Source organism: Nocardia noduli, assembly GCF_019038455.1.
Lineage (GTDB): Bacteria > Actinomycetota > Actinomycetes > Mycobacteriales > Mycobacteriaceae > Nocardia > Nocardia noduli.
The window spans coordinates 1-54,806 of sequence record NZ_JAFMPL010000040.1 but is presented as its reverse complement, the minus strand read 5'-3'; the positions used below and the strand labels follow the sequence as shown (position 1 = coordinate 54,806).

Below are 54,806 nucleotides of genomic sequence, written 5' to 3'. Positions count from 1 at the left end.
ATCGCCGTTCTTTGAAGGCCCGGAACCCTTCGGAGACTTCGGGTGCACGCAGGCTGGAGCGCATTCCGATGCGGTCGTTGAGGCCGAGGTAGTTGTCCAGGCTGGCCTTGACGACGCCGCGGGCGATCGGTGCGGTGCGGGCGCATTGAGCGAGTACGTCGCGGGCGGTGTCCATCAGTTCCTCGTGGGGCACCACGCGGGCGATCATGCCCCAGTCGAGGGCTTGCTGGGCGGACAGGACGCGGCCGGTGAGCATGAGGTCGCGGGTGCGGATCGGCCCGATGATGCGGGCGAGCATGTGGCTGTAGTAGGTGTCGGCGATGCCTCGGAAGAGTTCGGGCACGCGGAAGGTGGCGCGGTCGCTGACCACGGCGATATCGCTGCACATCGCGATCATCAGTCCGCCGCCTTGGCAGAGGCCGTTGACCGCGGCAACTACCGGTTTGGTAGAGGTGCGCAATGTGTCGAAGGGCAGGACGGCGTCCATCGACAGGGTCGCTCCGAAATCGACCCATTGGTCGGCTCCGCCGCCGCCCAGGTCGCCGCCGGGGGAGAAGACGTCGCCGGTGCCGGTGATGATCAGGCCGGCGAGATCGTCGTCGGCCGCGACGTGGTTGACCGCGTAGCCGATGCCGAAGTACATGGCGGGCGACATGGCGTTGCGCGCCTCGGGGCGGTCCAACGCGCAGACGGCGAAAGGTTTCTCGCGGGTGAAGGCGAGAAACGGGGTACCGAGCCAGTCTCCGGAGGGAGGTCTCGGGGCGCCTGCATCGGGTCGGGGTGCGTCGGACATGTATCTCCTTCGAGGGGTGGTCATCATCGCGGCCGGAGGGCCCGCTCGCACGGGGCTGCCCGACACGGAGGCGGCCGAAATTCGTACCGAGAGAGCGGACTACGAGCTGAACGCCGCGCGGACGAGGTCCAGGAATTCGGCGAGGGTGTAGTCCGGCTGGTCGGCGCGTCCCGTGTTGTCGAGGCGGTGGAAGGTTTCCAGCATTCCCAGGAAGACCAGGGCCAGGGCGCGCGGGTCACCGTCGCGGATACGGCCTTCGTGTTGTCCTCGGGCGATCACCTCGGCGAGGTCGTCGCAGACCACTCGGTGGCCGGCCGCGTAGAGGTGTGACGGCTCGGCATTCGAGGCGGTGGCGCGCGATCCGGAGCCGAGGGCCGAGGCGAGTCCGGCCCAGTCGGGGTGCTCGCGAAAGAACCGCACATGCAATTCGGCCACCGCGACCAATGTGAGGTCGGCGGGCCCGGGTTCGGAGGCTCTGGCCCGGGTAACGCCGTGCAGGATCGCGCCGCGTCGGCGCAGGACCGCTTCGTAGACGCTGTCCTTGTCGTCGAACAGTGTGTAGATGGTCCCGACCGCGATCTCGCATCGCTCGGCGATCGATTTGATGGTGGTGTTGTGGAACCCCACGGTCGCGAACGCGCGTTCGGCCACGTCGAGCACCTGTGTCCTGGTCATCTCCAGTCTCAGACGCCGCCGTTCCTCGCGAGGCGAAGGGGGCGTGTCCGGCTCGGCGTTCGACCTCGCGGCGTCCACCTCGGTGGCACCTGGCACCACCCACCTCCTTCGAGACAGCGAAGCGGCGTCACACGCGCCGCACGTACCCGGAGGACCTTACCTGAACAAACAGCTTCTGCACTGAACTCATCCGAATATTCATGAATCATGTTCATTTTTGGTCTGCCTTGTTCTACGCTGCTCGAAAGGTCGTCGGCACAACGGATGTGCCGGGGTCGCGGCCGGAACGCTCGAAGGGAAGTCGGACATGACAGACGTGCAGACCGAATCCGGTGTATTGGCGGGTGAGGAGCGGATGCTGATCGACGGCGAGCTGTGCCACAGCGACAGCGGCGCGTTCTTCGAGGTCGTCGACCCCGCGTCCGAGCAGGTGGCGGGCCGGGCGACCGACGGATCGGTGGCCGATATGGCGCGTGCGGTCGGGGCGGCGCGGCGTGCTTTCGACGAGACCGATTGGTCACGAGATCTCGATTTCCGCTACCACTGCCTGATCCAGTTGCACGAGGCGTTGGAGCGCAACGCCGAGCGGCTGCGCCGGATATTGGTCACCGAGGTGGGGTGTCCGGTGACGGTGAGTCGGTCGCAGATCGAGAGCCCCATCGAGGAGGTCGAGCACTGGGCCGAGCACGGCAAGGCATTCGAATACCTGGTCGACACCGGGATTCATCCGACACAGTTGGGTCCGGCGCGGCGCAAGATCCACTACGAGGCGACCGGTGTCGTCGGGGCGATCACGCCGTGGAACGTGCCCTTCTATCTCAATATCGCCGAGACGGTGCCCGCGCTGATGGCCGGAAACACCGTGGTGCTCAAACCGGCTCAGCTGACCCCGTGGTCCGGTAGCGAGTACGGGCGGATCGTGGCCGAGGAGACCGACATTCCCCCGGGTGTGTTCAACGTCGTGGTGTCCGACGCCAACGAGGTCGGCGCCGCCTTGTCGGCGGATCCGCGCGTGGACATGATCACCTTCACCGGGTCCACCGCGACCGGGCGGGCGATCCTGGCCGCGGGCGCGGCGACGGTGAAGAAGACCCTGCTGGAACTAGGCGGAAAGTCCGCGCACATCGTGCTCGACGACGCCGACTTCAACGCCGCGCTGCCGATGGCGGCGATGATGGCGTGCGTCATGTCGGGGCAGTCCTGCATCCTGCCCAGTCGGATCCTGTTGCCGCGCAGTCGCTACGACGAAGGTCTGGAAATCCTGAAGTCGATGATGGAAGGGTTCCCGGTCGGTGATCCGTGGACTCCCGGCGTCATGCAGGGCCCGCAGATCAGCGAGACCCAGCGCCGGAAAGTTCTCGGCCTGATCCAGGACGGTATCGACTCCGGGGCCCGGCTGATCACCGGCGGCGGCATCCCCGAGAACCTGCCGACGGGCTACTACACGCAGCCCACACTGTTGGCCGACGTCGACCCCGACGCCAGGATCTCCCAGGAGGAGATCTTCGGCCCGGTACTCACCGTCACCCCGTACGACACCGACGACGAAGCCGTGGCGATCGCCAACAACTCTATCTACGGGCTCTCCGGTGAGGTGTCCGGCGGCGATGTCGAGCGCGCGTTCGCGATCGCCACCCGGATGCGCACCGGAAACGTGACCATCAACGGCAAGAGCCACTTCGGCATCACCAGCCCGTTCGGCGGCACCAAACAGAGCGGGCTCGGCCGACGCAACGGCGAGGAGGGCTACCGAGAGTACCTGGAAGCCAAGACAATCGGCATGCCCGCGTGAAAGAGAACACCATGGACACCCGACGGACCAGCGACGAACTCGAGATACAGGCGCTACTGCACCGCTACGCGCGTGCCGTCGACACCAAGGACTGGGAGCTGTATCGGTCGGTGTTCACCGCCGACGCCCATATCGACTACTCCTCGGCCGGGGCGATGGCAGGGTCCCGCGACGAGGTCACCGCGGCGTTGAGTGAAGCCTTTGCCGCGCTTCCCATGTCGATGCACTACATCACCAATATCGAGACCGAGATCGACGGTGACCAGGCGCGGGTACGAGCCATGTTCTACAACCCCATGCACCTGCCCGGCATGTCCGAACTCAGTTACTGCGGCGGCTACTACCACCACGAACTGCTGCGCACACCGCACGGCTGGCGCAGCCGGAACCTGCGCGAGGAGAACGTCTGGTTCATCAACTCACCCCGAGCCGCCCCCGCGACCTGACAACCCTCACGTCACCCCGGACGATCGGAGAAAATATGGAATTCTGGTCCGGTACCGCGTTTTTGGAGACCACGGAGATCCTGCCGGTGGCAGAGATGTTCGATGAAGCCGGATTCGACGGACTGATCAGTGCGGACCACCTGGTGTATCCGCGTGAACTCACCTCGCCGTATCCCTCCGCGACGGGTAAACCGATGTGGTCACCGGAGACCGCGTGGCCCGACTCGTGGATTCTCATCGGCGCGATGGCCGCGGTCACCAGGCGGCTGCGCTTCACCAACGCGGTCTACATCGCCCCGGCGCGACCGCTGATCGAAGTCGCCAAGCAGGTGGCCACGGCAGCGGTGCTCTCCGGCGGACGTGTGTCGCTGGGGGTCGGCGCCGGATGGATGCGTGAGGAGTTCGAACTGATGGGGCAGAACTTCCACGATCGCGGAAAGCGGCTCAACGAGATGATTCCGGCCCTGCGGGCACTCTGGCAGGGCGGGTGGGTGTCCTGGCACGGCGACTTCTACCGAGTCCCGGAACTGATGCTCGAACCGCACCCCGCCGCACCGGTGCCGATACTGTGCGGTGGCGAATCTCCCGCGGCCATGCGCCGCGCGGTCCGGTTGTGCGACGGCTGGGTCGGTTCCGCCTACTCCTGGGATGACGCGGTAGGCCACGTCCAGCGCCTCGACACCCTTCGCCGTCGATACGGCCGCGACAACGAACCGTTCGAGATCATGCTCGCGCTCCGTGAACGGCCCTCCCTCGATCTGTACAGACGAGCCGAGGATATCGGCGTCACCGCGATCATGTGCAGTCCCTGGGCCGGAACAGTCGATGCAGGTGACGGTGACCTCAGGTCGACCACGAATCCGGCCGAACGATATCGAAAACCGATCGAGCGCTTCGCTGAAACCATCATCGACAAAATGCGCTGAAGCCGCTTCGACGGAAAGGACCGCCTCGTTCGAGAGGGGGCCGGCGCTCGGCATCGACGGTCGCGGACCTCGCGGCGGTCATCTCCAGGTGGATCCCGATCGGAGAGTCGAGCCTCGCAGACGCCGAGCCAGGACACCTCGATCTACAGTCTCGTCGGCTCGCCGAACACCGCGCCGCTGTCGTCGACTTCGGGTGTTCTGGCTTCCAGGTAGGTGTACTGGCGGATGGTGACCGGGCCCGCGCAGTTGTCTACTTTGATGTGGAAGTCGCGGGTGATGATCTGCACGGTTCTGCCGGGAATGAGTGCCTTGCCGGTGCCGATATCGACGTTGGTGATGTCACCGGGTTGGAGTTCCAATTCCAGGAACAGGCCGGGGTCCACCGCGATGGAGGGGATGACGCCGTTGTATTCCTGTATCTGTCCCGATTCGAACTCCTGCGATCGCACGGTCCCCTCCGTCTGTGACTGTGCCGACTCGCCGGTGCTCGACTGTTCGACCGTGCTCGACTGCGACTGTTCGGTCGCGCTCCGTTGCGCCTGTTCGGTCGCGTAGTTCTGCTGCGGTCCCTCGAGTCCGAATTCCGTGGTGGGGTCGATGCCGGGGATCACGACGTCGATCCTGGCCGCGCAGCCGACAGAGTATCCGGTTCTGAGCACGCCCTCGGCCTGCCCGTCGAGCCGACCGTAGGCGACGGTGGAGACCAGGGCTTCGTGGCTGGTGGGGGCCCCGTTCAATGGCGGTATGCGGTTGATGGCTTCGTCGTGGGTGCCGACCGTGAAACTGCCCATCGCCGACTCGAAGGTCTTCTCGTGCGGTGGCAGGTTGACGATATCGGCATGCGCGGTCGGCAGAAGCAGTACGACCAGCGCTGAGGCGGTGAAACTCGCTGTCGAGATGATCCGCAACATGATCTCGCAGGGTAGTTGATATATCGCTGTTTTCCCCGCGTCGTGCGGGCGTGTGATGCGACCGATGCGGCATGTTGTTCGCTCGTTCATCCGGTGCGCACCGGTTCGACGATCCGGCGCGGGGTGTCCGCCGCGACCGGGGATGTGCCTTGCGGCATATCCGTCCACCGATGTCTCCGGATGGGAACAGACCGAAAGATTGCCGAAATATTCTGTGATGCACCACTTCTCGACGGCGCACCACACACCTGGGTGAATGCGCGCCACCACGGGAAACGCGGAAGGTAGCTGTCGCGGGCGCGGTCCGTTCACCCGCCGAACGGGGGGATCGGCGGGCTAGCATGGCTCCATGACGTCCTTGCGGTCGGTCCGGGTAATCGTTGCGATCGTGGCGGTACTCGCCGGGGTGTCGGCGTGCGGCGACGGCTCGGGCGGGCTGCCCGACCCGGAGTTCCTGTTGCGCGGTGCCACCGCGGCGGCGGGCAGCGTCACCAGCGCGCACGTGGAGATGACCACCTCGGAAGCGATACCCGGCCTCGCGGCGCGCGCGTTGAGCGCGGATGTGCGGGCGCGGAAGGGATCAGAACCGGGCGCCTCGGTCGGCACGGTGGATGTCGGCGGGATGCGATTCGATTTCGCCGAGCAGGACGAGCGGCTGTTCTCGAAATCCTCCGACGGTAAATATGTTCCCGCGCAGCAACTCTCGGGTGGCGGGGCGCTGCCGAAGCCGTCGACGCTGCTCGATCCGGACCGTGGTCTGGCCGCGATGCTGGCGAATCTGAGCAATGTGCGGACCGAGGCGCGCGAGGAGTACGACGGTGTGCAGGCGTTCCGTGTCACCGGTGACGTGCCGCGCGCCGACGCCGCGGTCTGGCTGCCGAGTATTCAGGGCGACGCGCGATTGGCCATCTGGTTCGCCACCGCCGGTCGGCATCTGCCCGTCGGTACCAGGTTGACGGTGGCGGGTTCGTCGGGGGAGCCGGCGTCCATCGATTTCGCCCTGTCGAATCTCAACAAGAAGGTGCAGGTGCCCTCGGTCGCCTGACCGCGAGGTGGATCAGGCCACGGTGAGCGACGCGATGCTCGCGGCGGGTTCACCGGCCACCAGGGCTTCGAACCGCCATCGATTCGGGGCCGCGTGACCGTCCTCGTCCGTCAGGGCGGTGACCGTCAGTTCGACCTGATCGCCGGGAACGACGAAGCGCCGGAAGCGAAGTCGGGTCGCGTGCCGTAATCGCAGTCCCGGTTCGCCCGCGGCCAGCCGGGCCAGCGCGAGAGCGCTCTCGATCAGTAGAACCCCCGGCAGGACCGGGTAGCGGGGGAAGTGGGTGGCGAACAGCGGCAGCGTGCCGGTGACGTTGAGATGGGCGACGGCGCGGACTCCAGGCTCGATGACGACGATGCGATCGAAGGCGGGCGCACCCATCGTGGCCGCCGAGGGCGGGGCGGTGTGGAACGTGGTCATGGCCTGTCCTTCGGAGAAGAGTGTCGTCAATCGAGCGGTCCGCGGCCGAGCAGAACCCGCGCCATCCGCGCCGTATCGGCCGGATCATCGAGCCGGTCGGCGTCGATCAAACCGCACATGATGCCGTGCGCTGTCAGGATCGGCTCTCCGTCGACATCCACTCGCCCGTCGACGACGGCTGTCCTGGTGCCTATCGATCTCACCTGCGCCGACATGCGCAGGACATCGCCGGGCACGGCGTCTCGCAGCACCGTCACCTCGCCGATATTGAGCAGCGCGGCGCGCTTGCGATGCTCGGTGCTGAGCAGGACCAGCCACGCTCCCGCCTGGCACAGGGCTTCGAGTACCAGGCCGAACGGTGCGACGGGACCCCCGGGGGAATCCTGCCAGTAGTCCTCGTAGACCGAGGTCGCCTTTCGGGCGGCGATGTGGTGCATCGGCTCCCACGACTCGATCCGGTCGATGAGATGGAAACGCATCGAGTCAACTCTCGACGGTGGGCGGGGGTGTGCCGACGACATCGCGCAGTTCGCTCGCCAGGGGCTCCGACACCAGCGCGATCACCCGCGCGGACGCCTCCGATCCGGCGATCAGACTCGCCGCGGCGACGATCTCGCCCGCGTCGAGGGCATCGAGGCAGCGTGCGAGGTGGGCGTCGGTGGCGATCTCGATCATCGCGCTCAGGGTGATCCAGTCCTGACGATCGGCGAGGGTTCTGGCCACGGAGACGACCAGGTCGTCCGGCAACCCACCGATCAGTGCCGCCGAGCGGGACAGATCCAGGTGGGTGGCGACCTCGGCCAGGTAGTCGGGGGGAAGTCGTTTCGCGGTGGCGATCGCCCTCGGGGTGTCCATCACCGCGGCCATGTGCGCGGTCATCAGCGCGCTCTTGTTACGGGTGATGACCTTGGCCGCGATGGCGGGCGGGATGACCCGGGTCGCGGCGGCGATCTTGCCGAGACCCGGCGCGGTGGAATCGAAGAGCAGATCGCCGATCTGCTGCCGCAAGCCCGCGATATCGTCGGCGGGAACCTCGGCCAGATAGGCGATCCGATCGACCGGCACGTCGAGCACACGCGCGAGTCCGGCCAGGGTCGCGCTCCGCGCGGCGGGTGAATCCTTCACGATCACACTGCCTTTCACAGTCCGGGCCCTTTCACAGTCCGACTGCCTTTCGCACCGCACCGCGCAGGAAGACCGGCACATTGTCCAGGGCGCCCAGGGCTGCCACGGTGAGTTCCTCGATCCGTTTCCGGGTCACTTCCTCGACCAGCGCGGCGAGGTCGTCGCGCGATTCGGACGGCAGGGCGGCGATGCCGGGGGGAGGTGGCGCCCGCAGGATCATGGTGAGTGCGTCGTGTTCGTCGACCGGCCGCTGCGCGCCGGAATCCGATGGGTTCATGGGACCCTCCGTATGGCGAAAGGGACTGTCCACGTGCAGTTCTCGACATCGAGCGTGGAGCGACCGTCTATCGGGAGTTGGCTGGATCCGATCGGGGCGGACGGCCGGAGCGACTACCGATTCGGAGCCTAACACGGCGCGGCGCCGCCCGCCGGGGACGTTGACCGGGTTCGGAGCCGAACCTATTCTGTGCCCACCGCGACGTCACCTCTTCCGCGGCTCCCGCACTTCCCACGTCCAGGCCGGAGTGTCCAATATGTCCCAGAATATCCGAATCGATTCGGGCGCAACCACTTCCAGATCATCGGAGTTCAACGAGATCGTCAGGAGCATCGACGACGAGACGCTGGCGAGCGCGATGGCGGACCCGATGAGTCGCACCGTCGTCCTGCACGCGGTCTTCGACGAGATGCCGCGACGGCTGATCGGCGACCGGGTCGACGGGGTGGACTCGGTGGTGTGCTGGCGTATCGGCGAACCGGTCGATATGTGGACGGTCGTCGTCGCGAACTCCAGGTGCACTGTGCACCAGGGGAATCCGGGGCTCGAGCCCACGGTGACGCTGGAGCTCGGGATGGTCCCGTTTCTGCGGATGATCGCAGGTCAGATGGGCGGAATGACACTCTTGGTAACCGGAAATCTGCGTATTAAAGGCAATATGATGACCGCTCGGAAAATGGAGAAGTGGTTTGTCCGCGACTAATTGGCAAATAAACCGTCCATCCAGTCTGCTCTGTCCAGCCGCTGGTCAGAAGATTTGTGGCGTCGAACAATTGACGACCGAGTTGATCGCGATCTAGTCTCGGTGCAGGAGGCCACGGGCGCAGTAGCCCAAGGAACCTGGGTATCGCACAGGTGTAGTGCAGTCGAATCGGCAGTGTCGTCGATACAGAGAATCCAACAGACTCGTCTGGGCGGGACGAGCATTGTGTTCACAAAATGGTTGGTCGCGTGCCCCGAGTGTCACGCGCCATTTCGAAGAGGATCCGCAATGTCAGTTGATGTGTCTATTCGCGATGATATCGCCGACTTCCTACTCAATCACTACAATGTCGATCTGAATTCGGTTCCCGCCGATGCGACGCTGGAGGATCTCGGCCTGGATTCCCTGGGTGTTCTTTCCGTCGCCGACCTCATCGAGACGAAATACGATATCTCCCTCGATGACGAACGTATCGCTTCGGTGAAGACGTTTTCGGATCTCATGGACCTGATTCGCGTGAAAATAGCCGAATCCGCTGGGTGACCCGGAACGGTCCATCGAAACAGTTGTTCCGACGAAAGTGTGGAGTCCATGGACGCATACATCACAGCGACCGGACGTTTTCTACCCGGTGAGCCGGTGCCGAACGACGAGATCGAGGAGTACATCGGCAAGGCGGGCCGGGCCTCGTCCGATCTGAAGGATCAGATTCTCCAGAACAGTGGGATCAAGACCCGGTACTACGCCATCGACAAGAAGCAGCAGACCGTGTACTCGAACGCGGCGATGGCCGCGTCCGCGGTGCGCAACGCGGTCGAACGTGCTGGTCTGGAGCCCGGTGACGTGGAACTGCTCGCCGCGGCGACCACCCTGCCCGATCTGATGGGCCCCGGTCACGCCAGCATGGTGCACGGCGAACTCGGCTATCCGCCGTTGGAGATCGTCACCGCGCACGGCATCTGTAGTTCGGGGATGATGGCCCTGAAGAACGCCTATCTCCAGGTGAAGGTGGGGGAGAAGAAGACCGCGGTCTCGGTGGCGAGTGAGCTCGCCTCCCGCGGATTCAAACACACCCGCTACGAGGAGATGAAGGCGATCACCGAGGACGGGTCGCTGCCGATGGAGACGGCCTTTCTGCGGTATATGCTCTCCGACGGCGCGGGCGCGGCGATCGTCTCCGATTCGCCGGCTCCCGACCGGGTGAGTCTTCGAATCGACTGGATTTCGCTGACCTCGTATGCGAATACCGAGAAGGCCTGTATGTACTTCGGTAGCAACAAGAACGGTTGCGAGAAGACATGGGCCGATTACCCGAACGCTTCGGCGGCCGCGATGGACGGTGCGCTCGTGGCGCGACAGAAACTCTCGCTGCTGCCCCATCTCGTGCGGGTCGGCATCGATGAATACGAACGGCTCGCCGACGCCGGTAAATTCGATCCGGATGCCGTGACGTGGTTCCCGGCGCATTACTCCAGCGAGCGCATGAAAACCATGCTCACGGGTGAACTCAAACGCCGTGGCGTTTCCGCGGGACGACCGGAGGCATGGTTCAGTAATCTCACGCGGGTCGGAAATATCGGCAGCGCGAGTATCTATGTAATCCTCGATGAAATGCTTCAGGAAAAACTGGTGCAGCCGGGCGACACGCTGTTGTGCATGGTGCCGGAATCCGGCCGATTCGCTATTTCCTTCATGCATTTGACGGCCGTCGCGGGCACCGCGCAGCAGGCGAAGGTCGAGTCGTGACGGGGGCCTCGGAGACCGAGGCGAGCCGACGTTCCGACCGCCGCAACGGTGCTGAATCCACCCGTACGGCAGTGGTTTTCGAGTACAGTCAGACCGGGCAGCTGATCGAGTCGGTGGACGCGCTCATCGCTCCGCTCATCGCCGCGAACTGGCAGGTGCGCCGGGTTCGTGTCGAACCCACCTCACCTTTTCCCTTTCCCTGGCCGGTGACCCGGTTCTTCGGTGCGTTCCCGGCCTGTGTCGACGAGGAATACACGGTGGAGTTGTCCACTCCGGCGGAGCGATTACGTTCGGAACCGGGAGAATTGGTTCTCTTCGCATACCAGGTCTGGTATCTCGCTCCCTCATTGCCCGCGCGGACACTGCTGGTGCGGCATCGCGAGATCTTCGCCGAACGTGATGTCGTGACCGTGGTCGCGTGTCGCAATATGTGGTACTCGGCGGCGGGAGAAGTCCACCGCCGCCTCACCGCGGTCGGAGCCCGCACGGTGGGTGCGGTCGCGGCCATCGATACTCGGCCACAGGCGATCACGCTGGTGACCACGTTGCGCTGGCTGTTGCTGGGTAGGCGCGACGGTGGGTTGTTCGGTCGTGCCGGCGTCGGAACCGACGAGCTCAGCCGCCTCGCCGCGCTCGGCCGGGAGATCTCGGCGACGAAAACCTCCGACGATCTCGCTACGGTCCTGCGCGACGCCGACGCCGCACCGGTCGTGCCCCTGCTCGCCGCCGCGGATCTGTTGGCGGGCAGCGTATTCCGTCGTTGGGGCGCGGGTATCAGGCGGGCGTCCGAGTACGGCGTCGCCGCCCGTGTCGCGGCACTCACGGCATTCGTCGGTTCCCTCGGTGTCGCCATCGCGGTCGGGTTTCCGGCCCTGGCCCTCGCGCGGTTGCTCGGCCGCGCGCGTTTCGACCGCATCGTGGGAACTCGGCTCGACCGGGTACTCGGACGATCGACGATGTCGGTCGGAGCGTCGTCGTGACCGCCCGCAGGGCGCAGGTCGCCGTCGTCGGCGGTGGTCCGGCGGGACTCGCCGCCGCGTACTGCCTGGGGCGTCGGGGCGTGGACGTGGTGTTGTTCGAACGGCATACCGAGCCGCCGCGGCATCCGCAGGCGACACTGGTGAACACCAGGACCACCGAAATACTGCGCGAACTCGGCGTCCTCGACGACGTGCTCGCGGTGAGCACCACGTTGGAGAAGGCGCCTCGGGTGCGCTTTCTGCGTTCGGTCGCCGAACCGGAATTCGGTCGGCTCGAACTGGTCGAAACCACCGACAAACTCATGCGGCTGGCCGAGCAGAGTCCGACGCTGCCGGTGCTGTGCCCGCAGAATCGCTTGCAAGCCGTGTTGACCGAGGGGCTCGCCGCCCTTCCGAATGTCGAACTGGTGCGGGGTGCGCAGGTGACCGACGCGACGCCGGGTCCGCGCGGCGTCGAGGTGACCTACATCGGATCCGATGGCGGCGAAGACCGATGCGAGGCCGAATATCTGGTGTTGGCCGAGGGGATGCACGGAGCGCTGCGTAAGGCGGTCGGTATCGGGAAGGTCGAGGACTCGCCGTTGGGTGTTCTGCTCGACATCTATTTCGAGGCCGATCTGCGGTCACAGTTCCACAATGCGGGCAGCGTGCTGTCCTGGATCATGAACCAGCGGGTCCGGGGTGTGCTGATCACCATCGATCCGGAGGGTGACGAGTGGATGCTCGAGGTACCACTCGACGGCGACGCGGAAATCTCGGAGGACAGCGCGCCCTCGCTGCTGCGCGCGGCCCTCGGCGCCGACATCGATGCCGAAATCATCTCGTCACGGACCTGGACCATGCGGTCGACCGGGGTGGACCGTTGGCGGGACGCGAGCGGTCGGGTCTTCGTGATCGGCGACGCCGCGCACACCTTCCCGCCGACCGGTGGGTTCGGCATGAACACCGGCATCCAGGACGCGCACAATCTGGCCTGGAAGTTGGCCGCCGCGCTCGAGGGCTGGGCCGCGCCGGATCTGTTGAACAGCTACGAGGTCGAACGCAGGCCGGTGGCACGGTTCAACGGCGAGCAGAGCGAGCACAACGCGCTGGCCATGTTCGAATTCGCGGAAGCCTTCGCCGACATGCTCACCGCACCGGATCCCGCCGCCGTCGGCGCTGTCGACGGGGCGCTGGCGGCCGGAATCGAAGAGCAGCGACCACAATTCGACTTCTACGGCCAGGCGCTCGGTTTCCGCTACGGCGTGACCGATCCGGTCGAGAGTGTCGTCGACTACCACCCGCTGGCCGAACCGGGTTGTCGGGCACCGCATTTCTGGCTCCGCGAGTCGAATGGCACGCCGATCTCGACGCTCGATCTGCCCGGCCACGGTTTCGCGCTGGTCACCGGTCCCGTCGCGGCCGAGAAGTGGGCCGACGCGGTCGGCTACGTCCACTTGATGAACACCGTGCCGGTGGCGACGGTGGCCGTGCACCCCGTCACGCCGGACGCCACCGCCGGGTCGGGCGCACGGACGCTCGTCGACAGGTCCGGCCGGATGCTGGAGACCTACGGGCTCACCGACCGCGCAGCGGTTCTGATCAGGCCGGACGGCCATATCGCCGCGGTCTTGGCGGGCGCCGATCCGTACAACGAGCTCATCACGGCCGTGATCGACAGTACGACAGCAGGTTCGAGGGATTCGGAGATGTCGGTATGAGAACCGAAGCACTGACCGAGGCGATCACGATCGCGGCCGATACCGGAAAGGCGAGCAGGGATCAGATCGAGGACCTGCTCTCGGGCGAGCGGGCGCGGGTGCGTTCGGTCGTCGAAGTACTTCCCGAATCCGATCTCGTGTGGGCGCTGGGCACCGATGTCGGTGAGCAGGCGTTGCTCAACGCGTTCGAACTGATGCCGAGTTACTACGTGCCAGGCAGTTTCGAACGCGATGTGACCGTGCGATACCGGGTGACCAGGGTGCCGGGCGAACCCGTGGTGCAGGACGTGGTCTTCGGGCCGCAGTCGTGCCGGATCGCGTCGACCGAGCAGACCGAACCGCCGGACCTGAGCGTCTTCCTCGACGGCGTCGGTTTCGTTCGAATCGCGACCGGGCTCGCCAAGGGAATGGAATTGTTGATGCGCGGCGAACTGAAGGTCCAGGGGGACGTGCAGGTGGCGATGAAGATGGAGACCTTCTTCGGTCTGGCCGAACCGGAGTCGAAGTCATGAGCGGCGACGAGCGCCGCCGTGTCGCGATCACCGGCATCGGTCTGGTCACCCCGCTCGGCATCGGCACCGATATCTATTGGAAGCAAGTGATTTCCGGGGTCAGCGGGGCCAGGACGATCACCTCCTTCGACGCGTCGTTCAACCGGGTCAGGATCGGCGCCGAGGTCCCGGATTTCGATCCGGGACAGTGGCTCGAGTACAAGGATGTCCGGCGTTACGACCGGGTAGGCCACCTCGCGGTGGCGGCCTCGGATCTGGCGCTGGCCGACCAGGGACTCGACGGTGTCGACCGTGACGAAGTGGCGACCATCGTCGGCTGCGGGCTCGGCGGCGTCGACACCGCGAGAACGGGAATCGAGGACCGGCTCGCCGGGAGAAATGTCTCGCCGCTGTTCATTCCGATGGCGATGGCGAATTTCGCGGCGTCCGCGGTGGCGTTCCGGCACAAATTCGGCGGACCCAGTTACGCGCCGCTGAGCGCGTGCGCGTCCTCGGCCGACGCGATCGGCCAGGGCTATCGGATGGTGCGCGACGGGTACGCCTCGGCGTGCATGGTCGGCGGCGCCGAGGCGGCGTTGAATCCGGTCGTGCTCGCCGGGTTCACCAGTATGCGCGCGCTGTCCAAGCGCAACGACGATCCGCAGGGCGCGGCGCGACCGTTCTCCAAGGACCGCGACGGTTTCGTGCTCGGTGAGGGCGCGGGGATGCTGCTGCTGGAGCCGCTGGAATCGGCGCGCGCCCGCGGGGCGCACGTCTACGCCGAGATCTGCGGTTACGGCCAGGTCGTCGACACCCATCATGTGACGGCGCCGCGCGAGGACGGCGCGTGCGCGGCCAAGGCGATGAACAAGGCGATGCGCGAGGCCGGGATCGACCCGACCGAGGTCGACTACATCAACGCGCACGGCACCGGCACGATGCTGTCGGATCCGGCCGAGACCAGGGCCGTGCACCTCGCGTTCGGGGCGCACGCGCCGAACGTGCCGATCAGTTCCACCAAATCGATGACCGGCCATATGCTCGGCGCGACCGGTGTGGTGGAGGCGGCCACGTGCGCGTTGGCCATCGATCGGGGCCAGATCCCGCCGACCATCAACTATTCTGAAGCGGATCCTGCCTGCGATCTCGACTACGTACCCAATGTCGCGCGCACCGGGCGCGTGGATGTCGCACTGTCGAATTCCATTGCCTTCGGTGGTCACAACGTCACGCTCGCCTTCCGGCGGGCAGCTACAGACGAGGATTGAGTATGGACCTGACTCTCATCGGCACCGTCACCGCGAATCTCAAGCCGCCCATCATGATCGGACCCGGCCCCTACGGTGTGCGGATGTTCGTCGAGATCCTCGACGGCGTCCTCGAGGGCGCGCCCGGGGTGGCGGCCGTCGAGGCCATCACCGGCAAGGTGCTCTCCGGTGGCGGCGATTGGGCGCTGATCGGCGCCGACGGCTATGTGCGGTTGGACGTCCGGGTGCAATTCCAGACTTCCGACGGCGCCGCCATCTACGCGTCGTTCCCGGGCCTGATCGAGATGAACGACAAGGTGCAGCGCGCGTTCACCGAGGGCACCGGGACGGAATTCGACGATCAGTACTTCCGGGTGACCCCGCAGTTGGAGACCGGCGATTCGGCGCTGTCCTGGGTCAATCACACGGCCTTCCTCGGCGCGGGGCGCTTCATCGACGGATTCGGGTTGCAGTACAACATGTACCGGGTGGGCTGACCGATCGTGACAGCAGTGAGGACAGACGCGGTCGTGGTCGAGGACCTCGTCGTCGACCGCGGTCGCAGACCGGTATTGAAAGGTCTGTCGTTCACCGTGCCCGCGGGCACGGTGACCGGGCTGCTCGGGCCGAGCGGTTGCGGGAAGACCACGCTGATCAGGTCCGTGGTCGGCGTGCAGCACATCGAATCCGGTTCCGTCACGGTGCTCGGTGAGCCGAGCGGGAGCGCCGTGCTGCGCGCCAAGATCGGCTACGTGACCCAATCGCCCTCGGTGTACAGCGATCTCACCGTCAGGCAGAACGTGCGCTATTTCGGCGCCGTGTACGGCGTGCCGCGCCGGGCCGTGGACGAGACCATCGAGAACGTCGGATTGTCCTCCCACGCACACCAATTGGTCGATCAGTTGTCCGGGGGACAGCAGGCCAGGGTGTCGCTGGCGTGCGCGCTGGTCGCCGAGCCCGAGGTGCTGGTGCTCGACGAGCCGACCGTCGGATTGGACCCGGTGCTGCGGCGTGATCTGTGGGAACATTTCCGCGCACTCGCCGCGGCGGGCACGACACTGCTGGTCTCCAGCCACGTGATGGACGAGGCCGACCGGTGCGATCGGCTGCTGCTGATGCGCGAGGGCAGGCTGCTCGCCGATCAGACTCCCGACGAACTGCGCGCGGCGACCAGCACCACGAACCTGGAAGAAGCGTTCCTGGAGTTGGTGCTCGCCACCGAGCGCGCGACGGACCCCGACGCCGCCGCGCTGGCCTCGACCTCGACGGACCCCACGGCACAGGAGGCCTGACCCATGTCGCTGCGACTCACCGGCTGGACGGCGTTGCGGGTGCTCAACCAGTTGCGTCACGATCGACGCACCATCGCGCTGATCCTGGTGGTGCCGAGTGTGTTGTTGACATTGCTGCGCTTCGTCTTCGACGATCGGCCCGACATCTTCGACCAGGTCGGCCTGCTGCTGCTCGGGATCTTCCCATTCGTGTCGATGTTCCTGATCACCAGCGTGGCGATGCTGCGCGAACGCACCACCGGCACGCTGGAGCGATTGCTGAGCATGCCGATGAACAAGCTGGATCTACTGCTCGGTTACGGCATCGCGTTCGCCGCGGTCGCCATGGTTCAGGCCACCGTCGCGGCCACCGTGGCCTACCGGTTGCTCGGATTGCAGACCCAGGGGCGAATGTCGGTGGTACTGCTGATCGTCGTGTCGACGGCGGTACTCGGTTCCTCGACCGGGCTGTTCACCAGCGCGTTCGCCCGCACCGAATTCCAGGCCCTGCAATTCGCGCCCTCGGTGATCATCCCGCAGTTGCTGCTGTGCGGACTGATCTGGCCGAGGGAGGAGATGGCCGGGGTGTTGCAGGCGGCGAGCAATGTGGTGCCGCTGCGCTACGCGGCCGAGGCGCTCGGTGAGGTCGGCACCTATCCGCTGCCGACGAATCTGCTCTGGCGCGATCTCGCCATCGTGCTGGTGTTCGGTTTCACGCTTCTCGCGCTCGGCGCGGTCACGCTGCGTCGCCGATCCCATTGACCCGCACCACGATCCGATGAGGTAGTTCGATGGTCACCGCACTCAGCATCGCGCGGCGCTTGGTCCCCGCGCCGAAGATGAACGACATGAAGTTCGTGACCCGTGGATTCCCGGTGTCGGCGAACGAGGTGAGCAGGCGGTACGAAGGTGTGTCGCGGGCCGTGCTCGAGGGTTTCGAGTACGGGGCCGACATCGCCGACCCGGACGAGGTCGCCCGCAGACTCGAATGGGTCGACCCGTTCTACCGCAGCCTGGCCTACGAAGGCGCGATCGCCGCCATGACGTTGCGGGATCTGCTCTCGCCGCGCCGGACCGGCTACGCCGAGAATTTCGTTCGAGGACACGGCGAACCGCATTCGCTGATGGCCTACGTCGGATTCGGACTCGTCATGTCGAGGGTGCCGCGATTCACCTGGCAGCGGTTCCTCCCGCGGTTCGACTCCAATCCGCTGGTCGGCTACCTGAGCTGGCTCGCGGTCGACGGTTACGCGTTCGACCGCGCGTTCTTCGATCCGCAGACCTGGATCATCGAGCGCAGGCGCGCGCCACGTCGACGGTGGGAGGGTGCGCCGGAATACTTTCCCCGTGCTTTCGACCAGGGCATCGGCCGGGCGATGTCGTTCTATCACGGCGGCGATTTCGAGGCGATCGCCTCGACGGCCAACACTTTCGAGGACGACCGGCGCGGCGATGTGTGGAGCGGTGTCGGGGCGGCGGCGGCCTACCTTGGCGGTCCGTCGCACGCCGAACTGGAGAAGCTGATCCAGGCGGCCGGTGCGTACGCGCCCGACCTCGCCGTCGGCGCGGTGATGGCGGTCAAGGCCCGCGACTACGCCGGGTACGTGCCGGACAACACCGAACTCGCGGCGCGCGTCGTCTGCGGGGGCACGGTCGCCGAGATCTCCGCGCTGGCCGACGCCGCCGCCGAGCCACCGGACGAACCGGCGGATATGCCCGACTACGAACTCTGGCGCACCCGCATCCGGGCGCGCTTCGCCGACGTCACCGTGAGGCAGGGATGAACGCCGAATCCACCCGGCTCGTGGGTGAGCAGCGGGTCCACCACGATCGGCCGGCCGCGGATTTCGTCGTCGACCGGCCGCCGCTGGAGACCTTCGGCCTCCGCGAGGCGATCCGAGTCGTCACCATCGGTCTCGTGCTCGGTGCGATGATCGCGCGCAGGCTGAGCGGGTGGTTCGTGTCGAGGCTGCGGCCCGGCGTCGAACGACCGACCCGGCGCGAAGTGCTCGCCCACGGGGTCGTCGACGGATTCGAACGGCTCGGCCCGATGTTCGTCAAACTCGGGCAGTTGATCGCGTCGTCTTCCGGGGCGTTCCCACGCGAACTGTCCGACGCGTGTCTGCGCTGCCTCGACGACGTGCGTCCCTTTCCCGCGAGCCGGGCGCGACGCATCGTCGAAGCGGATCTCGGTCGCCCGATCACCGAGGTGTTCCTCGAATTCGACGACACCCCGCTGTCGGCCGCCTCGGTCGCGCAGGTGCACGCGTGCGTACTCGCCGACGGCCGTGACGCCGTGGTCAAGGTGCAGCGCCCCGGGATCGCTCGCCGGATGATCATCGATCTGCGTTCCGCGCTCGTGCTGGCCCGACTGCTGGAGAAACGCTCCGAACCCGCCAGGATCGCCAATGCCGTCGGCGTGGTGCGCGACCTCTACGAGGTGACGGTCACCGAGTTGAACTTCCTCGTCGAAGCGCGGAACCAGAGCCGTATCCGGGAGAATCTCGGCGCCTTCGGGGACAACACCGAAGTCGTCGTCCCCGAGGTCTATTGGGAATTCTGCGGTCCGAAGACGATCTGCATGCAGCGGTTGCGCGGTGTGCCGCTGGATCGCTTCGACGTCGTCGGCGCGGCGCACGCCGACTCGGAGATGCTGATCCGGCGACTGGTGAAGGTCTGGTTGGAAGGTGTCACCGTGCACGGGCTGTTCCACGGCGACGTGCACGCGGGAAATCTGTGGCTGCTCGACGACGGCAGGTTGGCGATGCTCGACTTCGGCATCGTCGGGACCATGACCCCGCAGTGGCGCGGAATGGTGCGCGCCATGTTCTACGCCAGCGCCTTCGACGGCGACTTCACCCCCGTCGCGTCCGCACTGCGCGAACTGAACCTGTTCGCCGAGCAGAGCACCGACGATTCCGCGATCGGCAGACAGCTGGCCATCGTGCTCGGGCCCATCCTGTCCGGTGAACTCGCGCGCCTCGACCTCAAGATGATCACCTCCGCGCTGCTCGATTTCGGCAAGCGTCGCGGAGTCGCAGGCCCCGAACAACTCATCCTGATGGGCAAACAGCTCGGCTACTTCGAGCGATACGCCATCGCGCTCGCCCCCGGCTGGCAGTTGGGCAACGACCTGTACCTGCTGCGCAACGTCTTCCCCACCGAGGTCGCCGCCCGGGTCGAGCAGCACGGTATTCAGCTGCCGGACAACTGATCTCGCCTCTGCGGTTGTCGGACGATACACCGGCTGGCGGGAGCGGTGCGTGTCGCGACGTGGACCGTGTGGGATGGAACGAGGTCATATGTGACGAAGAGCGCGTTACTCTGCCGCAGACTCGATATCTCGGGTCTGCGTTCGAGAGGGCGGGGAGGGGTCGGTGGATTCGAAGGCGACGATACCGAGGTGGACGTGGGCGGTATCCGCGGTTCTGGGCTCGGGCGGGTTTCTCGCGTGGGGCATGGATGCTTTCAGTGCCTGGATGAAGTCGAACGAGGGGAAGGCGGAGGTTCCTTATCTGGATACCGGCTACACCGTCGCCGAATGGCTCAGCAGACAGTCGATACCGGAAATCGTTGTCGCACTGCTGCTCCTGGCGGGAACGTTACTGCTCATCGGTCGGTCGGTGAGCGGGTTCGCGGTTCTCGCCGTCGGTTCCGCTGCCGCGATAGTCGTACACGTGATCGGCTACCTGATAGTGCGCGACCAACTGGAACTGCTCGACGAGAAACCCGAGGGAATGCTGTTCCTGCCGAAATTGATCGTCTTCCCGCTCATCACCCTCGCGATCGCCGTCGTCGCGCCGTCGATCACCGTTTGGCGTAGTCGGCGAAACCTTGCCAGTCGATCATGACGCAGGGTTCGTCGCCGACGATCCAGGCGTCGTGTCCCGGTGGGGCGATCATGAAATCGCCGGGGCCGTATTCCTGTTTCTCGCCGTCGTCCATGACCACCACCATGTGTCCGGAGACGCAGTAGCCGATATGGGAGGACTGGCAGCTTTCGGTCTGGGCGATCGGCTTGACGTGCGTCGACCATCGCCAGCCCGGTTCGAAAACCGCTCGGCCCACCGCGCCCGCTTCGAGGTTGACGAGGTCGAGTTTGCCTTTGCCGTCCTCGAACGTGCGGGTTTCCTCGGGTGCGTCGAAATTCTTGCGTACCAAAGCAGACATGATTTCTCCTGGGAGTGCCGTCCCCCGTTTCGGATCTGATCCGCGTCGTTGTGGACCGAACAGCGATGTGATGCGCATCACATGATACTCAGTGGCGGTTGTCACCGGCAAGATCGTCGGCCGGGCCGGGAATTCAGTTGTTGTCGGGCCCGTGGAAGCCGTTGCGTCCGCCGACCCGGACCGCGGCGTAGTACGCGGTGACCTGGGCCATGCATTGGGACAGCGGTTCCAACCGGTAGACCTCGACGCAGGACTCGGTCATATCCGCTCGGAACCAGTCGTCGCACTGGAGCCTGCTCACCCAATGGGTCGGCTCGCCGTCGCGTGGGAATCCCTCGTAGCAGCCGTCGTGATGTTTGCACGCGTGATTGAAGGCGGGCTCCTGGGGAATGTTCAGCGGCATCGAACACGCCAGTTCGTCGGAAGGGTGCGCTTTCCACGCGTGTGGTCCGTCGTTCGACGGAAGCGCGCTACCCCCGGTCGTATGCGCCGCGGCGTGCGCAGTCGGCAGCAAACAGGTCAGCATCGCGGCCGGAATCACCAGCAGTCCCACACGCCTCATCGGTCCTCGCCTTCGCGCCCGGGTGGTCGACATCGATATCGAGGGCCACATCCGAGTGACCGATCCTATCCCCGCGATCTTCACCGCTCGCTGTCCGGCCGATCGTGTTCCCGGTGCGCCCGGACCCTGGCCTGCGCGTACGCGGCGAGGGTCGATTCGCCGACGGTCGGTGTGGCGGGGTAGAACTCGATCCGCACGCCGTGCGCGGCGAGCAGTTCGTCGGTCCAGAAGTCGCGGATCCGTGGGTCGACCCCGCTCAGGTGCAGTTCCCCGCCGACGGCGTCGAGGCGGCGCGCGTAGTCCGCGATCACCGTGAAGAAGGTCGCGCTGACGGAGGTGCGGCCGCGCAGTCTGAGCACGACGATCGGCGCCGTCGCGCCTTTCGGGTCGGGCAGCCGGACCTGGAGGGTGCGTGCTCCCGCGTAGAAGAGGCTGCCGTAGACGTCGAGGATCACGATCTCGTTGTCCGACAGCGTTTTCGGTGCGTCGACCTCGATCAGCCGGTCGCCGTCGACGCGCAGGCGAACCACCCTGAGATCGATGGCCTCCTGATTGAGTTGCAGCAGCAGCGACAGGGCGACGCCGATGCCGACCGCCGCCGTCACCGGCAGGAGCAGCGTCGCCTGCGGTCGTGGCGAAGACGATCCGCGACGTGTATCCGCTGCTCCAGATGGCCCTGACCCGGGACGGTGCCAGGGAGCCGACCGAGGCGATGATCAGGACGGCGGCCAGGGTCGGCATCGGCACCTGTCCGACCAGACCGGCGAAGGCGACCAGGAGGACGAGCAGCCAGATTCCGGACCAGATCGCGGCCCAGCGGGTCCCGGCGCCCGCGGCACGGTTGAGCGCGGTCTGCCCCACCGATCCGCCGACCGGCATGCCGTGCACCAGTGACGCGGCGACGTTGCCGATGCCCTGGGCCGTGAAATCCCGGTTGGGCATCGAGCGTGAGCCGTCGGGATTCGGCGCGGCCTCGGCGACTCCCGCGCCCTGGACGAGCACGATCACCGTGACGGCCAGGGCTCCGCCGATGAGCGACGGTGTCAGCACCGTGAGGTTCGGCAGGTGGGGCTCGGGAAAGCCCGAGGGGATGGCGCCCACATCGGAGACGCGGCGGACGGTGTCCCAGCCGAAGATCAGCATGAGGGCGCTCGGTATCAGTAGGGCGCCCAGCGAGGCGAACAGCCGGACCCTGGTCTGCGCCAGACCCCATCCGATCGCCAGCGCGCTGCCGCCGACCAGCAGCGACTGCCAGCCGATCTCCCCGGGATGGGTCACCACGTACACGGCTTTGCCGAGTGCGATCGATCCGGACGCGTCCATCCCCACCAGGGCGGGGAGCTGGCCGAACACGATATTGAGCGCGATGCCGATCAGGAAGCCGGTCATCACCGAATGCGACACGAAACGCGTGTACCTGCCCAATCTCAGCACCGCCGCGAGCACCATGACGACACCGGCGAGGAAGGTCAGCAGCACCACCGCCGAGGCCCGGTCCTGCGCGGGAATATCGGTCAGGGCGGATCCGGCGGCGAGTGCGGAGGCGCTCGTCGTGGTGACCACCATGAGTCGGGTGCTGGTGGACCAGCCGCCGAAGATCCTGCCCGCCAGGCTCGCGTACAGGCCGTGGACCGGACTCACACCGGCGAGTACGCCCGATGCCATGCCGTCCGGCACGCTGCCGATAGCGCCGGGTAGTCCCGCGAGCACATCCGATCTGGTCATGCGTTCGCTGGGCAACCACGCGCCAAGTCGCTGGAGGCGAGCTCTCATGTCCCGGCGGCGGGGATGCTCGACACCGGCAATTCGTCCGCCGCGACAACGGTCGACGACGGTGCTCGGGTCGCGTCTCGACGGGCGTCCGGCGATGTCGTGGCCATCGCCCCAGTGTGCAAATCCGCGTCCGGTGTGGACCTCACCCAACGGGGGTGAAACGTGCCGATCTCGGTTCCGAGGGCTGGGGCGTACGGGTTCGCGGATGTGGGCGCGTCCGCGACAATGGTTCGGTGCCATCGAATTCTGTTCCCCGACTGCTCGACGACGCGACGCTGGAACTGTCGTCGGTGGTCGCGAACAACGCGATGAACCGCCGCCGCGGACTGTCGGGTGTCAACAGCTACGAGCGCGACCTCGGGTTCGATCCCTACGCGTATCTGGCCGATCGCCTGAGCGACAGGTCGGGCGTCACCTGGATAGATCTGTGTTGCGGTTCGGGACGAGCGATGCTCGAGGCCGAGGACCGCTTGGAGCGGGAATTTCCCGACGCCGACGTCACCCTGCTCGGCATCGATCTCGTCGACCATTTCCACGCGCCCGCGCGGACCTCGCGGCTGCGACTGATCGCTGCCTCCGCGGCCGATTGGCGACCCGACGGGCCCGCAGATCTGGTCACCTGCGTGCACGGGTTGCACTACATCGGCGACAAACTGGCCCTGCTGTCGGCGATGGCGCGGTGGACGACGCCGACCGGGTCGTTCGCCGCGCATTTCGACCCGCATTCGATCCGGAACAGCGACGGAGCATCGGCGGCACGCCGGGTATCGGCCGAATTCCGCCGTGCGGGAATGGATTACGACCGCCGACGCCATCGCGTATCGGCCCGAGGCCCGCGAACCCTGTCCTTTCCGGCCGTCTATCTGGGTGCCGACGACGCCGCGGGCCCCGGCTACACGGGTCAACCCGCCGTCGCCTCGTATTACGACTGGCGACCATCCGAATAGTGCTGGCACATAAGCATTCTCAATGTCGGGACGACTGTCCCGCGCCGACCGATTCGTATTCCACGACCTCCCGCGCCGCGCGTTCACCCGAGCGGACCGCACCGTCGACCCACCCGCACATCACGGCGGAACTCTCGGTGCCGGCCCAGTGGATACGACCGCACGGGGGCCGCAGCGCGTGGCCGAACTGCGTGAGCACCCCGGTCGGCGCGTGACTGAGCATTCCGCCGCCGGAGAAGCGTTCGGCACTCCAATCCTGTTCGACGTAATCGACAGGCCGCCGGGCCTTTTCGCCGAACCGTTCGACGAGGCCGTCGAGTATCGCCGTTCTGCGCTGGGGCGCGTCGAGACTTCCCAGCCGACGCGCGACGGGTCCCTCGGTGATGACGCACATGATTCCCGGGTTCGCGGTGTCGGTGCAGGCGTCGATGGTGATGGTCGCGGGCGCGCCGGGCGCGGCCGACTGTCCCGACAGCCCGGCGGCGCGCCAGAACGGTTCGTCGTAGACGACGGCGGTCTTGATGATCGCGCCGCTCGGCATCCGCTGATGCAGGAAGGACCGGTCGGTCGGGAGCATCGGGTCGTAGCGGATCTGACTGGCGATGGCCAGGGGGACCGCCACGATCACGCGGCGGGCGCGGACGATCGAATCGTCGGAGCGCACCGTCACGCCGTCGTCGTCCTGGCTGATCCGGCGCACGGGCTGCGACAGCCGGATGGACGCGCCGAGTTCGGCGGCCATCGGCCCGGAGATCGCGCCCATGCCACCGACCGGCCGGGAGTCCTGGGCACAGCCGCCGACGCCGAGTACGAAATTCGGGCCACCGCCCGAGGCCATCTGATACAGCACGAAGAGCAGCGAGACCTCGGAGGCCGCGCTGGTGTAGCAGCCCGCGATCGCGGTGTCGAGCAGTTCGTGAGCGGGTGCGGAGGCGATATTGCTGTCGAGCCACTGCGCGAGGCTGACGCGATCCCATTCCTCGGCACTGTTCGCCGTCCACGGCGTTTCGAGCGGAATCGATTTGCACATGTAGCCGAGCTCGAACAAGGCCGCGCCGAGGTTCATCGCCGCCCAGGTACTCATCGTCCACGGGACCGTGCCCCGGTAGCGGTGCTGTTTGCCGTCGACCAGCATCATGGCCTCGCCGTCGGTGTACTGCTTGTAGCTCGGTACGCCGAATTCGCTCATCAGGGCCTGGATACGGTCCTGTCCCGGCCCGACCCACGCGCCGCCGCGATCGATCCAGGATCCGTCGGGACGCGTTTCGGTGAAGGTGCGCCCGCCCACCCGATCGCGGGCTTCCAGCAATGTCACGGACCGGCCCGCCTGTGCGAGCCGCAAGGCCGCTGTCAATCCGGCGAACCCCCCACCGACTACGCAATAGTCGACGTCTGTCATGGTGCGCCGCCCTCGATGTCGAAGTGTCGCGCTGGGCTGACATGCGGCCGCGCGCGTGGTGTGCGGCGGCCCTGTCAGGAGGGTGCCGCGATTCGCCTTCGATCAGGCTGGAGCGTCGAAATACCCGGCAATTCTATAGCAATTCGCGAGTGGCGTCAGGCGCGCAGAGCGTCGAGCACCAGTTCGGAATAGCGCCGCCACTGGGCCGGATCGCGGATGTCGAGGTCGAGCAGCACCCGGGCGTAGCCGCCGACGAGGACGTGGATGTCCAGGACGGTGACATCGGGACGGAGCGCGCCCTGTCGCTGCGCGGCCGCGATCATCCTGGCGAAATGGTGCGAGGCCTGGTCGCGGTCGCTCGGTCGCTGGGTGTGGGGCAGCGTTTCGGCGAAGGAGCGATCGGCGGCCAGTTTGTCGGACAGGTCGCGCAGGAGGTCGCGCAGTGCGGCGAACGCGTCATCGGTGGCGGCGGCGCGCTCGATGCGCGCGTTCATCCAGGTGAGGTGGTGATTCGCGACGGCGGCGATCAGATCGGTCTTGGTGGGGTAGCTGCGATAGACGGTGGCCTTGCCGACCCCGGCCCGGGCGGCGACTTCCGGCACCGTGGCCTCCAGGCCCCGCTCGGCGAACACGGCGAGCGCGGCCGCGGTGACCTGCTCGTGGTTGCGGCGGGCATCGGCCCTTCGATCGGACCAGTCCTGCTGTTCGTGCGGGTGCGCTGGAGGCATGTGATCAGTGTGTCGTGCCCGCCGGGGACGCGACATTCCGGTCGACGGCGGGGGCATCGGTGTCGTCGGCGACCGGGGCGCGTCGGGCGCGCGGGATCAGCACCGCGGCGACGGCTGCGACGGTGACGCCCGCGGACGCGATCCAGAACGCCTGGCTGTAGGCGTGGTCGGTCGGGACGCGCTGCCCCGCCGTCATGCTGGCCGCGAGCAGGGTGGTGACGATCTGCGACCCCAGCGAGGAGCCGACCGAGCGGATCAGATTGTTGACGCCGTTGCCTTGGCCGAGCATGTCCTGCGGAACGGCTTCCATGATGAGGTTCGGCACCGCGGCCATACCCATGCCGATACCGCCGAGCACCACCATCGACCAGACCAGTACCGAGGTCTGGGTGCCGTGTGCCACGGCCAGCGCCGCGAGGCCGCCCGCCGCGATCAGCGCGCCGCCGGTCAGCGGGACCTTCGGGCCGAGGAAGGTGGTCAGCCGTCCGGACAGGCCGCCCGCGACCAGCATCGTCAGGCAGGCGGGCAGCAGGAGCAGGCCCGCGCCGGTGGCGTTCATACCGAAGCCGTAGCCGACGGCCTCCGGGGTCTGGGCGAGTTGCGGAATGAGCATGAACGCGCCGAACATGCCGAAGCCGAACAGCAGGGTCGTGATGTTGGTGCCGAGGACAGCGTGGCGGCCCAGGACGCGCATATCCACCAGCGGATCGGTCGTGCGGCGCTCGACGAAGACGAAGACGACCAGCACGATCAGTCCGAAGGCGATGAGGCCGAGTGTGCGTTCGTCACCCCAGCCCCAGGTCGAGGTGCGGGTCAGCGCGAACAACGGTGCGACGAGGCCGACGGCGAGCAGGGCGACGCCGACGAAGTCCAGACGTGCTCGCGCGCCGCCGGTGTCGGAGGGCAGTCGGAGCGCGCCGAACGCGGCGATGACGGCCATCACGGCGCCGATCCAGAAGATCCAATGCCAGGACGCGTGGTCGAGCAGGAGTCCGCCCATCAGCAGGCCCGCGCCCGCGCCGATACCGGCGATGGCCGATACCAGGCCGAGGGCGACCGGTCGGCGGTCGGGATCGAACCAGTCGCCGATGAGTCCGAGGCACAGCGGAATGATGCCGCCGCCCGCGCCCTGGAGCACGCGCGCGGCGACCAGGATCCAGATGCTGGGTGCGAGCGCGGCGGCCACGCTGCCCAGCGCGAACAGCGCGAGCACGATGACCAGCATGCGGCGTTTGCCGTACATGTCACCGAGGCGCCCGAGGACCGGCGTCAGCACCGCCGCCGCGAGCAGATAGCCGCTCATCACCCAGGACACATCGGTCACCGAGGCGTTCAGGGATTCGGCCAGTGCTCCCATCCCGGGAACGACCGCGGTCTGAGCGATCGAGAACGCGGCGGTCGCGAGCACCAGCACCGGCATGCTCGCGGCGCCCGACGCCTGCTTGATCTTGTTCATCGGTCTCCACCTATTTCGCAGACACATGGAAGTGGACCCTCGGGTCCGCTTATGCACCTTACGATAAGTGGACTTCGGGGTCCACTTCAAGCGGAGGTGGTGACCGCGATGGTGACCGGCGTCGACGGCTCAGCGGCCGAAGGTGCGGGCGGTGGCCAGGGTGGTGAGACGGTTGTCGTTGCCGGTGTCGCGCAGTTCCACCCGGCCGAGACCCTCGTGCAGGCGGGCCGAGGCGATGACCGGGCCGACCCTGGCGCCGAGGAGATAGCGCAGGCCCAGGAAGCTGAGGGTTTCGCCGGGGGCGAGGGAGAGCACGGCTTCCTCGGCGGCCAGGGCGATGAGTCCGCCGTTGATCGTGTCGGAGGCGTTCAATGCCTCGATCGAATGCGGCAGCAGCACCGTTCCCGGGCTGACGCGTTCGCAGCGGGCTCGCTCGGCCAGTGGTACGGGGAGCCGGTCCGGCGTCGGCGGCAGTTCGATGCTCAGTTTCGGCGGCAGATGGACATCCGGGTTCGGGGCGACCATGAAGGACGCGGCCCCGACGGCGATCGGTGCACCGTCGACGGTGAATTCGAATTCGGCGACGAAAACCGAGCGGCCGACCTTGACGACCTTGCCGACGGCGTGCACCGTGCCCGCGCTGGGCGCGGGGCGATACAGGTTGACGTCGAGTTCGAGCGTCACCGGGACGCGCGGGCCCATCACCAGCGAGGCCAGCAGGCCCGCGACGATATCGGCCCAGGTCGCCAGTACCGAGGTGCGCAGGACATTCGTGCCGGGCACATGCATCTCGGGGGTGATCTCCGCGGTGCCGTGGAGTTCGTCGCCCACCCGTCGGGTCACGAAAGCCAGTTCGCGGATGATCTGTCCGCGTTGCCTGTCCAGGCTGCTCGGCACGCTCGTCACGGTGTCTCCTCTTGGTCGGGCGCGCACGCGGGGGGCGACCTGTGTGACCGCATGCTGTGATAATGGCATTCTCCTTATTGAGAACCTACGTTCCAAAGTTAGCACTACCTAACCCGCTTCGGGGCGATCCGGCCGGGTGACGGCGAACACAAGAAATTTCGCCAGGAGTGTCGATCCGGCGCCTCTCCCGTTCGACCCAGGTATGAGAGGGTCCGAAAGGGATCCGGACAACCAGGGAGAGAACCATGAAATTCATGCTGGTGATGCGCGCGACCGACGAAGGCTACGCACGGATGGCGAATACGGACTTCAACGAGATGCTCGAGACGATGGGCCGGTTCAACGACGAACTGATCCGTGCCGGAGTGCTCGTGGCGGCCGAGGGGCTCGATGATCCCGCCGAGGGCGTGGTCGTGGACTACTCCTCGGAGACGCCGGTGGTGACCGACGGCCCCTACGGCGAGGCCAAGGAGTTGTTCGGGGGGTTCTACATCCTCGAGGTGGCATCCAAGGAAGAGGCCGTCGAATGGGCCAAGCGCATTCCGGGTGCCGGTGCCGGTTACAAGACCGAGATCCGTCGCGTGCCGTCGATCGATGAATTCCCGCAGGACAACATCTGGATCCAGAAAGAGCGGGCCTGGCGCGAGGCCACCGGCCAACTCTGAGCGGAGGTCCGGGGAATGGGCGAGCCGACCGGCCGCGAGGCGGTCGCCGCCGTGTGGCGAATCGAATCGGCGCGGATCGTCGGTGCGCTGGCCCGCTACACCGGCGATTTCGCACTGGCCGAGGACCTCGCGCAGGAGGCGCTGGCGGAGGCGCTGGTGACCTGGCCGCGGGAGGGGACGCCGCGCAATCCCTCGGGCTGGCTGCTCACCGTCGGCCGTCGCCGCGCGATCGACGCCTTCCGCCGCCGTTCCGCGCTCGACGACAGATACGCCGCTCTCGCCCGTGATCTGGGCGAGGGCGGCGTCCTCGCGGGCAGCGACCCCGTGCCGCCGGACCGGTCCGGCGACGAGGTGCTGTGGGATCCGGACCAGATCGATGACGACGTCCTCGCCCTGATGTTCATCTCCTGCCATCCCGTGCTCTCGCGCGAGGCGCGGGTGGCGCTCACCCTGCGCGTGGTCGGCGGCCTGACCAGCGACGAGATCGCCAAGGCGTTCCTGGTCCCCACCGCGACCGTGCAGGCCAGGATCACCAGGGCGAAGAAGACGCTCGGGGCCGCTCGGGTGCCCTTCGAGGTACCCGATGCCGAGGAGCGCGCCACCCGGCTCGGTTCGGTGCTCAGCGTGGTCTATCTGATCTTCACCGAGGGTTCGTCGGCCAGTTCCGGCGGCGCGCTGATCAGGTTCGATCTGGCGGGCGAGGCGCAGCGCCTCGCCCGCGTGCTGGCCCGGTTGATGCCGAACGAACCCGAGGCGCAGGCGCTGTCGGCGCTGCTGGAATTGACCGCGGCGCGCTTTCCCGCGCGCACCGGGCCCGACGGCGAATCGGTGCTGCTCGAACAGCAGGACCGCCGCCGCTGGGATCGGGCCGCCATCGCCAGGGGCAGGGCCGCGCTCGTCCGCGCAGAGAAGGTCGGCAGGGGATTGGGCGCGTACGGTCTGCAAGCCGCGATCGCCGAATGTCACGCGGTGGCCGATTCGGTGGGTGACACGAACTGGGAGCGGATCGTCCTGCTCTACGAGGCGCTGGGACGGCTCGCGCCGTCACCGGTGGTCGACCTGAACCGCGCGGTGGCGGTCTCGATGGCCCGGGGGCCGGGCGCGGGGCTGTCGATCGTGGACGAACTCGTCGCGGGCGGGACGTTGTCGCAGTCGCATCTGCTGCCCAGCGTTCGCGGGGAGTTGCTCACCCGGCTCGGTCGAGTCGACGAGGCCCGGGTCGAATTCGAGCACGCGGTCGAATTGTGTGGGAACGAGCGTGAGCGGGTGGTCTTGCGGCGCAAACTCGCCGACCTCGGATGAGCGGGACGGCGCGGCCGCGGCGCGCGGGGGATCAGTCGGTCGCGTCGTCGTCGCGATCGGCGCGCGCCGTGCCCGACACCCGGATCACCCCGGCGTCGAGGTCGAGTTCGACACGGGGCCGATGCAGCTCGCCGTCGCCGGACCGGCTGCTCTCGTCGGTCAGCTTCTTGCCCGGCAACATCTCTCCGAAAACGCCCACCACGCCACGATAGCGCGCGCGGCGCACCGGCCCGAGGACATCCGAGGACCGGACCGAGGTATCCGGAGCCGGTCGATCAGGCCGGGACGGCGGGAATCACGGGACCACTTCGACCACGTCGCCCGGGGACAGATGGTTGTAGGTCGCTTCGGCGCCTTCGGGCGTCATCCTGATGCACCCGTGTGACTTGTGTTCGACAGGCCCGATATGAGTGGCGATATCACCGTTGAAGAACACCGCGAAATGCATGGGCGCGTGGTGCATGGTGCTCCAGTGGTAGAGCCGTTTGAACGCGACGCGGAAGACGCCGGGCGGCGTCTCGTATCCGGGCATTCCGTGCGAGATCGGGCTCGGCCCGTAGACGACCCGGCCCTCCTCCATCAGCCACGCTTCGTTGGTCGCCAGCCGCAGGCAGGCACGCGCGCTCGTGCCGCACGGCGCGACGGTGGGGATCAGCGCGGGCATTCCGGGGACGTTCGGACCGCCCGGCCACAGCGGGTCGGCCTGCGCGGGTATCGCCATCGTCAGCCCGGCCGCCGCGATGGTCGCGGCGAGTACGCGTCCGGCGGTGCGCCGGCGGGAACGAGGTGTGCTCATGGCATTCGACCTCCCTGTTCGAGGCCCGTGCCCGCGCGGTTCACTGCCGCTGTCTGATGCTGAACCAGCCCTCCATGAAGGCGTGGTAGCGGCAGTAGAACGGGTGCGAGCCGATTTCGACGGGCGCCTTGAATGTGATGGTCTGTCCGGCTTCGACCTGTTTGTCGAACAGTCCGGGGCGTCTGCTGGTGACGCTGTGCCTGACCTGGTCGTGGTTGACCACGGTGACGACCGCGCCGGGAGTGATCGTGGGCAGATCGCTGTAGGTGAGATCGTCGATGGTGATGGTGACGGCGGGATTCGGCGCGGGCCCCGGCGGCGGAAGCGCTATCGGCGTGTCGTCGGAGGAATCGCACGCGGTGATCAGGGCCAGCGCGGCGATTCCGCTCATCGCGCACCCGAAGACCGAACGAACTCCGGCTCGGCGAAAAGGTAGTGGCACGACGGCCTCCTGGCGCGCGCTCCGATCCTGGAATCCCATGATAAAACCGCGACGGAATATATTCGGTCGAATTATGGGGGATATTTCATAAACTCCGTCACCGAAATCTAGGCGCACGGAAATGGCCGTGGCACAAGACGCCACGGCCGTTTCGTTACCGGATCGACGTCATTCGACGACTTCGACGATATCGCCGGGGGACAGGTGGTTGTAGGTTCTCTCGGCGCCTTCCGGCGTCATTCTGATGCAACCGTGCGACTGTTCTTCGATCGGGCCGATGTGGGTCGCGATATCACCGTTGAAGAAGACCGCCCACTTCATCGGGGCATTGTGCATCGTGCTCCAGTGATCGGCCTTCTTGAAGGCCACGTGGAATCTGCCGGGAGGTGTCTCGAAACCCGGCCTGCCGTGGGAGATCGGGGTCGGGCCGTAGGTCACCTTCCCGTCCTCCATCAGCCAGCCCTCGTTGGTGGACAGACGCAGGCAGAAGCGTGTGTCGGCCGAACACGGCGCGTAGACCGGCGCCGGTGGGGGCGGCGGGACGATCGCCGGTACGCCCGGGATGTCCGGTCCGCCCGGCCACAGCGGTTCGGCCTGCGCCGTCGCGGTGAGAGTGAATCCGGCCGCCGCGATACCGGCGACCGCGACGAATTTCGCGGCCCGTGCACGTAGATTTTTGATGCTCATTTTCAACCCCTTTTCCCGCTGACCTTGTGTCGCTTTGCGAGGGCGATGCGTCTACTACATCGCCGAGTGCAGAGGATCGTCTCGGAAAATCGACGATCGGGTGCGTATCCAAGTCGGGACAATTAGTTGCGCATCGTGTGTGGGATTTTATCCGTTGAAAGTGTCCGCCCAATTGATTTTCCGAAGAAACGAGTCGTCGACCCGGAATTCTCGATTCCCGCCCGGAACGGGCGCCGTGCCGGTATGGTTGCCGCACTGAGTTCGAGGAGGTTTCCGATGCAACGTCGCATCTCGGTACACGCGCTGTGGCGCCACATCCGCCGCGGACTGCTCCTGTACGGCGCGAGCGTCGGCGGCTCGATGTACTGCTACCAGGAGTCGGTACGCGAAGAGGCCGAGGCCAAGGCGTGGGATTGGTCGATCCCGAACCAGTGGTACGACATGGCCCACCGGGACTGAGTTCCCGGCTCCACCGGGCCCGTTCGCGGACTCGATCCGGCCGTCAGCGTTGCCGCACGGCGGTTTCGCGGCACAGCACATACGAGCGGGGCCCGGTGTCCGGCAGTTCGACCTCGGCGACGAGTTCGTAGCCGGCAGCCCGGTAGAAACCGAGGTTCGCGGGGTTGGTCGTCTCCAAGTGGGTGGGCAGTCGGTAGGTGTCGCTACAGGCGATGCCGTAGTCGAGCAGCGCCCGGCCGTGGCCTCTGCCCCGTGCCCGCGCGGTCGTGGCGATCGCCAGTAGATGCCAGTGCGGTCGCGCGGGGGCCGCCATGTACCCCGCCACGGTCGCCTCCTGCCGCCCGTCCACGGCATCGGGCGATAAACCGGCCTACCGCTTGTCTTTTGCCGCGATCGCCGCAGACTTCCCCGGTACGCGCCGTCGTCGCGGACCGGTGTAGGCGGCGTGCGGAGATCCGCTCCGGGATCGTGTACGTTTCGCTCACCGTCCACGATGCCCGGCGGGAGCAGGTCGGCCCGGTGTTCGCCTGTGCCCGTGCGCGGCGCGTTTCCCGGTCGAATCGGGGGAGACCCCCGAACCTTCGCCCAGGTAAGTGGGGGGTTCGAAACGCGTAACCGGTGATTGTTCCAGCTCGATGTCGCAGTTGACCAGCTCGACCGGCGGAGGACGTTGTGAATCATGTGGTGAGACTGGCGGTGCCGCTCTTCGCGGCCCTGCTGATACTGGGCGGGGTCGCGGGGGTCGCCACGGGCGCCCCGGACGAATTGAAGCATTGCGAGGTCAGCTCGGGCCGGGTTCCCGAGACCGCCTCGCCCGACGAGGTCGGCATCGATTCGGCGGCGCTGACGGCGGCCGTGGCCTTCGCCTCGGATCCGACGCGCAGGAATGTCCAGGTATTCCGCAACAACTGTCTCATCGCGACGGGGCCGCACAACGCCGAAACCGGTGGTGAGCCCTGGAATATGTGGAGCGTGACCAAGAGCGTGGTCGCCATGGTCGCGGGCATCGCGGTCGATCAGGGAAGGCTCGAGCTCGACGATCCGATCGGGAACCACCTGCCCGTCGGGCTCGGCGACCGGGCGCACCGGGAGATCACGGTGCGCAGTCTGCTCACCGAATCCTCCGGAATGCAGGTGGCGGTCGCGTCGGAAGGCGTCACCGGACTCGTACAACTCGATCCGAACGTGGTCGCCCAGGCCATGGCCATGCCGATCGAACATCCGCAGGGCACCGTCTGGCAGTACAGCCAGCGCGCCGTCGACCTGCTCGCCTACGTGGTCCAGCAGGCGGTCGGCGAGGATTTCCAGGCCTTCGCGCAGCGGAACCTGTTCTCCCCCCTGGGGATCGAGCAGACCGACTATCACTGGGGAAGGGACCGCAGCGGCAACACCTACGGCTATGCCCACCTGCTCCTGCCGCCCGACGATTTCGTCAAACTCGGGCTGCTCGTCCTCGGCAAGGGCACGTGGGGCGACCGGCAGGTGATCTCGGCCGAATACCTCATCCAGGCCACGACACCGACGGTGCCCAATCCGTGCTACGGATTCCTCTTCGTGGTCAACGGACCAGGCTGTGAACCGCTGTTCCCCGGCCTGCCCGCCGACGCGGTGCAGATGTCGGGCATGCTGCGCCAGGACGTCTTCATCGTGCCGAGTCTCGGCCTGGTGATCAGCTGGACGGGCGTCACCGTGCCAGGCGGCTCCGTCAGCTTCCCGCACGACGTCCTGCGCACCACGGCGGCGGCCTTCCGCGAGCCGCGACTGGCCGACCCGGGCCCGTATATTCCGCGCGAGGACATCAGCGTCATGGATCCGTCGATCTCGAATCCGACGGCTACTCTCGCGGCCTTCGGCATCGGTCCCTCCGCCTACCCGGGATGCGGCCCGGTGACCTGTCTGGGCAAACCGCTCGGATCACCGATCGCCGACTGGCCGCCCGGCTGCTTCATCCTCGGCTGTGTCGGCACCGACCCGGAGACGCCGGGAATCCACTAGTCGGTCGACGGACCCGGCCACCCGGACGTTCCGTTCACTTGTCGCCGACGAGTTTCCCGAGAATCGCGGGAAGGCGCTTGAGGACCGTGCGCTCCTGATCGGTCAACTCCACCTGTGCGGCCCGCGCTATCCATGCCGCTCGACTCGTTCGTTCGTCGTCGAGTCGAGCGCCGCCCGCCACCGACAGGGCCACGATGACGCGCCTCTTGTCGCCGGTATCCGCCGCGAGGTCCACCAATCCCTGGTCCGCCAGCAGCCGCACCGTTCGAGCCATCGTCTGGTGGCGCACGCGTTCGCGCTCCGCCAGTGCCACGATCGCCGATGGTCCATCTCTGCGCAGATGACCAAGTACCGCGGCTTGTCCCGCCGGCATCGTGTCGACGCTTCTGACGTGGCGCACGAACCTTCCGACGACGAGGCGGAGTTGCTCGGCGTCGGCCGCGGAGTAGTCGTCATCCTTCACTGGACAAACTATACAGCTTCGCTGTACTTTCAGAAATGCAGCAAGGCTGTATAAATGGACTTTCTCAGGAGGACCCGACAGTGAGCTACCACCCCTACGCGCTGACCTTTCCGGCCACCGAATTCGTATTGCGCAGTGACGATTTCGAGAACGGAGGCCCGCTCCCGACGGCCTGCTACAACACCGACGCAGGTGCCGATCGATCTCCCGCGCTGGCCTGGTCGGGCTTGCCCGACGGAACCCGCAGCTTGGTCATCACCGCCTTCGACGCCGACGCGCCGATCCCGGGCGGACTCTGGCATTGGGCGGTCAAGGACGTGCCCGCCGCCGCGGGGAGCATCGAAGGCGGCGCCGGAGCGAGCGGCGGGACCGCTCTGCCCGTCGGCGCCGTCACGCTGACCAATGACCTCGGGCAAGTGGCGTACTCCGGGGTGGCGCCGCCGCCCGGCACCGGCACCCATCGCCTGTTCGTCTGCGCGACGGCCCTCTCGGTGGAACGTCTGGAGACACCCGACGGCGCGAGTCTCGCGATGCTCAACATTCTGATGATTCCGCACACGGTCGGTCGGGCGGTGCTCATCGGAACGAGCGACGCCCCCGCGTGACAGCCCGTGCGGGGGCTGCCGACGCGTTATTCACCCCGGCGGGCCTTCGCACGTCGCTTGCCTTCGTGCATGGCCTGGACCCGAGCCACCGGAATCGTGTGACCCTCCTCGATCAGGTCGAGCGGAAGACGCTGTGGTGCGGGCAATTCCGATTGCCACGGATCGGAATCGCCGAGTAGGTCCGGCACGGTTCTCACGGTGAAATCGGACGGTGTCACATCGTCGAGGTCGGCCCAGCGCAGCGGGAACGAGACGGTGACACCGGGACGGATGCGTGGGCTGTAGGCCGCGGCCACGGTGGCGCCGCCCGAGCGCGTGGCGTCGAGGAAGACTTTGCCGTGGCGGTCTTCGCGGATGAACGCGGTGGTGCCGATCGCCGGATCGATCCGCTCTGCTCGCGCCGCCACCGCACGTGTGGCGGCGGCAGCGTCCTCGACAGCGATTCCGGGTACTACCGGCACGAAGACGTGTAATCCCTTGGAGCCGCTCGTCTTCACCGCCCCCGTCAGTCCGTCGGCGGCCAGTGCTCGCTGGATGAGCCGAGCGCCCGCGACCGCGTCGGCGAAGGTCTGTCCCGGTGAGGGATCGAGGTCGAGCACGAGGTGTGTGGGTTCGGGTGCGGATTCGGCGAGGAACAGGGTCGGGTGGAATTCCACCGCTCGCTGGTTACCGAACCAGATCAGCGTCCGCAGGTCGTCACAGAGCGCGTAGGTGATCTCCCGCCGGGAACTCTCCGCCCACACGGTCGTCCGCGACACCCACTCCGGGGTGTACTTCGGGAGATTCTTCTGTGTGAACGGCGCCTGTCCCGGCCGCACCCGCACCACCGACAACGGACGGCCCCGCACCACCCGCAGCAACCGTTCCCCGGCGAACTCCAGATAGTCGAGAAGATCCCGCTTGGTCGCCTCGGCCCCGTCGAACAACGGCTGGTCGAGATTGGACAGTTCGACCTCGTGACGCCGTTCGGCTCCTGCCATCGCTCCACCATCCCCCGCTACCGCGCGGCAGTCAATCACGCGCCGATACGCGGGTTCGCCGCGTGCTCGATCAGGGCGCGGCGCTGCTCGGCCATGATCGCCGACGCGCGCGAAGGCCACACCATCCCGGCCGCCCGGGGCCGGGCCGTGCACGAGGGCAAGCGTCGTGCGCGAGCCCGCCGTTCCGACCGAGAATCGTCGCGATCGGCCGATTTCGCCGCGCGAACCCGTGAACCTGTGGACGCTGGGAAGCGGCCGACGGAACAGGAGTGGAATGTGGAACCGATCGTCACGGTGACAGGGGGCAGGGTCCGGGGTAGGGAGGTCGACGGGATCAGCGCGTTCCTCGGGGTGCCCTACGCGGCCGCGGCGGTGGGCGAAAGGCGTTTCGGGCGACCCGAACCCGTCGAGCCGTGGGACGGCGTGCGCGACGCGAGCGCACTCGGAGCGACCTGTGTGCAGGCGCCCTACCCGCCCGCGATCGAGGCGATCCTCGGCACCTACACCGTGCCCGGCGCGGAATATCTGAACGTGAACGTGTGGACTCCGGATCCGGGTGGCGCGGGTCTGCCGGTCATGGTGTGGATTCACGGCGGCGCGTTCGTCCACGGATCCAATGCCGTCCCCGTGTACGACGGTGCGGCTTTCGCCAGGGACGGCGTGGTGCTGGTCGCGCTGAACTACCGTCTCGGCGCTTCGGGGTTCGCCGTGCTGGACGGTGCGCCGCCGAATCGGGGGCTGTGGGACCAGTTGGCGGCGCTGGCCTGGGTGCGGGAGAACATCCGGGCATTCGGCGGAGACCCGGACAATGTCACGGTCTTCGGCGAATCGGCGGGCGGCATGAGTGTCGCGTCGTTGCTCGCTTCCCCCGTTGCCCGTGGACTTTTCGCGCGGGCGATCATGCAGAGCGGAAACGGCGGGGTGGTGGCCACCCTCGAGGACGCGCGACTGCTCGGCAGAGCCCTGGCGGACAAGTTGGGACTTCCCGCGACGGCGGAAGCCTTTGCGGCGGTGGCACCCTCGGCATTGTTGGCCGCGCAGGAGGCGATCGCCGCCGAGATCGGTCGCGTTCCCGATCCGGCGCGCTGGGGAGCGTCGGTGCTCGCGCGCGGCTCGGGCATCATGAGTTTCTTTCCGACACTGGACGGCGAACTGCTCACCGAGGAGCCCGCCGTCGCCATCGCCGCCGGTTCCGCGCGCGGTGTCCCGCTGCTCGCCGGGTGCACGGCCGAGGAATTCCGGCTGTTCACCGTGCCGACCGGTCTGGCCGCCGCGATCACCATGGACTCACTACCGTTCGCCCTCGGGCGATTCGGCGTCGATGCCTCGGTGATCGGAACCTACGCGGCGAACCGACCCGACGCGACCGGCGGCGACCTGTTGGCCGCGATCGTCACCGACGCGGTGTTCCGTGGCCCGACCAGGGAGATCGTGCTCGCGCATGCGGCGACGGGAACACCGGCCCACCTGTACGAATTCGCCTGGCGACGCGCCGAACTCGGTGCGATCCACGCCTTGGAGGTCCCGTTCGTCTTCGACACGCTCGCGGCCGGGCCACGGCTGACCGGTCCGAATCCGCCCCAGCGTCTCGCCGACGAGATCCACGCGGCGTGGATCGCGTTCGCCACCAACGGCGATCCGGGCTGGCCCCGCTATGTCGACGGCGAACAGGTGATGGTCTTCGACGACCCGGTCTCCGGTCCGGTCGCGGATCCGCGACCGGACGAACGTGCCGTCTCCGCGTCCGCCGCGACGAGATGACCTCGCGCGACGGCAGATCCCCGCGACCGTGAGATCCGGCGCGACTCGCGACACCGCGTGGCCGTCGGATTCGGAATCCGCCACGCGACGCGACGCGCGGACGGTTCGGGTTTTCGGCCCCGCGCGGTGGCCCATCGGCCATTCGCCAGCCATAATCCGATGAGGTATGCAATGTTGTTAGAGCTCAACAGCATTGAGACGGTAACCCGAGGTCGCCGTGAAGGCGCCGGTAAAGGGGGGTGCGGCGGAGTCATGAGGTCGTCGAACACGTCCGATCCCACGCGCGGTGGCGGTTCCCGGACCGCCACCGGCCGGGGGCGGTCCGCCGCGGTTCCGCTGTGGCCGGGAATGATTCCGGATTCGGGCGAGCTACCGCGGCCGTTGCCGCCGCCGCGCACGCTCGCTCCCTCTCGCGCACGGGCCCGCCGCCCGCCGCCGCGCCGCCGTCGCGGACGATCGTGGCTGGTGGGGTCGGTGGCGCTGGGCGCTTCGCTCTCGGCGGTAGCGGTGGTGATGGTCTACTCCAGCACGGTGACCACCCCGCGTCAGGCGGCGACGGCCGCCGATCCGGTGCTCGGCGGCGGGCCGGGATGCGAGCCGACCCGGACCGAGCAGTTGGTACGTGGAAACGGTGTCGGCTCGCTCGCCAACGGTCCCGAGACCATCCTCGCTTTCCAGCACGCGTACTACGTCAGCCGGTCCGGCCCCGCGGCCCGCGCCCTGACGACCGAGGACGCCTCGGTCCCGACGGCGGAGGTCATCGGCGCGGGCATCGCCTCCATTCCGCCGGGAACCCAGCACTGCGTGCTGATCACACCGTTGGCCGACGGTCGTTTCGACGTCGTCATCACCGAATTGCGCCCCGCCGCCGTCGCCCGTACCTATCGGCAGTTCGTCACCGTCGCGTCGGGACCGAACGGTATGGCGATCACCAGGATCGCGGCGCCGTCGTGACACGCCGACCGCGGCTCTCCGGAATCAGGGGGTCGCGGTCGTCGCCCGCGGATCGAAGCCGCCGGGGATCTCGTAGATCGATCCGGTGAACGTGGCGCCGAACAACCTGCCCGCCGAGAAACCGCTGTTACCGCGCCCGTAGGTGACGACGCTGGTGAACGGATTGCCGCTCCCGAGCACGCAGTAGCGCTGCGGTGCGTCGATTCGGATGACCTGGCCGGTGGTGTTGAGCGGAACCACCGGACGATCGGCGGAATCCAGGGTCAGCCCGTCCGGCGCGCCCAGCGCGTCGCCGCCGCCGAGATCGAGCAGGGATTGCGGCGCGCCCGGGTTGTCCACCGGAATACGGCTGACGCCTGGATCGACGAATGTACGCCCCACATAGAGGAATCGGTCACCGTCGCCGAGTACCGCGCCGTTGGCGCTGGGGAACCGGGCCCAATCCGGCTGTACCACACCGTTCGGATACACCCGACCGATGAAGCTGCCGAAATCGTTGGTGGCGTAGATGATTCCGTCGGCGCCGACCGCCATGCCGTTCGCGGCGCCGAGTCCGGAGGCCACGGGCGTCGTCGCCCCGGTGTCGGTATCCATCCGGACGATCCCCGCGTGGCGCAGTGAGTCGCCGACCAGCACGCGCGCGTCGGCGCCGTAGCCGACGAGCAGTCCGCCGTCCGGCGTCCACGCCAGCGCGCCCGCGCCGCCGTTGCCGACGGCGCCGATGGGTACGGCGGGTGCGCCGGGCGCGTCGATCCGGAACACCCGTCCGGTCAGGACGTCGGTGGTGAAGGCGCGGCCGCGGTCGTCGACCGTGAGTCCTTCCAGCGCGCCGGGAACCGAGGCGGCGGGCAAGGTCGGCTGTCCCGCGCCCTGGCAGGTCGGCGCGGCCTGCGCCGGTGGTGCCGCGACCACCGACATCGCCGCGAAGACACAGGCCCCGAGGGTGATCGCCGCTCTGCTCATCCCTGCATTCCACACCGCGCGCACCGGAGCGCGGCGCGTTTCCGCGAGGGCGTGACAGATCCGGTGCATTCGGATCACGGTGGATGCACGGCATCGGCCACCGGGCAATTTCCCAGCGAAATACCTGGTCGGAAGGATTTCGAGATTTTCTCGAATCGAGAGGTGTCGATCGCGTCCGCCGGGGTATCCGGGCGACGCCGAGCCGAAGAGAGAACGAGGATGTCGGATGAGTAGGACGTCGAATTCTGCCGAAGGATCGTCCCGCGCGGCGGGGCGGGACAGCTACGACGATATCGAGCCCTGGTTCGAGAAGTTGGCCTCGCTCGACGCCGACGACCCGCACCGCTCGGCCCTGCGCACACAGATCGTGCAGCGGTGTCTGCCACTCGCCGAGCACATCGCCCGCAAGTTCTCCGGGCGCGGCGAGGAGTTCGACGATCTGCTCCAGGTCGCCCGGCTCGGCCTCGTCCAGGCCGTCGACCGTTTCGACGTCTCGCGCGGCGCGACCTTCCTGTCCTTCGCGGTGCCGACCGTCATGGGTTCGGTCCGCAGGCATTTCCGCGACGGCACCTGGGCGCTGCGGGTGCCGCGCCGCGCCAAGGAAGTGCAGGCGCTCGTCCGCCCCGCCATCGAGGGGCTGTCGCAACGACTCGGCCGGATGCCGACCGCGCGTGAGATCGCGGCCGAACTCGACCTCGACGTCGTCGAGGTGACCCAGGCGATCATGGCCGCCAATGCCTACCAGACCAATTCGCTCGACGCCGTCGCGGGCCCGTCGGATGAGCAGTCACGTCCGTCGATCGCCGACACGCTCGGTGTGGAGGAACCCTCCTACCGGTTGCTCGAGGACGCGCTCGCGGTGCGTCCGCTGCTCGCCGCGCTGCCCGAGCGGGAACGGCGGATCCTGGTGATGCGGTTCTTCGAGAACAAGACCCAGGCCCAGATCGCCGACCGCCTCGGCGTGTCGCAGATGCAGGTCTCACGCATCCTCACCCGGACGCTCAGGAAACTGCGGGAGCAGGCGCTCGGCAGCGACGAGGACTACCGGGTCGCCTGAGTTGTCCCGTCGCATGCCGACATACCGGGGAATCCGCGCCCATCCGGTGGCGACAGCCACGCGAACTCCGTTCCGTCCACACAGCAGGGCGGTCACAGCCGCCTCGACGGAAGCGGTAGATGACGATGACAGTGATGCGTTCGGTTCTCGTGACGATGATGCTGACGGCGGCGCTCGGCGCGACCGCCTGCTCGGACGACAGCTCGTCCGATTCGAGTGCGAGCTCGAGCAGTTCGGCGGCCTCCGCCACGATAGCGCCCGCGAGTGGCGCCGCGGCGAACCTGGTCGGCCCGGGCTGCGCCGCCTACGCCGAGCAGGTGCCCTCCGGCGCGGGCTCGGTCAACGGGATGGCCCAGGATCCCGTCGCGGTCGCGGCGTCGAACAATCCGCTGCTGACCACGCTCACCGCGGCGGTGTCCGGTCAGCTCAATCCGCAGGTCAACCTGGTCGACACGCTCAACGGCGGGCAGTTCACCGTCTTCGCGCCGACCGACGCGGCCTTCGCGAAGGTCGATCCGGCCACCGTCGAGACGCTGAAGACGGATTCGGCCACGCTGACCGAGATTCTCACCTACCACGTGGTGCCGGGGCAGATCGCGCCCGACAAGATCGCGGGCACCCACAAGACCGTCGAAGGCGCCGATGTCGTGGTGACACGTTCGGGCGATGAGATCAAAGTCGCCAATGCCTCGGTGATCTGTGGTGGAGTGAAGACAGCGAACGCCACGGTGTATCTGATCGACACCGTGCTCGTGCCGCCCGCCGCGTGACGCACAACTGATCCAATGCTCGAGACCCCTTCCCTCGTCAGGAGTCGAGTTCGACGTGTTGCCGTTGCCGATCCACCTCGTGCCCGACATACCCCGTGGCCAGGGGAGGGCGTGCGCATGACCCGTGACTCGGACAACGCCGCGGTGCGGCTGTCGCGGGAGGGTGGGTCGGACGGGGAGTCCTGCCCGGTCCGCCCCCCGGGCGACGGACCCGAGCACACTCGACGGCTCGTCGAACTGCTCGCCGCGGTCGCGAAGGGCGACCGCGACGCCTTCACCGAGTTCTACCGGGCGACCAGCCATCGGGTGTTCGGACTCTCGGTGCGGATCCTGCGCAGTCACGCCGCGTCCGAGGAGATCACCCAGGAGGTCTATCTCCAGGCGTGGACACTGGCCGAACGCTACGACCCGCGACTGTCGAGTCCGATGGGGTGGCTGATGACGTTGACGCATCGGCGCGCGGTCGACCGGGTCCGCAGGGAAGAGTCCGCGGCCACCCGTGATATCGCCTACGGCCACCGACATCTCGGCCGGGATCACGATGTGGTGGCCGAGGCCGTCGATCAACGACTCGACACCCAGTCGGTGCTCGACTGTCTGGAGGTGCTCACCGATGTGCAACGTGAGTCGGTCGCACTCGCCTACTACAGCGGACGCACCTATCCCGAAGTGGCCGAACATCTCTCGGTGCCGCTACCGACGGTCAAGAGCCGGATCAGGGACGGGCTCAAACGCCTGGCGAACTGCCTGTCGGGGCAGGTGAACCCGTGAGCGACGACGACAGCGATCTCACCGAACTCGCCTACCCCTACGCCCTGGACGCCATGGCCGAGCTGGAGCGCCGCCGGGTCGAGAAGCGTCTGCTCGAGACGGACGAGGCCACGGCGCGGCAATTCACGACCACGGTCCGCGAACTGCGCGAGACATTGGCCGCCATGACCGTGGTCGACGCGCTGGAACCTCCCGCCGCGCTGGAGGATTCGCTGCTGCGGGCACTGGACGACAAACTCGCCGTCCCGCCGCCGGCGCCACGGCGATCGGGTTTCGGCCGCAAACGCTGGATCGCGGCGGCCGCGGCGGCCGTGATCGTCGCGATCGGAGCGAGTATCGCCGTGGTCGCCGACCGGTCCTCCGAACCCGAGACCGGGCTCAGCGCCCAGGTGGTCCTGGAACAACCGGATGTGCGGACTCGCACGGTGCCCGTCGCGACCGGTGGCTCACTGACCGTGCACACCTCGGCAAGACTCGCCGCCGCCAGCGTGTCCTTCGACGGTGTCGCGCAACCCGAATCGGGCCGGGCCTATCAGCTCTGGCTGGTGCAGGACGGCGCGGCGCGTTCGGCGGGCGTGGTCGAGAACGTGCCGGACCGAGGTCCGTCGGTGGTCACGCGCTACGACAGCGTGGACACCCTCGCCCTCACGATCGAACCCGCGGGCGGATCCCCACAGCCCACGAGTCAACCGATCGCCGCCGTCCCCCTCGCCTGATCCGTTGTCGTCGAAGGGATTCGACGCCCCGGCGGTCCGGTAGCGGCGACCGGCCGAGCGCCCGGGATCGGCCGGGCATCGCGTCGCACGAGGTGAACCGGGAGGTCTACCTCGGCCTCTGGCGGGCGGTACGCGCCGAATGGCGGTAGAGGTGTCCGACGATCGGACCCACAATGTCGACCGCGCGTCCGGGCGGTTGTCGGAATGGCCCGTTCACGGCGTGCGGGGCAGCGATGGGCGGAGCCGTGCGTACCGATGGCACGGTGCGATCCCGTTGCGCTGGAACGATCGTCGGTGTGGTGATCGGTCGGCGTGCGGCACGGATCGTCGGCGTGATGGGTGGTCGGCGTGCGGCACGGTCCATGCGATGCGGCCCGGTAGTGCTCGCAACACGAGGCGGTTGTGCGGGCGGACCGGTGGCGAAGACGGTGCCGGTCGAGTTCATGCGCTGGTCGTGCCGTACGGACCGGCGACACATGACGACTACCTGTGTCGGCCTGTAACCGTCGTGCGCCGACAGCGCCGACACCCGAAGAAACGAAACGAGTTGTGATGAATCGTCCCGCCGAATCCACACCGGCGATACCGACCGCCGCCGTGGCCGGAATCCTCGCCGCCGCAACCGTACTCGGCGTGGGCCACCTCATCGCGGCTGTGATCGACCCCGAGGCCGCCCCCTTCTTCGCGCTCGGCGGCTGGGTGGTCGACCACACGCCGCACACACTGAAGGATATGGCGATCCGCCGATTCGGCAGCAACGACAAACTCGCCCTTTTCCTGTCGATGTCCGGTGTGATGCTGGTCGGCGCGGCCCTGATCGGAATCCTGGAACGACGCAGGCCCTTCGGCAGCGCGCTGCTCGTCGTCTTCGCGGCGCTGGTGGTCGTCGCCGCGCTGCAACGCCCCACCGCCACCCCTTGGTTCGCCGTGCCGACTGTGCTCGGGGCCGTCGCCGGTATCGCGGCACTGCGTCTCCTCCGACGGCGAGCGCCTTCGCGGAGCGTCACGGGATCGACTCCGTCCGAGCGTTCGCGGGCACGCCGTCACGCGGCGGGGCGATCGAGCCATCCCGATGTGCGTGAAATACGCGCGCATACACTCGATTTCAGCGACACCGGGTCACCGCCCCTCGTCGGGGCGAATCAGCCGGACGAAGCGGCGTCAGGCGAGTATCGGATACCTGATGCGGCACCAGACACCGATGGCGGCGCGGGCCCGGCCGTGCGGAGCGGCTCGGAGCGCGCTGCGGGCGCAGACCCCGGGACCGGCAAGGCTGGTCCCGGACCGACACGGCGTGGCTTCCTCGCACTCACGGCCGGTGTCGGCGCGTTCGCGCTCGGCACGGCCGCCGCGGGCCAGTGGTTAGGAGGACGGCTGCGCGATGTCGGCGCGGACCGGGCGCGATTCCCGCTCCCACGGACCGCTCCGGTCGCCGCCGCGCCCGAGTTGCCGGTCCGGGGGCTCACCGAATTCGTCACGCCGAACGATCGCTTCTACCGGGTGGATACCGCCCTGCGGGTGCCCACCTTGCGCAGCACGGACTGGCGGCTGCGGATCCACGGCATGGTCGATCGTGAACTCGATCTGGACTTCGACGATCTGCGCACGAGAACGGCTGTGGCGCGGATGATCACGCTCACCTGCGTGTCCAACGAAGTCGGCGGTGAGCTCGCGGGCACCGCGGTCTGGACGGGGTATCCGCTGGCCGACCTGCTGGCCGAGGCGGGTGTCCGCCCCGGCGCGGATCTACTGCTGTCCCGCAGTGTCGACGGATTCACCGCGGGCACCCCGGTTTCCGCGGTGACCGACGGTCGTGACGCGCTACTGGCCGTCGGAATGAACGGCAATCCGCTGCCGATCGAGCACGGATACCCGGCCAGGCTGGTCGTGCCGGGTCTCTACGGCTACGTCTCGGCCACGAAATGGGTCATCGACCTGGAACTCACCCGTTTCGACCTGGCCAGTGCCTACTGGACAGACCGGGGGTGGTCCGCGCAGGCGCCGATCAAGGCCGCGTCCCGCATCGACGTGCCCGCCGCCTTCGCGACGGTGCCCGTGGGCCGGGTGGTCGTCGCGGGCGTCGCGTGGGCGCAGCGGCTCGGCATCGACCGGGTCGAGGTGCAGGTAGACGAGAACCCTTGGCAACAGGCCGAACTCGGCGCGGAATACTCGGTCGACACGTGGCGGCAGTGGTCCTGGTGGTGGGATGCCGTTCCCGGCACGCACACGCTGCGGGTGCGTGCCGTCGACCGTGTCGGCGTGGTGCAGACCGACGCGCGCGCCCGCCCGTTCCCCGACGGTTCGACCGGATGGCACAACCGGGTCGTCACCGTGCGGTGAAGCTCAGCCCGACCTCCGCCGTGGCGTGACCGAAGATCTTCTTCCCGTCGTGCGCGGCGGTGTCCTCGTCCCAGTGCGCCGGGTGGTAGTCCCGGACCGCCCGCGCGAACTCCCTGACCTTCTCCCGCCCGACCCGATAGCGGTCCTCGATCCGATATCGCTGCCCGACGAGCGAGTGGATATGGGTGATCGGATCGACCTGCCCCCGTAGAGACTCGATGACCTCCACCACCGAACTCCTTCTCTCCGAACGACCAACGGTCAGTTCTCGCGTGCCCGCGGGGCGCGGTCGCGAATCGCGTCACCCACCATGGTGCGCACCGCGTCACGCAATCCGTACAGCGGATGCTGCGGCGCGCCCCCCGCTCCCGGATCTTCGCGCAGTTCCCGCATCAACGCCCAGCACAGCGCGAGCATGACGAGCAGGAAGGGCAGCGAGACGAGAATCGTCGCCGTCTGCAAGGACTGGAGCCCGCCCGCGACGAGCAGTACCGCCGCGACCGCCGCCATCAGGGTGCCCCAGGTGACGACCAGCCAGGACGGCGGATGCATCGAGCCGCGACTGGTGAGCGAACCCATCACCAGCGAGGCCGAATCCGCGCTGGTCACGAAGTAGGTCATCACCAGGATCACCGAAAGCCACGACGTGACCGTGCCGAGCGGCAGCGCGTCGAGCATGCCGAACAGCGAGGCTTCGGCATCGGCCGCGTTCGCGGCGAGGTCGGCGACGCCGGTGCTGGTCAACCGGATGGCGCTGCCGCCCATGACACAGAACCACACGACCGTCGCCCCGCTCGGCACGAGCAGCACCCCGATCAGGAATTCACGGATGGTGCGGCCCTTGGAGATCCGCGCGATGAAGGTGCCGACGAACGGCGCCCACGACAGCCACCACGCCCAGTAGAAGATCGTCCACTGCCCCATCCAGTCCGGATCCGCGTACGCGCCGGTGCGGGTGGACATCGGCAGCAGATTGAACAGGTAGTTGCCGACGGTGGACGGAATGGTATCGAGTATGTACACCGTCGGACCGAGGACGAAGACGAAGACCATCAGCACCGCGGCCATCACGATATTCATGGTGGACAGCCATTTCACGCCCCGGTGCAATCCGGAGAACGCCGACGCGACGAAGGCTGCCCCCAGGGCGATGATCACGACGAGTTGCGTCGTGACGGTATCGGGCGCTCCGGCGGTCAGGTGCAGGCCCTTGGTCACCTGGAGCGCGCCGAGTCCGAGGCTGGTCGCCGTCCCGAAGACGGTGGCGAAAACCGCGAGCAGATCGATGGCCTGACCCTGCCACCCGGCGGCGCGGCGGACTCCGAGCAGCGGCACGAACGCGGCCGACAGACGGTTGCCGCGCCCCTTGCGGAATCCGGCGTAGGCCAGCGCGAGTCCCACGACCCCGTAGATCGCCCACGGCGTCAGCGTCCAGTGGAACAGCGAGTATTGCAGCGCCGTGCTCGCGGCGGCGGTCGACTGCGGTGCGACACCCGTCGACGGCGGCGGCGCGGCGAAATGCTGGAGCGGTTCGCCGACGCCGTAGAACATCAGCCCGATTCCCATTCCCGCGCTGAACATCATGGCGATCCAGGCCAGGTTGTCGAACTCGGGTCTCGCGTCGTCGGGGCCGAGCCGGATGACGCCGTAGCGGCTCACCGCGATCACCACGCACAGGACAAGGAAGATGTCGGCGGCGACGACGAACAGCCAGTCGAAATTCCCGATCACCCAACCGAGCGCGGATTCGGACGCGGACTCGAAACTGTCGCCGCCCAACGCGGCCCACCCGACCACGGCGACGACCGCCGCGACGCCGATACCGATGAGGCGCAGATCGGGCGCGGGGGGCTTCTCGTGCACGTCGGTAGCCATCGGACCCACTATCGACTGTTGCCAGCAGTTTGCCGAATGGGCGCGCCGGTGCGGTCGTCCGCACCGCTGTCGGTGGCTCGCGGCCCCGTCACCACGGATTCGTACAATGTCCGAGATTTGTGTTCGCTCGAAGATCGGATATACGCGTGGCCCGTACTCTCTCCGTCTCGGACAGCATCGTCGTCGCGGCCGATGCCTCGGCGCTCTACGACAAGATCAGCGATCCCACCCTCATGGGTGGCTGGAGTCCCGAGAACCTGGGTGCGACCGTCCACGCCCCCGCGGACACCGCCTACGTCGGCATGACCTTCGACGGCCGCAACAAACGCGGCGCGATTCGGTGGACGACCCGCTGCACGGTGACCGCCGCCGAGCCGGGCGCGCGCTTCGCCTTCCGCGTCCACGCGATCGGCCGAAAGAAGCCCGTGGTGAAGGCGCCCATCGCCAGCTGGGAATACCGGTTCGAGACCACCCCGGACGGCACCCGGGTGACCGAGACCTGGACCGATGACCGCCGCTCCTGGCCGGACGCGGTCGCCGACGTCTTCGACAAAGTGGTCACCCGAGGCCACACCTTCGCCGACTTCCAGCGCAAGAATATCCGCCGAACCCTCGCCAACCTCAAATCGGCCGTGGAACAACAGGACTGAGGTTTGCCATCCGGGCGTGCGCGGTCGGGCGCGATGCGCGATGATGCTCGCCATGTGGGTGAAGATGTCATTCTCCGAAGCCGACGAGGCGCTGGGCCTGACGCGCTTCGAGAAATTCGACGCCGGTTTCGACGCGGCCTACGTCCATTCGGGCCATCTGCGCGCCGACGGTGATTGGACCGGCGGCGATCTGCGGGCGGCGGTCGGTGTCGGGGAGGACGAATCGCTGGGTGAGCTCGTCATGTTCGTCGTCGACGGTGATCTGACGGTCGACGGCGTGCTCGACCTGGACGGGGGCGCGCGGGAATCCCTCGGTCTGCTGGTGACCGGCGCCCTCACCGCCCGGATCGTCGACGTGGACGCCACCATGCTCTTCGTGTTCGGCGGCGCGGATATCGCCCGGCTCATCAAGTTCACCACCACCGACGGGACCCTGTCGATCGCGGGTCGAACCCGTTGTCCACTGGTGATTTTCGACGAGGGCGACCTCAATGTCACCGCTACCGGCCACATTCTGTCCCGCAGATCCGAGGGGCCCGCCGAACCGTACGAGGCCGAGTCGGCCGAATCCGACGACGATATCCCCGGATGGGGCTGGCCGACCGTCACCCTCACCAGGGCGGAAGTGCCCGCCGCCCTGGACGAATCGCTCTACGACGACCAGAACTGGGTGGACGGCGAGCGGGAGCTGGCCTTCGCCAGGGCCGGTCGGCCTCTGCTGCGCGCGGACTACCCGGCTCTCGGTTGACCGGAGCCGGGTCGCGGGTCGCGCTCAGTCCTCCGCGACGGTGACGGTGACGTCGATATTGCCGCGCGTCGCGTTGGAGTAGGGGCAGACCTCGTGGGCCTTGTCGGCGAGGGCCTGTGCCTCCTCGCGCGACAGGTGCGGCAACGACACCTCGAGGGTGACCGTGAGCGCGAATCCGCCCTGGTCGTTCGAGCCGAGCCCGACCTTCGCGCCGACGGCGGAGTCGGCGATATCGGCGTTCGCGGATTTGGCGACCAGTCGCAGTGCCGAATGGAAGCAGGCCGCGTAGCCCGCCGCGAACAGCTGCTCGGGATTGGTGCCCTCGCCGCTGCCGCCCAGTTCCTTCGGCATGGCCAGGTTCACATCGACCTTGCCGTCGCTGGTACGGGCGTGTCCGTTGCGTCCGTCGCCGGTCGCCAGGGCTTCTGCGGTGTACAGAACATTCATGTCGGACTCCTCGGGTCTGCGGATTTCGGTTACAGCGAATACGGTAGCCAGCAATTAGATTGTGCACAATGTAATTTGGAGTGGTCCGCGTCACAAAAAACTCGCGCAAAGCCTTGAGAATGAAGTTACAGATGGCGTATGTTTGTCTCATTCCCCTGGTAGATCTGCGGGTGTAGGAGGCGAGATGCGACGCGGGATCCTCGCGAGAGCGGTCATATCGGCGGGCGCGGACGCGCCGGCCGGCACCGCCGAACGCATCCTGGACGCCGCGCTCACGCAATTCGAGACCGTCGGCATCAAACGCACCACGGTCGAGGACATCACCCGGCGCGCACGGCTGGCGCGGGTCACGCTGTACCGGCACTTCCCCGGCAAGGACGACATCGTCGAGGCCGTCATCCTGCGCGAGATGGGCCGGTTCCTCAACGCGCTGGAAGCCGAGATGGCGGGTTTCTCCTCGACCGAGGACAAACTCACCGAGGGTTTCGTCTTCTCGGTGGCCTTCCTGCGCGCGAACGTGCTGCTGAACCGGCTGCTGGAAATCGAACCGGATTCGCTGCTGCCCTACCTCACCGTCGACGGCGGCGCTCTGGTCGAGACCGGGGCCGCGTTCCTGGCCGTCCAGCTCGCGCGCGACGCGCTGGAGGATCGCTCGGGCGAGGAACTGCGAGTCGTCGCCGAACTCGCCGTGCGCATCATGCTGTCGTTCCTGCTCACGCCCTCGCGCGGTATCGCCATCGATGACCCGGCCGACGCCCGCGCCTTCGCGCGCCGCCACCTCAACCCCCTGCTGCTCGGCCACCCGAGCGGCGCGGACCGGGCGGGGGCGCGACGATGATCGGCCGCCCCGCGCGCCCTCGAGACCTTCGCAGTATGTCGCCGCACTCGACGGGGAGCGTGGCGATCGACCGATAGAGGAGGACTGCCATGGTGGCACTCCGATCCCGCAAGAACCGCGTCCCGGAGAACGGACTGTTCGTCGAGATGCCGAACGGACTGTTGGACCGGGCGATCCGGCGGATACCGGAACGTCGCGGCATCCTCGCCGAACCCCCGGCGGGCAGCGGTCTACAGCCGATCCCGGGACATGCCGGACTACCGTGGCTCGGCGATTCGCTGCAATCGCTGCACTACGGGTCCGCCTACACCCTCGCCATGGTCGAGCGCTTCGGAAAACTGGTGTGGTCGAGAGGATTCGGCCGCGATATGGTGCTCGCCGCCGGTGGCGAGGCGATCGACTCGGTGCTGAGCAATCGCGACCGGGCCTTCGTCACCGGGCAGAAGGATCTCATCGATCCGTTCTTCCACGGTGGTCTGCTGCTGCTCGATTTCGAGGAGCACCGGCTCGATCGGCGCATCATGCAGCAGGCGTTCATGCCCGACCGGCTGCGCGCCTACTTCACCAGGGTTTCCGAACTGGTCGGCGAACGTGTCGGGCAGTGGCAGGTCGGAACGCCGATGAAGCTGTACCCGTCGGTGAAGAAGCTGTCGATGAATATCGCGGCCGATGTCTTCATGGGGGTGCGGCTCGGACCGGAAGCCGACCGCCTCGCCTCCGCCTTCGAGGCCATGCTGCTCGCCTGTGAGTCACCCGTCCGGTTTCCGGTCCCCGGCGGTCGCTGGCGGTCCGGGCTGCGCGGGCGCAGGGAACTGGAACGGTACTTCGCCGAGATGGTGCCCGCCAAGCGGACCGGCACCGGGTCGGACTTCTTCACAGCGCTGTGTCATATAGAGACGGAGGACGGCGAGCGCTTCAGTGACCGCAAGGTCATCGACCACATGATCTTTTTGCTGCTGGCCGCGCACGACACCGCGACCATCACCACGACCGTCGCGGCGTACTTCCTCGGCAAGCATCCGGACTGGCAGCGCCGTGTGCGCGCGGAATCCCTCGCGCTCGGCGACGGCCCGCTCGACGTCGACGCCATGAACTCCCTCACCTCACTCGACCTGGTGATCAAGGAATCCATGCGCATCATCGCGCCGGTGCCCTTCATCATGCGCAAGGCCGTGAAGGACACCGCGATCGACGGCCACTTCGTCCCGGCGGGCTCGAATGTGGTGCTCGGCGCGATCGCCAACCACTTCCTGCCCGAGTATTGGACCGATCCGTGGAAATTCGACCCGGACCGCTTCGGCCCCGAACGCCGCGAGGACAAGGCCCACCGCTACGCCTGGATGCCCTTCGGCGCGGGTGTGCACAAATGCATCGGCATGTACTTCGCCATGCACGAGGTCAAGGTCATGCTGCACACCATGCTGCGCGACTACGAGTGGGACTTTCCCGCGGACTACGAGATGCCGTGGCAGATGAGCGCGCTGCCCTTCCCCAAGGACGGTGTGCCGATCACCCTGCGCGGGCGCGGGTGATCGCGCCGCGTCAGGCGGAGGTGCCCTCGACCAGGAACATGTAGCTCTTCTCCTCCACGCGCCGTGCGATCCGCCAGGCGCCGTCCACCCTGACCAGGGTGTCCAGGTACCACAGGCCGCACAGCATCAGGGTCTTCGCGCCGTCCTGGCCGGGGACGAGCATCGGGTTGTGACAGATGGTGCGCGCGGTGGCGGTGTCGCCGTCGACGGTGACCGACGAGTTCGCGACCAGGTGCTGGAAGGCGGGGAAGTTGGGCATGACCTGCGCCAGGAACTTCTTGGTCTCGGTGAGGTCGCCCGCCGATCCGCCCATGGCCGAGTAGTCGACGTGGGCGTCGGGGGTGAACACCTCGTCGAGCAGATCCCACTGTTCGGTGTCGACGGCGTGGGCGTAGCGAACGAGCAGGTCCTGGATCTCCAGGCGGTCGGAGATCTCTTGCAGCGACAACACGGGTGCCTCCGGGGGGTGCGTGGCGGGTCTGCGCAATGGCACCAGGGGACGGCTCGGCGCGCAAGAGGCGTCGTTTCGGCGCGGGTTTCGGGGGTGTGTACGCGACCGGGGTCACTATTTCGGAGTGATCCCCGCCACATAACGGCGGTATAACGACAGGTATGTCATTTATGACTTTCCGGTCTCGAACTGGGTCGATGCCGGAAATCTGACCATGCGGTCAAAAACGGACCGGCGTTATCGGCACGTGATCTATCGCGAACTCTTGGCTACTGTCGTAATCGAGCCCGGATCACCGAGATGGGCTAGTAACTCGAATCGCCGAACACCGTAATCCTGTCCCACGGTTCGAGAATCCCCGACATTTCCTGGGGGCAGGGTCCCGGCTGAAGTCGCGCCGGGTCGGACGGGCGCAGGCAGGAAACTTCGAATGTCGCATAACAAGATCAGCACCCGTGTCCTCGGATTCGCCTCGATCGTGGGCGCCCTCGTTGCCATCCCGCTTGGCCTCTCCACGGCCACCGCTTCGGCCGACAGCGGCCACAACTGGGACGCTGTCGCGCAGTGCGAGAGCAGCGGTAACTGGAACACCAACACCGGCAACGGTTTCGGCGGCGGTCTGCAGTTCACCCCGAGCACCTGGGCCGCCTACGGTGGCTCCGGCTCGCCCGAGAACGCCAGCCGCGACGAGCAGATCCGCGTCGCCGAGAACGTCCTCGACGGTCAGGGACCGGGCGCGTGGCCGGTGTGTGGCGCGTACCTCTGAGTCGCACCCCGCTACTGACGTAGTCATAGCATTCTCGACGCCCGCCGTTAATATTCGGCGGGCGTCGAGCTATTTCTCCGTAATGCACGCCACATCGATAGTTCGACTATTGAATTAATAATCGTGCATCGTGGTGCATATATCGAAGATCCCATGACGGCGCGATATCACAAGTCGGTGCGCGCTCCTGTGAGCACCGCCCGTCACCCGATCCCGGCCCTCCCGAACGGCCGGATCGGCCGTCACCCGGCCTGTGATCTCGGCCGTCACCCGGCCTGTGATCTCGGCCGTCACCCGGCCTGTGATCTCGGCCGTCACCCGGCCCGTGGCCTCGGCCGTCACCCGGCCCGTGGCCTCGGCTGTCGCTGGGGCTGTGGCCTCGGCTGTCGCTCGGCCCGTGGCCTCGGCCGTCACCCGGCCTGTGACCTCGGCCGTCGCTCGGGCTCGGGCTGTTGCCCCCCGCCGTCGCCGGTCCGTGACGTCACGGACCGATATTCCACAGACACATCCCACCCCCACGGAGGACTCCGGTGAACTCGATCATCGATCTCGGCTCGGCCGCCCTGAATCTGGCGAATGTGGTGACATCCATCGCCGGGAACATCACCTACCTGCTCCAGGCATGGCATGTGATCTGACCGCGCCGCCCCGGTGGGTCCGCGGCGGCCGGTGGTCGTCGCGACGGGTTTCCGTGTCTCGGCCCGTACCACCCCGTCGCTCCTCTAGCGTTGGCACGGTCGTGACGCCGAGAGGGGCTGGGATGCGATCGGGGATGCTGGGGCCTGTGCAATTGCGGGAGCGAGTCGAGTCCGGCGAACTCGACACCGTTCTGGTCGTGATGACCGATATGCAGGGCAGATTGCAGGGAAAACGCTGCTCGGCCCGGTATTTCCTGGACGAGGTGGTCGGCCATGCCACCGAGGCCTGCGACTATCTGCTCGCGGTCGACGTCGAGATGAACACCGTCGACGGCTTCCGTGACTCCTCCTGGGATACCGGCTACGGCGATTTCGTGCTGAGACCCGATCCGGCCACGCTGCGGCTGGTGCCGTGGCAGCCGGGAACCGCTCTCGTGCTCTGCGATGTCGAGCGGGTGCGTCCGGAAGGCGAGCCGGTGCGGGTCTCACCGCGCCAGATCCTGCGGGCGCAACTGGATCGGCTCGCCGAGCGCGGCCTGCGCGCCTACGTCGGCACCGAACTGGAGTTCCTGGTGTTCGACGACACCTACGAATCGGCCTGGGCGGGCGGGTACCGGGGTCTGACCGCCGCCAACCAGTACAACGT

Annotated in this window: 61 protein-coding genes and 2 pseudogenes (1 of these 63 running past the window's edge); 36 read left to right on the top strand and 27 right to left on the bottom strand. The window is 67.3% G+C overall.

Annotation, left to right across the window (positions count from 1 at the left end; genetic code table 11):
• Both JZ792_RS21655 and JZ792_RS21650 read right to left on the bottom strand, forming a co-directional pair.
• Positions 1 to 793: the 5' portion of an enoyl-CoA hydratase/isomerase family protein gene (locus JZ792_RS21655; RefSeq protein WP_216912719.1), read on the bottom strand. 47 nt of this gene lie to the left of the window's left edge; 793 of the gene's 840 nt are visible here — the first part of the coding sequence; it begins with the start codon at positions 791 to 793; its stop codon lies off the left edge, out of view.
• 99 nt (positions 794 to 892) lie between these two features.
• Entirely contained in the window at positions 893 to 1,564 is a 672-nt protein-coding gene (locus JZ792_RS21650) for a TetR/AcrR family transcriptional regulator (protein WP_216912717.1), read from the bottom strand.
• Between the two features lie 211 nt (positions 1,565 to 1,775).
• Between JZ792_RS21650 and JZ792_RS21645 the strand changes: the two genes are divergently transcribed.
• From JZ792_RS21645 to JZ792_RS21635, 3 genes are read left to right on the top strand one after another with little or no spacing between them, the layout of a single operon-like run.
• Positions 1,776 to 3,260, top strand: a complete 1,485-nt coding sequence (locus JZ792_RS21645) for an aldehyde dehydrogenase family protein (RefSeq protein ID WP_216912715.1) — start codon at positions 1,776 to 1,778, stop codon at positions 3,258 to 3,260.
• Between the two features lie 11 nt (positions 3,261 to 3,271).
• Positions 3,272 to 3,706, top strand: coding sequence for a nuclear transport factor 2 family protein (locus JZ792_RS21640; RefSeq protein ID WP_216912713.1), 435 nt, complete (start codon positions 3,272 to 3,274; stop codon positions 3,704 to 3,706).
• A 35-nt stretch (positions 3,707 to 3,741) separates the two neighbouring features.
• Entirely contained in the window at positions 3,742 to 4,632 is an 891-nt protein-coding gene (locus tag JZ792_RS21635) for a TIGR03619 family F420-dependent LLM class oxidoreductase (protein WP_216912711.1), read from the top strand.
• Positions 4,633 to 4,775: 143 nt separating this feature from the next.
• Here the strand turns inward: JZ792_RS21635 and JZ792_RS21630 are convergent, their stop codons facing one another.
• On the bottom strand, positions 4,776 to 5,543 hold the full coding sequence (locus tag JZ792_RS21630; RefSeq protein WP_216912709.1) for an MspA family porin: 768 nt from the start codon (positions 5,541 to 5,543) through the stop codon (positions 4,776 to 4,778).
• A 349-nt stretch (positions 5,544 to 5,892) separates the two neighbouring features.
• On the opposite strand from JZ792_RS21630, the gene JZ792_RS21625 reads away from it, so the two are divergent.
• Entirely contained in the window at positions 5,893 to 6,588 is a 696-nt protein-coding gene (locus JZ792_RS21625; protein WP_216912707.1) for an LppX_LprAFG lipoprotein, read from the top strand.
• Between the two features lie 12 nt (positions 6,589 to 6,600).
• On the opposite strand, the gene JZ792_RS21620 is transcribed toward JZ792_RS21625, so the two are convergent.
• Genes JZ792_RS21620 through JZ792_RS21605 form a run of 4 tightly spaced genes read right to left on the bottom strand, consistent with a single transcriptional unit; the run spans position 6,601 to position 8,410 of the window.
• Positions 6,601 to 7,008, bottom strand: a complete 408-nt coding sequence (locus JZ792_RS21620; protein WP_216912699.1) for a 3-hydroxyacyl-ACP dehydratase FabZ family protein — start codon at positions 7,006 to 7,008, stop codon at positions 6,601 to 6,603.
• A 26-nt stretch (positions 7,009 to 7,034) separates the two neighbouring features.
• The gene (locus tag JZ792_RS21615) at positions 7,035 to 7,487 is read right to left on the bottom strand and encodes a hotdog family protein (protein WP_216912697.1); all 453 of its coding nucleotides are present in this window, start codon (positions 7,485 to 7,487) and stop codon (positions 7,035 to 7,037) included.
• 4 nt (positions 7,488 to 7,491) lie between these two features.
• A complete protein-coding gene (locus tag JZ792_RS21610) occupies positions 7,492 to 8,133 on the bottom strand; it encodes a hypothetical protein (RefSeq protein WP_216912695.1) in 642 nt (213 codons plus the stop codon).
• 31 nt (positions 8,134 to 8,164) lie between these two features.
• The gene (locus JZ792_RS21605; protein ID WP_216912693.1) at positions 8,165 to 8,410 is read right to left on the bottom strand and encodes a hypothetical protein; all 246 of its coding nucleotides are present in this window, start codon (positions 8,408 to 8,410) and stop codon (positions 8,165 to 8,167) included.
• 256 nt (positions 8,411 to 8,666) lie between these two features.
• Between JZ792_RS21605 and JZ792_RS21600 the strand changes: the two genes are divergently transcribed.
• The 13 genes from JZ792_RS21600 (at position 8,667) to JZ792_RS21540 (ending at position 20,399) form a co-directional block, all read left to right on the top strand.
• On the top strand, positions 8,667 to 9,113 hold the full coding sequence (locus JZ792_RS21600; protein WP_216912691.1) for an SCP2 sterol-binding domain-containing protein: 447 nt from the start codon (positions 8,667 to 8,669) through the stop codon (positions 9,111 to 9,113).
• A gap of 288 nt (positions 9,114 to 9,401) precedes the next feature.
• On the top strand, positions 9,402 to 9,656 hold the full coding sequence (locus JZ792_RS21595) for an acyl carrier protein (protein WP_109528229.1): 255 nt from the start codon (positions 9,402 to 9,404) through the stop codon (positions 9,654 to 9,656).
• 48 nt (positions 9,657 to 9,704) lie between these two features.
• Complete coding sequence (locus tag JZ792_RS21590; protein WP_216912690.1) at positions 9,705 to 10,859, top strand: 3-oxoacyl-[acyl-carrier-protein] synthase III C-terminal domain-containing protein; 1,155 nt, start codon at positions 9,705 to 9,707, stop codon at positions 10,857 to 10,859.
• Complete coding sequence (locus JZ792_RS43000; RefSeq protein ID WP_216912689.1) at positions 10,856 to 11,839, top strand: hypothetical protein; 984 nt, start codon at positions 10,856 to 10,858, stop codon at positions 11,837 to 11,839. The genes JZ792_RS21590 and JZ792_RS43000 overlap by 4 nt, the downstream gene beginning before the upstream one ends.
• The gene (locus JZ792_RS21580; RefSeq protein WP_216912688.1) at positions 11,836 to 13,539 is read left to right on the top strand and encodes an FAD-dependent oxidoreductase; all 1,704 of its coding nucleotides are present in this window, start codon (positions 11,836 to 11,838) and stop codon (positions 13,537 to 13,539) included. The genes JZ792_RS43000 and JZ792_RS21580 overlap by 4 nt, the downstream gene beginning before the upstream one ends.
• Positions 13,536 to 14,051 (top strand): SCP2 sterol-binding domain-containing protein, encoded by a 516-nt coding sequence (locus tag JZ792_RS21575; RefSeq protein ID WP_216912687.1) that lies wholly within the window; start codon positions 13,536 to 13,538, stop codon positions 14,049 to 14,051. The genes JZ792_RS21580 and JZ792_RS21575 overlap by 4 nt, the downstream gene beginning before the upstream one ends.
• Positions 14,048 to 15,298 carry a beta-ketoacyl-ACP synthase II gene (gene fabF / locus JZ792_RS21570; RefSeq protein ID WP_216912686.1) on the top strand — a complete coding sequence of 417 codons (1,251 nt, stop codon included), beginning with the start codon at positions 14,048 to 14,050 and terminating at the stop codon, positions 15,296 to 15,298. Before JZ792_RS21575 ends, fabF begins: the two co-directional genes overlap by 4 nt.
• 2 nt (positions 15,299 to 15,300) lie before the next feature.
• Complete coding sequence (locus JZ792_RS21565) at positions 15,301 to 15,774, top strand: DUF3237 domain-containing protein (RefSeq protein WP_216912685.1); 474 nt, start codon at positions 15,301 to 15,303, stop codon at positions 15,772 to 15,774.
• Between the two features lie 6 nt (positions 15,775 to 15,780).
• Positions 15,781 to 16,569 (top strand): ABC transporter ATP-binding protein, encoded by a 789-nt coding sequence (locus JZ792_RS21560; protein ID WP_216912683.1) that lies wholly within the window; start codon positions 15,781 to 15,783, stop codon positions 16,567 to 16,569.
• Between the two features lie 3 nt (positions 16,570 to 16,572).
• On the top strand, positions 16,573 to 17,310 hold the full coding sequence (locus JZ792_RS21555) for an ABC transporter permease (protein ID WP_216912681.1): 738 nt from the start codon (positions 16,573 to 16,575) through the stop codon (positions 17,308 to 17,310).
• 29 nt (positions 17,311 to 17,339) lie between these two features.
• Positions 17,340 to 18,332 (top strand): DUF1702 family protein, encoded by a 993-nt coding sequence (locus JZ792_RS21550; protein WP_216912679.1) that lies wholly within the window; start codon positions 17,340 to 17,342, stop codon positions 18,330 to 18,332.
• The gene (locus JZ792_RS21545) at positions 18,329 to 19,762 is read left to right on the top strand and encodes an ABC1 kinase family protein (protein ID WP_216912677.1); all 1,434 of its coding nucleotides are present in this window, start codon (positions 18,329 to 18,331) and stop codon (positions 19,760 to 19,762) included. Before JZ792_RS21550 ends, JZ792_RS21545 begins: the two co-directional genes overlap by 4 nt.
• 265 nt (positions 19,763 to 20,027) lie before the next feature.
• On the top strand, positions 20,028 to 20,399 hold the full coding sequence (locus JZ792_RS21540; protein ID WP_216912675.1) for a hypothetical protein: 372 nt from the start codon (positions 20,028 to 20,030) through the stop codon (positions 20,397 to 20,399).
• On the opposite strand, the gene JZ792_RS21535 is transcribed toward JZ792_RS21540, so the two are convergent.
• The 4 genes and pseudogenes from JZ792_RS21535 to JZ792_RS42120 form a co-directional block, all read right to left on the bottom strand.
• Positions 20,356 to 20,718 (bottom strand): cupin domain-containing protein, encoded by a 363-nt coding sequence (locus JZ792_RS21535; RefSeq protein WP_216912673.1) that lies wholly within the window; start codon positions 20,716 to 20,718, stop codon positions 20,356 to 20,358. The two genes, JZ792_RS21540 and JZ792_RS21535, sit on opposite strands and share 44 nt — an antisense overlap.
• Before the next feature lie 133 nt (positions 20,719 to 20,851).
• Positions 20,852 to 21,280 (bottom strand): phospholipase A2, encoded by a 429-nt coding sequence (locus JZ792_RS21530; protein WP_216912671.1) that lies wholly within the window; start codon positions 21,278 to 21,280, stop codon positions 20,852 to 20,854.
• Between the two features lie 80 nt (positions 21,281 to 21,360).
• On the bottom strand, positions 21,361 to 21,885 hold the full coding sequence (locus tag JZ792_RS42125; protein ID WP_254190151.1) for a SulP family inorganic anion transporter: 525 nt from the start codon (positions 21,883 to 21,885) through the stop codon (positions 21,361 to 21,363).
• Between the two features lie 118 nt (positions 21,886 to 22,003).
• Positions 22,004 to 22,945, bottom strand: a pseudogene (locus JZ792_RS42120) (SulP family inorganic anion transporter); the annotation flags it as partial.
• Between the two features lie 341 nt (positions 22,946 to 23,286).
• Between JZ792_RS42120 and JZ792_RS21520 the strand changes: the two are divergent.
• Positions 23,287 to 24,000 (top strand): class I SAM-dependent methyltransferase, encoded by a 714-nt coding sequence (locus JZ792_RS21520; protein ID WP_308165392.1) that lies wholly within the window; start codon positions 23,287 to 23,289, stop codon positions 23,998 to 24,000.
• Between the two features lie 19 nt (positions 24,001 to 24,019).
• On the opposite strand, the gene JZ792_RS21515 is transcribed toward JZ792_RS21520, so the two are convergent.
• The 4 genes from JZ792_RS21515 to JZ792_RS21500 all read right to left on the bottom strand — a co-directional run bounded on the left by JZ792_RS21515 (position 24,020) and on the right by JZ792_RS21500 (position 28,489).
• Positions 24,020 to 25,399 carry a flavin monoamine oxidase family protein gene (locus tag JZ792_RS21515; protein WP_216912669.1) on the bottom strand — a complete coding sequence of 460 codons (1,380 nt, stop codon included), beginning with the start codon at positions 25,397 to 25,399 and terminating at the stop codon, positions 24,020 to 24,022.
• Between the two features lie 155 nt (positions 25,400 to 25,554).
• On the bottom strand, positions 25,555 to 26,127 hold the full coding sequence (locus JZ792_RS21510) for a TetR/AcrR family transcriptional regulator (RefSeq protein WP_216912667.1): 573 nt from the start codon (positions 26,125 to 26,127) through the stop codon (positions 25,555 to 25,557).
• A 4-nt stretch (positions 26,128 to 26,131) separates the two neighbouring features.
• A complete protein-coding gene (locus JZ792_RS21505) occupies positions 26,132 to 27,583 on the bottom strand; it encodes an MFS transporter (RefSeq protein WP_216912665.1) in 1,452 nt (483 codons plus the stop codon).
• 129 nt (positions 27,584 to 27,712) lie between these two features.
• Complete coding sequence (locus JZ792_RS21500; RefSeq protein WP_308165391.1) at positions 27,713 to 28,489, bottom strand: PaaI family thioesterase; 777 nt, start codon at positions 28,487 to 28,489, stop codon at positions 27,713 to 27,715.
• A 245-nt stretch (positions 28,490 to 28,734) separates the two neighbouring features.
• Between JZ792_RS21500 and JZ792_RS21495 the strand changes: the two genes are divergently transcribed.
• The gene (locus JZ792_RS21495) at positions 28,735 to 29,154 is read left to right on the top strand and encodes a YciI family protein (RefSeq protein WP_216912661.1); all 420 of its coding nucleotides are present in this window, start codon (positions 28,735 to 28,737) and stop codon (positions 29,152 to 29,154) included.
• 15 nt (positions 29,155 to 29,169) lie between these two features.
• Entirely contained in the window at positions 29,170 to 30,456 is a 1,287-nt protein-coding gene (locus JZ792_RS21490; protein WP_216912659.1) for an RNA polymerase sigma factor, read from the top strand.
• A gap of 31 nt (positions 30,457 to 30,487) precedes the next feature.
• On the opposite strand, the gene JZ792_RS21485 is transcribed toward JZ792_RS21490, so the two are convergent.
• The 4 genes from JZ792_RS21485 to JZ792_RS21470 form a co-directional block, all read right to left on the bottom strand.
• A complete protein-coding gene (locus tag JZ792_RS21485; protein WP_216912651.1) occupies positions 30,488 to 30,655 on the bottom strand; it encodes a hypothetical protein in 168 nt (55 codons plus the stop codon).
• A gap of 96 nt (positions 30,656 to 30,751) precedes the next feature.
• The gene (locus tag JZ792_RS21480) at positions 30,752 to 31,252 is read right to left on the bottom strand and encodes a L,D-transpeptidase (RefSeq protein ID WP_216912649.1); all 501 of its coding nucleotides are present in this window, start codon (positions 31,250 to 31,252) and stop codon (positions 30,752 to 30,754) included.
• 40 nt (positions 31,253 to 31,292) lie between these two features.
• Positions 31,293 to 31,643: a cupredoxin domain-containing protein gene (locus JZ792_RS21475; protein ID WP_216912647.1), complete on the bottom strand. Its 351-nt coding sequence runs from the start codon at positions 31,641 to 31,643 to the stop codon at positions 31,293 to 31,295.
• Between the two features lie 219 nt (positions 31,644 to 31,862).
• The gene (locus tag JZ792_RS21470) at positions 31,863 to 32,381 is read right to left on the bottom strand and encodes a L,D-transpeptidase (RefSeq protein WP_216912646.1); all 519 of its coding nucleotides are present in this window, start codon (positions 32,379 to 32,381) and stop codon (positions 31,863 to 31,865) included.
• Positions 32,382 to 32,657: 276 nt separating this feature from the next.
• Between JZ792_RS21470 and JZ792_RS21465 the strand changes: the two genes are divergently transcribed.
• Complete coding sequence (locus JZ792_RS21465) at positions 32,658 to 32,840, top strand: hypothetical protein (RefSeq protein WP_109528206.1); 183 nt, start codon at positions 32,658 to 32,660, stop codon at positions 32,838 to 32,840.
• A gap of 43 nt (positions 32,841 to 32,883) precedes the next feature.
• On the opposite strand, the gene JZ792_RS21460 is transcribed toward JZ792_RS21465, so the two are convergent.
• Complete coding sequence (locus JZ792_RS21460; RefSeq protein WP_216912644.1) at positions 32,884 to 33,165, bottom strand: GNAT family N-acetyltransferase; 282 nt, start codon at positions 33,163 to 33,165, stop codon at positions 32,884 to 32,886.
• A 347-nt stretch (positions 33,166 to 33,512) separates the two neighbouring features.
• On the opposite strand from JZ792_RS21460, the gene JZ792_RS21455 reads away from it, so the two are divergent.
• Complete coding sequence (locus JZ792_RS21455; RefSeq protein ID WP_308165389.1) at positions 33,513 to 34,835, top strand: serine hydrolase domain-containing protein; 1,323 nt, start codon at positions 33,513 to 33,515, stop codon at positions 34,833 to 34,835.
• Positions 34,836 to 34,869: 34 nt separating this feature from the next.
• Here the strand turns inward: JZ792_RS21455 and JZ792_RS21450 are convergent, their stop codons facing one another.
• Positions 34,870 to 35,298 carry a MarR family winged helix-turn-helix transcriptional regulator gene (locus tag JZ792_RS21450; RefSeq protein WP_216912643.1) on the bottom strand — a complete coding sequence of 143 codons (429 nt, stop codon included), beginning with the start codon at positions 35,296 to 35,298 and terminating at the stop codon, positions 34,870 to 34,872.
• An 80-nt stretch (positions 35,299 to 35,378) separates the two neighbouring features.
• Here JZ792_RS21450 and JZ792_RS21445 point away from each other — a divergent pair, with 80 nt between their 5' ends.
• Entirely contained in the window at positions 35,379 to 35,903 is a 525-nt protein-coding gene (locus JZ792_RS21445) for a YbhB/YbcL family Raf kinase inhibitor-like protein (protein ID WP_216912642.1), read from the top strand.
• Between the two features lie 26 nt (positions 35,904 to 35,929).
• Here the strand turns inward: JZ792_RS21445 and JZ792_RS21440 are convergent, their stop codons facing one another.
• Positions 35,930 to 36,883, bottom strand: coding sequence for a DNA polymerase domain-containing protein (locus JZ792_RS21440; protein ID WP_216912641.1), 954 nt, complete (start codon positions 36,881 to 36,883; stop codon positions 35,930 to 35,932).
• A 276-nt stretch (positions 36,884 to 37,159) separates the two neighbouring features.
• Here JZ792_RS21440 and JZ792_RS21435 point away from each other — a divergent pair, with 276 nt between their 5' ends.
• Together JZ792_RS21435 and JZ792_RS21430 are read left to right on the top strand one after the other, a co-directional pair.
• Complete coding sequence (locus JZ792_RS21435; RefSeq protein ID WP_308165388.1) at positions 37,160 to 38,644, top strand: carboxylesterase/lipase family protein; 1,485 nt, start codon at positions 37,160 to 37,162, stop codon at positions 38,642 to 38,644.
• 465 nt (positions 38,645 to 39,109) lie between these two features.
• Positions 39,110 to 39,598, top strand: coding sequence for a DUF8176 domain-containing protein (locus JZ792_RS21430; protein ID WP_308165387.1), 489 nt, complete (start codon positions 39,110 to 39,112; stop codon positions 39,596 to 39,598).
• Positions 39,599 to 39,622: 24 nt separating this feature from the next.
• Here JZ792_RS21430 and JZ792_RS21425 read toward each other — a convergent pair whose 3' ends face one another.
• The gene (locus JZ792_RS21425; protein ID WP_216912640.1) at positions 39,623 to 40,561 is read right to left on the bottom strand and encodes an SMP-30/gluconolactonase/LRE family protein; all 939 of its coding nucleotides are present in this window, start codon (positions 40,559 to 40,561) and stop codon (positions 39,623 to 39,625) included.
• 226 nt (positions 40,562 to 40,787) lie between these two features.
• Between JZ792_RS21425 and JZ792_RS21420 the strand changes: the two genes are divergently transcribed.
• The 5 genes from JZ792_RS21420 to JZ792_RS21400 all read left to right on the top strand — a co-directional run bounded on the left by JZ792_RS21420 (position 40,788) and on the right by JZ792_RS21400 (position 46,215).
• Complete coding sequence (locus JZ792_RS21420) at positions 40,788 to 41,618, top strand: RNA polymerase sigma factor SigF (RefSeq protein WP_216912639.1); 831 nt, start codon at positions 40,788 to 40,790, stop codon at positions 41,616 to 41,618.
• Between the two features lie 119 nt (positions 41,619 to 41,737).
• The gene (locus JZ792_RS21415) at positions 41,738 to 42,388 is read left to right on the top strand and encodes a fasciclin domain-containing protein (RefSeq protein ID WP_216912638.1); all 651 of its coding nucleotides are present in this window, start codon (positions 41,738 to 41,740) and stop codon (positions 42,386 to 42,388) included.
• Positions 42,389 to 42,505: 117 nt separating this feature from the next.
• Positions 42,506 to 43,159 (top strand): ECF RNA polymerase sigma factor SigK, encoded by a 654-nt coding sequence (sigK, locus tag JZ792_RS21410; RefSeq protein WP_216912637.1) that lies wholly within the window; start codon positions 42,506 to 42,508, stop codon positions 43,157 to 43,159.
• A complete protein-coding gene (locus tag JZ792_RS21405) occupies positions 43,156 to 43,875 on the top strand; it encodes an anti-sigma factor (protein WP_216912635.1) in 720 nt (239 codons plus the stop codon). Before sigK ends, JZ792_RS21405 begins: the two co-directional genes overlap by 4 nt.
• Before the next feature lie 552 nt (positions 43,876 to 44,427).
• Entirely contained in the window at positions 44,428 to 46,215 is a 1,788-nt protein-coding gene (locus tag JZ792_RS21400; protein WP_216912633.1) for a molybdopterin-dependent oxidoreductase, read from the top strand.
• Here the strand turns inward: JZ792_RS21400 and JZ792_RS21395 are convergent.
• Together JZ792_RS21395 and JZ792_RS21390 are read right to left on the bottom strand one after the other, a co-directional pair.
• On the bottom strand, positions 46,202 to 46,444 hold the full coding sequence (locus tag JZ792_RS21395; RefSeq protein WP_438804361.1) for an FAS1-like dehydratase domain-containing protein: 243 nt from the start codon (positions 46,442 to 46,444) through the stop codon (positions 46,202 to 46,204). The genes JZ792_RS21400 and JZ792_RS21395 overlap by 14 nt on opposite strands.
• Before the next feature lie 32 nt (positions 46,445 to 46,476).
• Positions 46,477 to 48,090, bottom strand: coding sequence for a BCCT family transporter (locus JZ792_RS21390; protein ID WP_216912631.1), 1,614 nt, complete (start codon positions 48,088 to 48,090; stop codon positions 46,477 to 46,479).
• Between the two features lie 146 nt (positions 48,091 to 48,236).
• On the opposite strand from JZ792_RS21390, the gene JZ792_RS21385 reads away from it, so the two are divergent.
• Both JZ792_RS21385 and JZ792_RS21380 read left to right on the top strand, forming a co-directional pair.
• The gene (locus JZ792_RS21385) at positions 48,237 to 48,740 is read left to right on the top strand and encodes an SRPBCC family protein (protein ID WP_216912629.1); all 504 of its coding nucleotides are present in this window, start codon (positions 48,237 to 48,239) and stop codon (positions 48,738 to 48,740) included.
• Between the two features lie 64 nt (positions 48,741 to 48,804).
• Positions 48,805 to 49,488, top strand: a complete 684-nt coding sequence (locus tag JZ792_RS21380; RefSeq protein ID WP_216912627.1) for a hypothetical protein — start codon at positions 48,805 to 48,807, stop codon at positions 49,486 to 49,488.
• A gap of 24 nt (positions 49,489 to 49,512) precedes the next feature.
• Here the strand turns inward: JZ792_RS21380 and JZ792_RS21375 are convergent, their stop codons facing one another.
• A complete protein-coding gene (locus JZ792_RS21375; RefSeq protein WP_216912625.1) occupies positions 49,513 to 49,935 on the bottom strand; it encodes an organic hydroperoxide resistance protein in 423 nt (140 codons plus the stop codon).
• 184 nt (positions 49,936 to 50,119) lie between these two features.
• On the opposite strand from JZ792_RS21375, the gene JZ792_RS21370 reads away from it, so the two are divergent.
• Together JZ792_RS21370 and JZ792_RS21365 are read left to right on the top strand one after the other, a co-directional pair.
• Complete coding sequence (locus JZ792_RS21370; protein WP_216912624.1) at positions 50,120 to 50,773, top strand: TetR/AcrR family transcriptional regulator; 654 nt, start codon at positions 50,120 to 50,122, stop codon at positions 50,771 to 50,773.
• An 89-nt stretch (positions 50,774 to 50,862) separates the two neighbouring features.
• Positions 50,863 to 52,305, top strand: coding sequence for a cytochrome P450 (locus tag JZ792_RS21365; RefSeq protein ID WP_254190139.1), 1,443 nt, complete (start codon positions 50,863 to 50,865; stop codon positions 52,303 to 52,305).
• A gap of 10 nt (positions 52,306 to 52,315) precedes the next feature.
• Here the strand turns inward: JZ792_RS21365 and JZ792_RS21360 are convergent, their stop codons facing one another.
• A complete protein-coding gene (locus JZ792_RS21360) occupies positions 52,316 to 52,756 on the bottom strand; it encodes a nuclear transport factor 2 family protein (protein ID WP_216912623.1) in 441 nt (146 codons plus the stop codon).
• A gap of 430 nt (positions 52,757 to 53,186) precedes the next feature.
• Between JZ792_RS21360 and JZ792_RS21355 the strand changes: the two genes are divergently transcribed.
• Together JZ792_RS21355 and JZ792_RS21350 are read left to right on the top strand one after the other, a co-directional pair.
• Complete coding sequence (locus tag JZ792_RS21355) at positions 53,187 to 53,522, top strand: transglycosylase family protein (protein ID WP_216912622.1); 336 nt, start codon at positions 53,187 to 53,189, stop codon at positions 53,520 to 53,522.
• A gap of 760 nt (positions 53,523 to 54,282) precedes the next feature.
• A pseudogene (locus JZ792_RS21350) lies at positions 54,283 to 54,806 on the top strand (glutamine synthetase); the annotation flags it as partial.

Excerpts from the sequence above, each read along its gene's own strand:
- JZ792_RS21645 (WP_216912715.1), top strand. The coding sequence starts at position 1,776 with ATGACAGACGTGCAGACCGAATCCGGTGTATTGGCGGGTGAGGAGCGG.
- JZ792_RS21640 (WP_216912713.1), top strand. The coding sequence starts at position 3,272 with ATGGACACCCGACGGACCAGCGACGAACTCGAGATACAGGCGCTACTG.
- JZ792_RS21635 (WP_216912711.1), top strand. The coding sequence starts at position 3,742 with ATGGAATTCTGGTCCGGTACCGCGTTTTTGGAGACCACGGAGATCCTG.
- JZ792_RS21630 (WP_216912709.1), bottom strand. The coding sequence starts at position 5,543 with ATGTTGCGGATCATCTCGACAGCGAGTTTCACCGCCTCAGCGCTGGTC.
- JZ792_RS21625 (WP_216912707.1), top strand. The coding sequence starts at position 5,893 with ATGACGTCCTTGCGGTCGGTCCGGGTAATCGTTGCGATCGTGGCGGTA.
- JZ792_RS21620 (WP_216912699.1), bottom strand. The coding sequence starts at position 7,008 with ATGACCACGTTCCACACCGCCCCGCCCTCGGCGGCCACGATGGGTGCG.
- JZ792_RS21615 (WP_216912697.1), bottom strand. The coding sequence starts at position 7,487 with ATGCGTTTCCATCTCATCGACCGGATCGAGTCGTGGGAGCCGATGCAC.
- JZ792_RS21605 (WP_216912693.1), bottom strand. The coding sequence starts at position 8,410 with ATGAACCCATCGGATTCCGGCGCGCAGCGGCCGGTCGACGAACACGAC.
- JZ792_RS21600 (WP_216912691.1), top strand. The coding sequence starts at position 8,667 with ATGTCCCAGAATATCCGAATCGATTCGGGCGCAACCACTTCCAGATCA.
- JZ792_RS21595 (WP_109528229.1), top strand. The coding sequence starts at position 9,402 with ATGTCAGTTGATGTGTCTATTCGCGATGATATCGCCGACTTCCTACTC.
- JZ792_RS21590 (WP_216912690.1), top strand. The coding sequence starts at position 9,705 with ATGGACGCATACATCACAGCGACCGGACGTTTTCTACCCGGTGAGCCG.
- JZ792_RS21575 (WP_216912687.1), top strand. The coding sequence starts at position 13,536 with ATGAGAACCGAAGCACTGACCGAGGCGATCACGATCGCGGCCGATACC.
- fabF (WP_216912686.1), top strand. The coding sequence starts at position 14,048 with ATGAGCGGCGACGAGCGCCGCCGTGTCGCGATCACCGGCATCGGTCTG.
- JZ792_RS21565 (WP_216912685.1), top strand. The coding sequence starts at position 15,301 with ATGGACCTGACTCTCATCGGCACCGTCACCGCGAATCTCAAGCCGCCC.
- JZ792_RS21555 (WP_216912681.1), top strand. The coding sequence starts at position 16,573 with ATGTCGCTGCGACTCACCGGCTGGACGGCGTTGCGGGTGCTCAACCAG.
- JZ792_RS21550 (WP_216912679.1), top strand. The coding sequence starts at position 17,340 with ATGGTCACCGCACTCAGCATCGCGCGGCGCTTGGTCCCCGCGCCGAAG.
- JZ792_RS21545 (WP_216912677.1), top strand. The coding sequence starts at position 18,329 with ATGAACGCCGAATCCACCCGGCTCGTGGGTGAGCAGCGGGTCCACCAC.
- JZ792_RS21540 (WP_216912675.1), top strand. The coding sequence starts at position 20,028 with ATGAAGTCGAACGAGGGGAAGGCGGAGGTTCCTTATCTGGATACCGGC.
- JZ792_RS21535 (WP_216912673.1), bottom strand. The coding sequence starts at position 20,718 with ATGTCTGCTTTGGTACGCAAGAATTTCGACGCACCCGAGGAAACCCGC.
- JZ792_RS21530 (WP_216912671.1), bottom strand. The coding sequence starts at position 21,280 with ATGAGGCGTGTGGGACTGCTGGTGATTCCGGCCGCGATGCTGACCTGT.
- JZ792_RS21515 (WP_216912669.1), bottom strand. The coding sequence starts at position 25,399 with ATGACAGACGTCGACTATTGCGTAGTCGGTGGGGGGTTCGCCGGATTG.
- JZ792_RS21510 (WP_216912667.1), bottom strand. The coding sequence starts at position 26,127 with ATGCCTCCAGCGCACCCGCACGAACAGCAGGACTGGTCCGATCGAAGG.
- JZ792_RS21505 (WP_216912665.1), bottom strand. The coding sequence starts at position 27,583 with ATGAACAAGATCAAGCAGGCGTCGGGCGCCGCGAGCATGCCGGTGCTG.
- JZ792_RS21495 (WP_216912661.1), top strand. The coding sequence starts at position 28,735 with ATGAAATTCATGCTGGTGATGCGCGCGACCGACGAAGGCTACGCACGG.
- JZ792_RS21490 (WP_216912659.1), top strand. The coding sequence starts at position 29,170 with ATGGGCGAGCCGACCGGCCGCGAGGCGGTCGCCGCCGTGTGGCGAATC.
- JZ792_RS21480 (WP_216912649.1), bottom strand. The coding sequence starts at position 31,252 with ATGAGCACACCTCGTTCCCGCCGGCGCACCGCCGGACGCGTACTCGCC.
- JZ792_RS21475 (WP_216912647.1), bottom strand. The coding sequence starts at position 31,643 with ATGAGCGGAATCGCCGCGCTGGCCCTGATCACCGCGTGCGATTCCTCC.
- JZ792_RS21470 (WP_216912646.1), bottom strand. The coding sequence starts at position 32,381 with ATGAGCATCAAAAATCTACGTGCACGGGCCGCGAAATTCGTCGCGGTC.
- JZ792_RS21465 (WP_109528206.1), top strand. The coding sequence starts at position 32,658 with ATGCAACGTCGCATCTCGGTACACGCGCTGTGGCGCCACATCCGCCGC.
- JZ792_RS21440 (WP_216912641.1), bottom strand. The coding sequence starts at position 36,883 with ATGGCAGGAGCCGAACGGCGTCACGAGGTCGAACTGTCCAATCTCGAC.
- JZ792_RS21425 (WP_216912640.1), bottom strand. The coding sequence starts at position 40,561 with ATGAGCAGAGCGGCGATCACCCTCGGGGCCTGTGTCTTCGCGGCGATG.
- JZ792_RS21420 (WP_216912639.1), top strand. The coding sequence starts at position 40,788 with ATGAGTAGGACGTCGAATTCTGCCGAAGGATCGTCCCGCGCGGCGGGG.
- JZ792_RS21415 (WP_216912638.1), top strand. The coding sequence starts at position 41,738 with ATGACGATGACAGTGATGCGTTCGGTTCTCGTGACGATGATGCTGACG.
- sigK (WP_216912637.1), top strand. The coding sequence starts at position 42,506 with ATGACCCGTGACTCGGACAACGCCGCGGTGCGGCTGTCGCGGGAGGGT.
- JZ792_RS21400 (WP_216912633.1), top strand. The coding sequence starts at position 44,428 with ATGAATCGTCCCGCCGAATCCACACCGGCGATACCGACCGCCGCCGTG.
- JZ792_RS21390 (WP_216912631.1), bottom strand. The coding sequence starts at position 48,090 with ATGGCTACCGACGTGCACGAGAAGCCCCCCGCGCCCGATCTGCGCCTC.
- JZ792_RS21380 (WP_216912627.1), top strand. The coding sequence starts at position 48,805 with ATGTCATTCTCCGAAGCCGACGAGGCGCTGGGCCTGACGCGCTTCGAG.
- JZ792_RS21375 (WP_216912625.1), bottom strand. The coding sequence starts at position 49,935 with ATGAATGTTCTGTACACCGCAGAAGCCCTGGCGACCGGCGACGGACGC.
- JZ792_RS21370 (WP_216912624.1), top strand. The coding sequence starts at position 50,120 with ATGCGACGCGGGATCCTCGCGAGAGCGGTCATATCGGCGGGCGCGGAC.
- JZ792_RS21365 (WP_254190139.1), top strand. The coding sequence starts at position 50,863 with ATGGTGGCACTCCGATCCCGCAAGAACCGCGTCCCGGAGAACGGACTG.
- JZ792_RS21355 (WP_216912622.1), top strand. The coding sequence starts at position 53,187 with ATGTCGCATAACAAGATCAGCACCCGTGTCCTCGGATTCGCCTCGATC.